Source organism: Allorhodopirellula solitaria (assembly GCF_007859855.1).
Lineage (GTDB): Bacteria > Planctomycetota > Planctomycetia > Pirellulales > Pirellulaceae > Rhodopirellula > Rhodopirellula solitaria.
Genome location: NZ_SJPK01000001.1, coordinates 691,364 through 749,034, shown reverse-complemented (window position 1 = coordinate 749,034; position 57,671 = coordinate 691,364). Strand labels below are relative to the sequence as shown.

At 56.7% G+C, this 57,671-nt stretch carries 45 protein-coding genes, 1 tRNA gene and 1 other RNA gene (2 of these 47 running past the window's edge); 20 read left to right on the top strand and 27 right to left on the bottom strand.

Features of this window, described 5'->3' with window-relative positions; genetic code table 11:
• Nucleotides 1–346, bottom strand: partial view of a DNA polymerase III subunit gamma/tau gene (dnaX, locus tag CA85_RS02875; RefSeq protein WP_146389752.1) — the start only. The gene continues 1,499 nt to the left of window position 1, outside the view; 346 of the gene's 1,845 nt are visible here — the first part of the coding sequence; it begins with the start codon at nt 344–346; its stop codon lies beyond the left edge, outside the window.
• Between the two features lie 71 nt (nt 347–417).
• Nucleotides 418–512, bottom strand: an RNA gene (ffs, locus tag CA85_RS02870) — signal recognition particle sRNA small type.
• A gap of 253 nt (nt 513–765) precedes the next feature.
• Here ffs and CA85_RS02865 point away from each other — a divergent pair.
• A complete protein-coding gene (locus CA85_RS02865) occupies nt 766–1,380 on the top strand; it encodes a DUF2141 domain-containing protein (protein WP_146389928.1) in 615 nt (204 codons plus the stop codon).
• Between the two features lie 61 nt (nt 1,381–1,441).
• Here CA85_RS02865 and CA85_RS02860 read toward each other — a convergent pair whose 3' ends face one another.
• The 10 genes from CA85_RS02860 to CA85_RS02815 all read right to left on the bottom strand — a co-directional run bounded on the left by CA85_RS02860 (nt 1,442) and on the right by CA85_RS02815 (nt 17,333).
• Entirely contained in the window at nt 1,442–2,641 is a 1,200-nt protein-coding gene (locus CA85_RS02860) for a hypothetical protein (RefSeq protein WP_246112435.1), read from the bottom strand.
• A 350-nt stretch (nt 2,642–2,991) separates the two neighbouring features.
• A complete protein-coding gene (locus CA85_RS02855; protein ID WP_246112434.1) occupies nt 2,992–6,336 on the bottom strand; it encodes an efflux RND transporter permease subunit in 3,345 nt (1,114 codons plus the stop codon).
• A gap of 98 nt (nt 6,337–6,434) precedes the next feature.
• Complete coding sequence (locus tag CA85_RS02850; RefSeq protein WP_186774703.1) at nt 6,435–7,616, bottom strand: efflux RND transporter periplasmic adaptor subunit; 1,182 nt, start codon at nt 7,614–7,616, stop codon at nt 6,435–6,437.
• A gap of 553 nt (nt 7,617–8,169) precedes the next feature.
• Nucleotides 8,170–8,436 (bottom strand): GxxExxY protein, encoded by a 267-nt coding sequence (locus tag CA85_RS02845; protein ID WP_261344700.1) that lies wholly within the window; start codon nt 8,434–8,436, stop codon nt 8,170–8,172.
• Nucleotides 8,437–8,661: 225 nt separating this feature from the next.
• Nucleotides 8,662–8,928, bottom strand: a complete 267-nt coding sequence (locus tag CA85_RS02840; protein ID WP_261344699.1) for a GxxExxY protein — start codon at nt 8,926–8,928, stop codon at nt 8,662–8,664.
• Nucleotides 8,929–9,487: 559 nt separating this feature from the next.
• Nucleotides 9,488–10,642 carry a Wadjet anti-phage system protein JetD domain-containing protein gene (locus CA85_RS02835; RefSeq protein ID WP_146389748.1) on the bottom strand — a complete coding sequence of 385 codons (1,155 nt, stop codon included), beginning with the start codon at nt 10,640–10,642 and terminating at the stop codon, nt 9,488–9,490.
• Nucleotides 10,639–14,034: an ATP-binding protein gene (locus CA85_RS02830; RefSeq protein ID WP_146389747.1), complete on the bottom strand. Its 3,396-nt coding sequence runs from the start codon at nt 14,032–14,034 to the stop codon at nt 10,639–10,641. The genes CA85_RS02835 and CA85_RS02830 overlap by 4 nt, the downstream gene beginning before the upstream one ends.
• Complete coding sequence (locus tag CA85_RS02825) at nt 14,031–14,690, bottom strand: DUF4194 domain-containing protein (protein ID WP_146389746.1); 660 nt, start codon at nt 14,688–14,690, stop codon at nt 14,031–14,033. The genes CA85_RS02830 and CA85_RS02825 overlap by 4 nt, the downstream gene beginning before the upstream one ends.
• Complete coding sequence (locus CA85_RS02820) at nt 14,687–16,216, bottom strand: DUF3375 family protein (RefSeq protein ID WP_146389745.1); 1,530 nt, start codon at nt 16,214–16,216, stop codon at nt 14,687–14,689. Before CA85_RS02820 ends, CA85_RS02825 begins: the two co-directional genes overlap by 4 nt.
• A gap of 736 nt (nt 16,217–16,952) precedes the next feature.
• Entirely contained in the window at nt 16,953–17,333 is a 381-nt protein-coding gene (locus CA85_RS02815) for a GxxExxY protein (RefSeq protein ID WP_146389744.1), read from the bottom strand.
• A gap of 462 nt (nt 17,334–17,795) precedes the next feature.
• Here CA85_RS02815 and CA85_RS02810 point away from each other — a divergent pair, with 462 nt between their 5' ends.
• Nucleotides 17,796–18,164: a hypothetical protein gene (locus tag CA85_RS02810; RefSeq protein WP_146389743.1), complete on the top strand. Its 369-nt coding sequence runs from the start codon at nt 17,796–17,798 to the stop codon at nt 18,162–18,164.
• Nucleotides 18,165–19,383: 1,219 nt separating this feature from the next.
• Here the strand turns inward: CA85_RS02810 and CA85_RS02805 are convergent.
• The 7 genes from CA85_RS02805 to CA85_RS02775 form a co-directional block, all read right to left on the bottom strand.
• A complete protein-coding gene (locus CA85_RS02805) occupies nt 19,384–21,579 on the bottom strand; it encodes a hypothetical protein (protein ID WP_146389742.1) in 2,196 nt (731 codons plus the stop codon).
• Nucleotides 21,580–21,602: 23 nt separating this feature from the next.
• The gene (locus tag CA85_RS02800; protein WP_246112433.1) at nt 21,603–22,910 is read right to left on the bottom strand and encodes a glycosyltransferase family 2 protein; all 1,308 of its coding nucleotides are present in this window, start codon (nt 22,908–22,910) and stop codon (nt 21,603–21,605) included.
• A 45-nt stretch (nt 22,911–22,955) separates the two neighbouring features.
• Nucleotides 22,956–23,669: an ABC transporter permease gene (locus CA85_RS02795; protein WP_186774702.1), complete on the bottom strand. Its 714-nt coding sequence runs from the start codon at nt 23,667–23,669 to the stop codon at nt 22,956–22,958.
• Nucleotides 23,670–23,724: 55 nt separating this feature from the next.
• On the bottom strand, nt 23,725–24,642 hold the full coding sequence (locus CA85_RS02790; protein WP_146389740.1) for an ABC transporter ATP-binding protein: 918 nt from the start codon (nt 24,640–24,642) through the stop codon (nt 23,725–23,727).
• A 55-nt stretch (nt 24,643–24,697) separates the two neighbouring features.
• Nucleotides 24,698–25,435, bottom strand: a complete 738-nt coding sequence (locus CA85_RS02785; RefSeq protein ID WP_146389739.1) for a hypothetical protein — start codon at nt 25,433–25,435, stop codon at nt 24,698–24,700.
• Nucleotides 25,436–26,307: 872 nt separating this feature from the next.
• Nucleotides 26,308–26,781 (bottom strand): hypothetical protein, encoded by a 474-nt coding sequence (locus CA85_RS02780; RefSeq protein WP_146389738.1) that lies wholly within the window; start codon nt 26,779–26,781, stop codon nt 26,308–26,310.
• Between the two features lie 253 nt (nt 26,782–27,034).
• The gene (locus CA85_RS02775) at nt 27,035–28,798 is read right to left on the bottom strand and encodes a hypothetical protein (RefSeq protein ID WP_186774701.1); all 1,764 of its coding nucleotides are present in this window, start codon (nt 28,796–28,798) and stop codon (nt 27,035–27,037) included.
• A gap of 429 nt (nt 28,799–29,227) precedes the next feature.
• On the opposite strand from CA85_RS02775, the gene CA85_RS02770 reads away from it, so the two are divergent.
• The 8 genes from CA85_RS02770 to CA85_RS02735 all read left to right on the top strand — a co-directional run bounded on the left by CA85_RS02770 (nt 29,228) and on the right by CA85_RS02735 (nt 37,458).
• Nucleotides 29,228–30,076 carry a hypothetical protein gene (locus CA85_RS02770; RefSeq protein ID WP_146389736.1) on the top strand — a complete coding sequence of 283 codons (849 nt, stop codon included), beginning with the start codon at nt 29,228–29,230 and terminating at the stop codon, nt 30,074–30,076.
• Nucleotides 30,073–31,239 (top strand): DoxX family protein, encoded by a 1,167-nt coding sequence (locus CA85_RS02765; protein WP_146389735.1) that lies wholly within the window; start codon nt 30,073–30,075, stop codon nt 31,237–31,239. Before CA85_RS02770 ends, CA85_RS02765 begins: the two co-directional genes overlap by 4 nt.
• A complete protein-coding gene (locus CA85_RS02760; protein ID WP_146389734.1) occupies nt 31,164–31,721 on the top strand; it encodes a hypothetical protein in 558 nt (185 codons plus the stop codon). Before CA85_RS02765 ends, CA85_RS02760 begins: the two co-directional genes overlap by 76 nt.
• 663 nt (nt 31,722–32,384) lie before the next feature.
• Entirely contained in the window at nt 32,385–33,452 is a 1,068-nt protein-coding gene (locus tag CA85_RS02755) for a hypothetical protein (protein ID WP_146389733.1), read from the top strand.
• 79 nt (nt 33,453–33,531) lie between these two features.
• Nucleotides 33,532–34,506, top strand: coding sequence for a DUF1559 domain-containing protein (locus CA85_RS02750; protein ID WP_186774700.1), 975 nt, complete (start codon nt 33,532–33,534; stop codon nt 34,504–34,506).
• Nucleotides 34,507–34,552: 46 nt separating this feature from the next.
• Nucleotides 34,553–35,557, top strand: coding sequence for a WD40 repeat domain-containing protein (locus tag CA85_RS02745; RefSeq protein WP_146389731.1), 1,005 nt, complete (start codon nt 34,553–34,555; stop codon nt 35,555–35,557).
• On the top strand, nt 35,554–36,504 hold the full coding sequence (locus tag CA85_RS02740) for a sulfotransferase domain-containing protein (protein ID WP_146389730.1): 951 nt from the start codon (nt 35,554–35,556) through the stop codon (nt 36,502–36,504). The genes CA85_RS02745 and CA85_RS02740 overlap by 4 nt, the downstream gene beginning before the upstream one ends.
• Before the next feature lie 6 nt (nt 36,505–36,510).
• Complete coding sequence (locus tag CA85_RS02735) at nt 36,511–37,458, top strand: lysylphosphatidylglycerol synthase domain-containing protein (RefSeq protein WP_146389729.1); 948 nt, start codon at nt 36,511–36,513, stop codon at nt 37,456–37,458.
• 149 nt (nt 37,459–37,607) lie between these two features.
• Here the strand turns inward: CA85_RS02735 and CA85_RS02730 are convergent, their stop codons facing one another.
• Both CA85_RS02730 and CA85_RS02725 read right to left on the bottom strand, forming a co-directional pair.
• Nucleotides 37,608–38,045: an ATP-binding protein gene (locus CA85_RS02730; RefSeq protein ID WP_246112432.1), complete on the bottom strand. Its 438-nt coding sequence runs from the start codon at nt 38,043–38,045 to the stop codon at nt 37,608–37,610.
• 641 nt (nt 38,046–38,686) lie between these two features.
• Nucleotides 38,687–38,935: a hypothetical protein gene (locus tag CA85_RS02725; RefSeq protein WP_146389728.1), complete on the bottom strand. Its 249-nt coding sequence runs from the start codon at nt 38,933–38,935 to the stop codon at nt 38,687–38,689.
• A 245-nt stretch (nt 38,936–39,180) separates the two neighbouring features.
• Between CA85_RS02725 and CA85_RS02720 the strand changes: the two genes are divergently transcribed.
• Nucleotides 39,181–39,825, top strand: a complete 645-nt coding sequence (locus tag CA85_RS02720) for a DUF3800 domain-containing protein (protein WP_146389727.1) — start codon at nt 39,181–39,183, stop codon at nt 39,823–39,825.
• A 281-nt stretch (nt 39,826–40,106) separates the two neighbouring features.
• Here CA85_RS02720 and CA85_RS26070 read toward each other — a convergent pair whose 3' ends face one another.
• The 3 genes from CA85_RS26070 to CA85_RS02705 form a co-directional block, all read right to left on the bottom strand.
• Nucleotides 40,107–40,382: a hypothetical protein gene (locus CA85_RS26070; RefSeq protein WP_146389726.1), complete on the bottom strand. Its 276-nt coding sequence runs from the start codon at nt 40,380–40,382 to the stop codon at nt 40,107–40,109.
• A complete protein-coding gene (locus CA85_RS02710; protein WP_186774698.1) occupies nt 40,307–40,816 on the bottom strand; it encodes a helix-turn-helix domain-containing protein in 510 nt (169 codons plus the stop codon). The genes CA85_RS26070 and CA85_RS02710 overlap by 76 nt, the downstream gene beginning before the upstream one ends.
• A gap of 353 nt (nt 40,817–41,169) precedes the next feature.
• Nucleotides 41,170–41,243, bottom strand: a tRNA-Arg gene (locus CA85_RS02705).
• A gap of 242 nt (nt 41,244–41,485) precedes the next feature.
• Between CA85_RS02705 and CA85_RS02700 the strand changes: the two genes are divergently transcribed.
• On the top strand, nt 41,486–43,981 hold the full coding sequence (locus CA85_RS02700; RefSeq protein WP_146389725.1) for a type IA DNA topoisomerase: 2,496 nt from the start codon (nt 41,486–41,488) through the stop codon (nt 43,979–43,981).
• Between the two features lie 80 nt (nt 43,982–44,061).
• On the opposite strand, the gene CA85_RS02695 is transcribed toward CA85_RS02700, so the two are convergent.
• The gene (locus CA85_RS02695; protein WP_146389724.1) at nt 44,062–46,458 is read right to left on the bottom strand and encodes an RNA polymerase sigma factor; all 2,397 of its coding nucleotides are present in this window, start codon (nt 46,456–46,458) and stop codon (nt 44,062–44,064) included.
• 256 nt (nt 46,459–46,714) lie between these two features.
• On the opposite strand from CA85_RS02695, the gene CA85_RS02690 reads away from it, so the two are divergent.
• The 3 genes from CA85_RS02690 to CA85_RS02680 all read left to right on the top strand — a co-directional run bounded on the left by CA85_RS02690 (nt 46,715) and on the right by CA85_RS02680 (nt 50,840).
• Nucleotides 46,715–48,895, top strand: a complete 2,181-nt coding sequence (locus CA85_RS02690) for an alpha-amylase/4-alpha-glucanotransferase domain-containing protein (protein ID WP_146389723.1) — start codon at nt 46,715–46,717, stop codon at nt 48,893–48,895.
• Between the two features lie 71 nt (nt 48,896–48,966).
• Nucleotides 48,967–49,818 (top strand): serine/threonine-protein kinase, encoded by an 852-nt coding sequence (locus CA85_RS02685; RefSeq protein ID WP_186774697.1) that lies wholly within the window; start codon nt 48,967–48,969, stop codon nt 49,816–49,818.
• A 350-nt stretch (nt 49,819–50,168) separates the two neighbouring features.
• The gene (locus tag CA85_RS02680) at nt 50,169–50,840 is read left to right on the top strand and encodes a hypothetical protein (protein WP_146389721.1); all 672 of its coding nucleotides are present in this window, start codon (nt 50,169–50,171) and stop codon (nt 50,838–50,840) included.
• Between the two features lie 24 nt (nt 50,841–50,864).
• Here CA85_RS02680 and CA85_RS02675 read toward each other — a convergent pair whose 3' ends face one another.
• Entirely contained in the window at nt 50,865–51,086 is a 222-nt protein-coding gene (locus tag CA85_RS02675; protein ID WP_146389720.1) for a hypothetical protein, read from the bottom strand.
• 145 nt (nt 51,087–51,231) lie between these two features.
• On the opposite strand from CA85_RS02675, the gene CA85_RS02670 reads away from it, so the two are divergent.
• From CA85_RS02670 to CA85_RS02655, 4 genes are all read left to right on the top strand, one after another.
• A complete protein-coding gene (locus CA85_RS02670) occupies nt 51,232–52,314 on the top strand; it encodes a DUF1559 family PulG-like putative transporter (RefSeq protein ID WP_146389719.1) in 1,083 nt (360 codons plus the stop codon).
• 2 nt (nt 52,315–52,316) lie between these two features.
• A complete protein-coding gene (locus CA85_RS02665; RefSeq protein WP_146389718.1) occupies nt 52,317–53,762 on the top strand; it encodes an outer membrane protein assembly factor BamB family protein in 1,446 nt (481 codons plus the stop codon).
• Nucleotides 53,759–54,988: a hypothetical protein gene (locus CA85_RS02660; RefSeq protein WP_146389717.1), complete on the top strand. Its 1,230-nt coding sequence runs from the start codon at nt 53,759–53,761 to the stop codon at nt 54,986–54,988. The genes CA85_RS02665 and CA85_RS02660 overlap by 4 nt, the downstream gene beginning before the upstream one ends.
• A gap of 140 nt (nt 54,989–55,128) precedes the next feature.
• Nucleotides 55,129–55,938, top strand: a complete 810-nt coding sequence (locus tag CA85_RS02655) for a DUF4198 domain-containing protein (RefSeq protein ID WP_186774696.1) — start codon at nt 55,129–55,131, stop codon at nt 55,936–55,938.
• Nucleotides 55,939–55,956: 18 nt separating this feature from the next.
• Here CA85_RS02655 and CA85_RS02650 read toward each other — a convergent pair whose 3' ends face one another.
• Nucleotides 55,957–57,207, bottom strand: coding sequence for a cell surface protein (locus tag CA85_RS02650; RefSeq protein ID WP_146389715.1), 1,251 nt, complete (start codon nt 57,205–57,207; stop codon nt 55,957–55,959).
• Between the two features lie 307 nt (nt 57,208–57,514).
• Here CA85_RS02650 and CA85_RS02645 point away from each other — a divergent pair, with 307 nt between their 5' ends.
• Nucleotides 57,515–57,671, top strand: the start of a protein-coding gene (locus CA85_RS02645) for a DUF6384 family protein (protein ID WP_146389714.1). It continues 275 nt past the right edge of the window; 157 of the gene's 432 nt are visible here — the first part of the coding sequence; its start codon is at nt 57,515–57,517; the stop codon falls past the right edge of the window.

The window sequence follows — 57,671 nt, the reverse complement described above, 5'->3', positions numbered from 1 at the left end:
TCTCATCAATCCCACGGTTGCTCGCCCCGTCAATCTCGATCACATCGACGTCCTCGCCCGAATCGATCGCCTGGGCAACGTCGCTCTCGCTATCGGGATGCGAGGTGGGGCCGCCGGGATGATTGAGCGCTTTGGCAAAAATCCGGGCGGTGCTGGTTTTGCCTACACCGCGAGCCCCAGTGAACAGATAGGCATGGCCGACCCGCGAGGTCTCGATCGCACCTTGGAGCGCCTTGGCTACGTGATCCTGGCCGACGAGCTGGTCGAAATCCCGCGGTCGGTAGCGACGGGCGACGACGACATAGGAGTCGTCCCCGGATTCCTGTTCGCTCGCAGAATTGCCCATGTTTTCGGTGTGTTCTTTGCCTGAGGATCTATCCGAAAAGGGGTCATGTCAGGACCAGAAGTCGATCGCGCGGTGGAGGCGACCCTCACACAAAGCGGCACTGCTTATGGCTGCTCCAGTTAAGGCCTGACCAGGTTCACAGCTTGCAGTCGCAAGGGTCGCCACCATCACGCGGAAGACTTCTTCCCAACGGCGGGTGCTCAGTTTAGAACACCGAGGCCATTCGCGAAAGATGCTTCTGGCAACTAACTTTCAATTCCCTTGCTGTGCCCCGATCGGGTACAAAACGGGAAAGACGTGATTCGATTCCTTCATTTGGTGATATTCCTGTGGACCCTCCAGCGCAACCGGTTCCTCCGTCAACCGATCCCGCGAAAAACCAGAAACCGCACAGTCAACGCGGTGATACGTCGTGGAAAATGTATACGGACCAGTGGAATGAGAATCACGGTACGCTGTTGATGGGATTCGCAGCCGGTATCGTGTTGATCGGCGCCGCCATCCTGGCGTTTCAACAGAGTCGGGTGCGGAAACCTGCGTTTCCGCCATCACGAATGATCGCCAATTCGCCCGACGCGTCGGGGACCGCTTACTTGAGCGATGATGCCACCGGCGAGCTCATCGAATGGTCGACCGAGACCGCCACCGAGGGGCCGACTTTCCAATTAAAAATCCTCAGGGTTTCCCAAGCGGAGGGGGCCGATGGTGGTGGGCTGATCCGAATCGCAATCTACAGCACAAGCGAGCACTTCAATCAGCCGGAATTTGCCCAATGGAAACACTCTCTCGCCATCGAACCCGACGGCGATGCGACGTGCGAGGTCCCGCTCGAGGGACTGCCGGAGTCTTTCTCGATCGCAGTGTTCCAAGATATCAATGAAAACCGGGGACTCGATCGCAACGTCTTGGGAATCCCCACCGAGCCCTACGGGTTCAGCAATGCCGCACGCAGCCCGCTCGGGCCGCCTGAATACAGCCAAACACTGGTAGACCGCCCCGAACCGGCCGGCGAGATCGAACTGAAAATTTGGTAGCTCATCGCAGCGGCGCGCAGGCCGCCATCGGTTCGCGGCGGGCACAGAGGTACCGTGGTAACTATTGCTTGCTAGGCTGGACGGTGTCGGCAGCCGGTTTAGGGACTGCAAAGAACGTGTTGGCGCGGCGAACGCTCGCCGGGTCCGCCTTCTCAAGCTCCTCAAGCGCCTCGGCTGCCTCCGGTTTCGGGCAGGCGCGGAGGTAATTGACCACGGGCACTCGTACCCAGTTGTTCTCGGGGTCTGCGTTGAGAAAGAGATCTTTCAGTTTCTCAACTTGACTCCAATCTTCCCAGCGTGCGAGGTCGGGAATGACAAGGTCCGCTAAGTCATCGCGGTCGAGAATGTGGTGCAAGGACTCAACGAGAGCACTGCGTGCGATGACACCACCCTCGGTTCCATGGAAACGAATCGCCATGATCGCCGCGTAGGTGTCTGCATAGGAAGCCTGTTTGTTCAAGAGAAATTGCTCGTTGATCAGTTCCAGTCCTGATTCACCAGCCAACGTGAGATAACAGGCGATGAGGGCATCCATACCCGTGCGGGCGGTCTTTTGAGTGCTCTTGAGCATCTCTTCGAGCATGGGCAGATCTTCGGTCGTCCCGCACACACCGAGCATCGTCAAATACAGACGCTTGCGGTCGGGCGAGAGACTTTCGTCTTGAATCCAGGTGATCAATTGGTCGTGGTCCATGTCCTCGCGGATGGCTTGAACATCCGCATACGGGGAGACGGCAAACTCATCATAAGCGTCGCGTGCGAGCATCGAATCGTCGTCCTGCAAATACAGCATGTAGAAACGCAGCCGTTCGGGACCCTCTTTTTTGGCCATATCTGGGATGCGAATGACGTACTGCTCCGCCCGGGGGGTGAGCGGCAGGCACGACCACTGCATGTCGTTGGGGTCGGCGCCGGATAGGAGAAAACGACGGCCTTTGGCCACGTCGCCAAAGTACACCGCGGTGACCGTTTGACCTGCTTCGACATGCGAGGAGCCCTTGAGCACCGTTTCAATCTTCATTTCGACTTCGCCTGTATCGGCATTTCGCGTCGCATCACTCTGCATCGCCGAGGCGATCACGACGGCGTCCATGATCTCCATCTCCTGCCTGAGGGTCTGGGAGATGGCACTGCAAAAAGGACAGGCCAACGCGATGCCAGACCCGGTCAGGCCGAGCAGTACCGCGACAACCGGCAGCGTGAGGAGGGAGAACAGCCAGGGATGGAAGGCACGCGTTGGCTTCGTTCGTTTCGATTGCATTTGAAATCGGTCGGTTGTCAGTGGATGTTTGGGGGAGGTGGGAGCCGTCAGGCTGCATCGACTCCTCCGAACATGGCTAGCTCGTCAGAGTGAGATGTCATCCCAGAGACACGATCTTATCAGGGGACAATGTTTCGCCTCCAGGGTACCTCATTTCAAGGGTACGTTGGAAATCGCGAGACGCAATGCACGCTGAGGATAGGTTTTGACGAATCTCGCCACCTCCAGTACGTCAGATTGGGAAATGTGTTCCCGTATCTTTGTCAGTACCAAAAGGGCCGCCCCCGTTGAGGCTACCGCGACCTTGGAAACATAAGTTGCGTAGTGGACGAGGCTGAACGACTTGGTATTCAGCTGTCCTCCGTCGCCGTCGGCGGCGCTAAAACGTAATAGAAGACTGGCGTCAGGAAGATGCCGAATAGGGTCACGCCGAGCATGCCTGCGAACACGGCCACACCCAACGTGGTGCGCATCTCGGCCCCCGCTCCTGTCGCCAACACCAACGGCACCACACCAAGAATGAAGGCGAGTGAGGTCATGATGATCGGTCTCAGCCTCAAGCGGCATGCCTGGATCGTAGCCTCCAGTTTGCTTTCTCCCCCAGCCTGCTGCTCTTTGGCAAACTCCACGATCAAGATCGCATTCTTGCTGGCCAAGCCCACCAGCACGACAAATCCGATTTGAACGAAAATATTGATGTCCATCCCGGCCATGGCGACACCGATGACCGCGCACAGCAAGCACATCGGCACGACAAGCACCACGGCCAGCGGCAGTCTCAAACTCTCGTACTGGGCCGCCAGAACCAGGTAGACAAGAACAACGGCGAGGGCAAACACGATCAACGCCGTATCGCCGGCGCGGATTTGCAGGAACGTCAACTCGGTCCACTGGGTATCGAAACCGAACGGCAGCGTCTCGTCGACGACTTTCTCTACAGTCTCGATCATGTCGCCAGAACTGACCCCTGGCATCGCCATCCCATTGATCGACGCAGCGGTGAACCCGTTGTAGCGGGTCACCATGGCAGGTCCCGTGATCTCGCGAACGCTCAGCAATGCGCCCAGCGGCACCATTTGTCCGAGATTGCCTCGTACATAGAATTGTGAGATCTGTTCGGGGGCCAAGCGAAACCTTGGATCGGCTTGCACTTTGACCTGCCACGTTCGGCCAAATGCGTTGAGATCGTTGACATAGTAACCGCCCAAGTAGGTTTGCAGGGCGGCAAAGACCTCGTTGAGCGGCACGTTCATTTGCTTGCACTTCTCGCGATCGACATCGAGATACATCTGCGGTGTGTTGGCACGGAATCCGGATTGCATTCCTAGAATGGCCGGTTGAGCGGATCCGGCCTGTGCCAGTTTCGTGGTGGTCTCTTCCAGCTGAGTCAGCCCCAATTGGTCGATATCGCGGACCATGATTTTGAACCCGCCACCACTGCCCAACCCGTCGACCGGCGGTGGGCCAAAGACCGACACGCGAGCATCGAGAACGCCGCTGGCGACGGCCTTGCGAAGTCGCATCGCGATATTCTCGGAGTATAGGGAAGCATCTTCTCGCTCATGAAAGGAATCGAGGATAACGAACAGAGACGCGAAATTCGATGCAACCGCATTCTGCACAAAGGACTGGCCGACTATCTCCAGCGTGTGATCGACGCCCGCAAGTCCACCTGCTTTCGAGTCGCCCGCAGCGCTGGCGTCGTTGTCGTGGGACGCCGAGTCCCCGCCACCTGATGATGGCGATGCGGCCGCGATCGATGCAGCCAATGCTCGACTGTCGCCACTGCGCTCGCCCAGCAAAATCTCACTCAATTGCTTGACAACTCGCTCGGTCCGCTCCAAGGATGCCGAATCGGGTAACTGCACATCGACGAGCAAGTACCCTTTGTCCTGCTCAGGCACGAATCCCGTCGGCACCGTTGTCATGCCGCGATAGGTCGCCCACAACAACCCCACGTAGACGACGAGAACGAGGAAAGAAAGTCGCATTAGCCAGCGAGCGGAATTGGCATAGAGGTTTGATGCGGATTGGAAGAAGGAGTTGAACAAGCGAAAGAACCAGCCAAAGAAAAATTGAATCAATCGGGACAACGGATCGCGTTGTTCGGACTTGGGACGCAACAACAACGCGCTCAGTGCGGGGCTGAGTGTCAGCGAATTGACGGCGCTGAAGAAGGTAGAAACCGCGATCGTCGCGGCAAACTGCTTGAAGAACTGGCCCGTGATCCCAGAGATAAACAGGCAGGGAATGAACACGCACATCAACACCAGCGAGATAGCGATGATTGGCGTGGTGACTTCTCGCATCGCTTGCCGCGACGCTTCGACCGGCGACATCCCATGTTCTAGTTTGTGCTCGATCGCTTCGACGACGACGATGGCGTCGTCGACGACAATCCCGATGGCCAAGACCAGCCCGAAGAGTGACAGATTGTTCAAACTGAACCCGATCGCCGCCATCACCGAAAAGGTGCCGATGATCGCCACGGGTACGGCGACCAGCGGAATGATGGCCGCCCGCCAGGATTGCAGGAAGACGAGCACGACGATGGCGACTAGAATGATCGCATCGCGTAGTGCCTTGAATACCTCGTGGATCGACTCACCGATAAACGGCGTCGTGTCATAGCTGATCGAGGACTCCACGCCGGGCGGGAATTTGGGGCGAAGCTCTTTCACCTTGGCTCGAATCGCATCCGCAGTGGCCAACGCATTGGACCCCGGCAGCTGATAGACCATCAGGCCTGCGGAGGCGACTCCGTCCAACCGGCACAGCGTGTCTTCGAATCCAGCGCCGAAAGCGATCCCGCCAAACTCGATTCCTTCGGGCGACATCCGCCGCTCGGTGACAATATCTCCAAGTTGCACGATTTGCCCGTCGGCACCCGTCTTGACCGTGACCTCGGCGAACTCTTGCGGAGTCGATAACCGTCCGAGCGTTTTAAGTGTGTACTGAAAATCCTCACCGCTCGGTACGGGCGGTTGCCCCAACGCACCCGCCGCCACTTGGATGTTCTGTTCCCGGAGCGCGTTGATCACGTCAGTCGCGGTCAACTGCAAAGACGCCATGCGATCGGGATCCAACCAAACACGCATCGCGTAATCACGCTGGCCAATAATGCGAATGTCACCGACACCGTTGATCTTGGCCAACTCATCCTTGACGCGAATCGTTGCGAAATTGCTGAGGTAGAGCTGGTCTCGCGATTGATCGGGTGAGAAAAAATTGACGGCCAACAATGCGCTCGGAGAACTCTTGACGACCGATACGCCCGTGTTCTTGACCTCGGCGGGCAAAATCGGCAACGCCAAGTTCACACGGTTTTGAACGAGCACCTGAGCCATGTCCAGATCCGTACCCACGTCGAACGTGACGGTGAGGGCATACGTCCCGTCGTTGGTCGACTGGCTGGACATGTAGAGCATGTTCTCCACACCCGTGATTTGCTGTTCGATCGGTGCCGCGACTGTTTCAGCTACCACCTCGCTGCTGGCACCTTGATACTTGGCCGATACCCGTACCGCCGGCGGCGTGATCTCGGGGTACTGCGCAATCGGCAGCGACCACACAAAGATACCGCCCGCCATCACGACCAAAACCGAAATGACGCACGCAAAGATCGGGCGGCTGATGAAGAACTGAGACATGAGCAAACAGCTTGATGGAATCTCGAATACGGGCAGACGAAGCATGAGCGGCTTCGGAGACTGCCAGTTCAGAAAGGGTCGAGGCGAACGAATTGCGGCCGACGCGGTGCCTCAATCACACGCGTCGCCCAATCACAACACGGTCAATCGGTTTTCAGTACCGGATCCACTTTCATCCCGGGCCGGACGAATTGCAGACCGCCGACGACGACCGACTCGTTGTCGCTGACACCTGATCGCACCACACGCTTTTCGCCCTGTCGTTTGCCCAGCGACACGGTGCGTTGCTCGATCTCGTCTTGGTCATTGATCACATAAACGAACTGAGTAGCTTGATCCGTTCCGATCGCAATATTGGGGACCACGACGGCGCGGTGCGGTTGAGCAATGGGGATTCGCAGCCGAACGAACATCCCAGGCGTCAGAAGGTAGTTATCGTTGTCGAAGCTCGCTCGGACCCGCGACGTCCCCGTGGCCTCGTCCACGACGATCTCGCCATATTCAAGAATCCCCTTGTGCGGGAACCCTGATTCGTCGGAGAGTTGCAGTTCGCATGGAATCTCCAATTCCGTCAACTTATCGGCGCGTTGAAAGGGCTGGCCAGATACCTCATGCAACTGTCGCATGAACCGGAGGCGAACGTTCTCATCGACATTGGCAACCGCCTTGATGGGCTGGTCATTGACCACGGTGGTCAACACCGTACCCCCGCTCGTCCCGCCGATGACGTAGTTGCCCTCATCCAAGAGGGCGCGGTCCACACGGCCGCTGATCGGTGAAGTGACCTCCGTGTACTTGACGTCCAATTCCACCCGTGCCGCGTTGGCCTTTTCCACGATCACCCGCGCTTGTGCCTCCTCTACTGCCGCTTGACTCTGATCAAAATCTTCACGGGAGATCGCGCTTTCCTGCATGAGCTTCTGCGAGCGAGCGAATGTTTTCTCGGCGACATTGAGTTTCGATTGTGCGACCTCGATCTGCGCCTCGCTCTGGAGCAGTACCGCGTCATATTCCTCGGGATCGATTGTGAACAATACGTCGCCTTCTTTGACGAGTTGCCCGTCGACGAAGTGGATCTTTTGCAGGAACCCTGACACGCGAGATTGAATTTCAACGCGTTCGTTTGCGGACGTGCGGCCTATGACTTCGATCCGGTCGACGATTTCCTCTTCTTTGGCGCGAACGAACAACACCTTCTGAGCAGGTCCTTGTTTTCCGCCGCTCGCAACCGACCCGCCAGGCGTCTCGGATTTGCATCCGGTTTCGAAAACCAGCAAGGGAATTGCAAACGCGAGCACCACCGAGGAAAGAGATTGGGCAGTCATGGCAGGATGGTTTGAATGGGTGGAATTGCGCGTTCGACTCGGCGCCATCCCCATGGAAGACAACGGTCCGAGCGGCGTCGGAGGACGGAGCTTCGAGCCGCTAGAATACACCACGACACCGCGATCGCCTACGACAGCCCGAGAAGGCTCAATCAACCGAGGTGGTCCTTCATGGAAGGTAGTGACACGCTGCCGATTGTCCTGCCCACGATCCAGTCGGTGCCGGTAAAAGCGACTGTGGTGCGTCGAGGGCAGGGAGTTCCGCAAGTCCTCGACACTGCTGTTCATGCTGATCGGAACAGACTGTTGCCCTACCAACCTGTCCCAGCTCCCTTGCGTCTCTGCGCCTCCCCGTCTCTGCGTCAACTTCCAGCTCACCCGCCTCGTCGTTTCAATTCGGCATCGTTCGAGACCAGTGAGGGCACTCTGCTGAACGGGTGAGAATTCGACGCAGAGTCGCGGGAGGCGGGGAGCCGCAGAGGAAGAACGCAGGGTTGGGACCTGGCACGTCACGATTGCGAGTCCTCCTGTCTCACTCGTTCTTGTCGAAGTGCTACAAATCATTCACGACACGATGAAAACCATCTTTCACCAGTCGTTCGCCAAAGTTGACGACAATCCCCAGTTTCAAATTCATCAGTCGTAGATAGGTCAGGCACTGAACAGCGAAGATGTCATTGTACCTCGACGTCGCTTTGCACTCCACGGCGACCAAATCGTTCACTACCAGATCAAGGCGGAGCGGAGTCGAAAGCACATTGCCTTTGTACCTGACCGGAACGGACTGTTGCCGCCTGACCAGGAAGCCAACTTGTCCCAGTTCCTCCGCGTCTCTGCGCCTCCCCGTCTTTGCATCAACTTCCAGCTCACCCGCCTCGTCGTTTCAATTCGGCATCGTTCGAGACCAGTGAGGGCACTCTGCTGAACGGGTGAGAATCTGACGCAGAGTCGCGAGAGGCGGGGAGCCGCAGAGGAAGAACGCAGGGTTGGAGCCTGGCACGTCACGATTGCGAGTCCTCCTGTCTCACTCGTTCTTGTCGAAGTGCTACAAATCATTCACGACACGATGAAAACCCTCCTTTACCAGTCGTTCGCCAAAGTTGACGACAATCCCCAGTTTCAAATTCATCAGTCGTAGATAGGTCAGGCACTGAACAGCGAAGATGTCATTGTACCTCGACGTCGCTTTGCACTCCACGGCGACCAAATCGTTCACTACCAGATCAAGGCGGAGCGGAGTCGAAAGCACATTGCCTTTGTACCTGACCGGAACGGACTGTTGCCGCCTGACCAGGAAGCCAACCTGTCCCAGTTCCTCTGCGTCTCTGCGCCTCCCCGTCTTTGCGTCAACTTCCAGCTCACCCGCCTCGTCGTTTCAATTCGGCGTCGTTCGATACCAGTGAGGGCACTCTGCTGAACGGGTGAGAATTTGACGCAGAGTCGCGAGAGGCGGGGAGTCGCAGAGGAAGAACGCAGGGTTGGTACCTGGCGCTTCACTATTGCGAGTCCTCCTGTCTAGCGACACGGTGTGTCGCGATCGTTTGACCCAACGGAGGAGCCATATGAGTCAAGGCTCACGTACGGATCTATGTGTGGGGTGGCTGGAAACAGCCGTCCCTACCGCGATCCTAGAAAACCTCCAGCGCACGCTTCCGTCGGATGAGCCGTTATTTTGGCGATTTGGGTGACCGGTTGCAAGGTTTTACTTGTGCATTGCTCGGGTTTTTGCCCCATGCTACTTGGTTTTTCTTGATCGGTAAGCGTCGAGCGTTCGATTCGAGCATGGTAGTTCGGCTGTTGATTGCAAGGATGGATGTCTGGGGGCGTCAGGAGCGGGTCGGCAGCGTGAACGAGTAGCCTAGAAAACCTCGTCAAGACAGAGCTATCTGGATCAACTCATTCGGCAAGTGCTCCTGCTCGATTCGTAGGTTTTGATGGCAGAGGAAGTGGTAGCATTCCAATTCGCTTTCAGAAAGATTTTCAGCATCGACCGGCTGACTACCGTTGCCCTCTGTCGCCAAATTGCGAAATTGATCGACAACGGCTTGCTCCATCAGACGACTTTCAACATGGGGAAGAACCCTGCGCAGCCGGTCAAGGATCCGAAAGCCATCGGCATCGAGGTCGCCCCAATAGATCACCTGGCATGTCATCAGCCATGAGATGCCAGAAAGTTGAGTCACTCCATTTCCAAGGCCGCCCAAGGCGAGTGTCCGCGGCATCGAGGGTAGCGAAAGTAGGCTGACCTTGTTCTCGACAATGATCACGCGTTGTTCTGTGGCCGGTAGTTTGTCGATCGATTCGGCAGGCAAGGAGAGTTCGTCAAACGGAAGTCCGAGTTCGAGTTGCAGATCGTGGTCGAGAACCCGCAATAGATAGTGAGGACGGGCGTAGCGAAGTCCGTAGCGTGGCTCAAACTGGTCATACCCGAAACGGAAATCAATCGCGTGCGGCGGCAGTAAAAGATCCAGCCAGTTCGCAAGTCGACGATGGTGCTGTTCAATGAGTTTCGTTGAAACGGCGACTGGAATTTCGCGAGCGAAACAGTCCGGTCGCGGATGTTCCACCAAGTAATCCAGGACGCTGAGCAGGTCGGGAAGCACATCGGATAACTCCAGCAGCGTTTTCCAGTTCGTTCCTTTGCCCAACCATTTGTCCAACGCTGGCTGGCGTGTTTGCAACAGCCGAACTCCTGATTGAAGCGTTTCCCAGTCACCGACGCGGCCACTCATCTGAGCCAGGTCATCCATGGTATCGACGAATATCGCTTGGGGGAAATCGTTCAACCCGTGTGTCCGACTGCGGCGGCTTTCCCACGCAAGGCGATATCCAACCCCCGTTGCTTGTTTGCTGTGATCACGGAGGGCTTCGACTTCCGCGATCGCTTTCGCCTGATCCTTCGACGGTGTCAGGTTCGCCGGAATTCGGTAGGGAAAAAACGAATCCATCTCGTTGTCCAACCAGGCTTTGATCGCCTTCGCAAACAAACGCTTGGCTTTCTCGCGAACCCCTTCTGGACTGATCATGCTTCTTCGTCCGCTGCGGCGAGGTATTGCTCCGTTGTCAGACTGATCAATTGGCTCTGGTGGGTGTCGGGGTCCTTGATGATATGCCCATAGGTCCCCACATAACTTTCGGTGATTCGAGCCTTCGCGTCCAGCGGCGCGACGATGGCCAGTTGTAACCCGAATCGTTCGAACAGATCGAGTGCGTATTTGGCCCGCGTGTCATCGCTCCGCGAAAACATTTCGTCAACCATGACGAACTGAAAACGCTCGCTTGCGGGATCGCCCGGTTGCAAATCGTATTGATAGGCGATCGCAGCCACCAAAACCAAGAACGCCAGTTTGCCTTTCTCGCCCCCGGATTGTCCCGTGCCTCCGTCGTAGTAGCTGCCCGGTTCGCCCGAAGCAGCGTCGTATTCACGCGCCGCGAATTTGAACCAACTGCGGACGTCGATCACTTTCTCTCGCCAACGCAGGTTCGCGTCGTCGCGAAGTCGATCGACGAGTTTTTCAATCTTTTTGAAGGTCGCTTCGTTGGCGTCGTCCGTGCCGCTGAGCGTGCCTTCCAGGCAACTGGCAAGCTCGCGGCGGAAATCACGGATCTCCGCGTCCGATGTGTCACTCGGTTCGCGTCGCATGAACGTGCCCGGATTCCAATCGAGTTGACGCAGAGCTTCATTGAGCGTCTCGACCTTGCTGCGGATTTCTTCACGTTCGTCTTCGAGCGAACCGTGGAGCAAGCCGATCTCTTGCAACACCTTTTCCTTGAGTCGCTGTTTGAACCGGCGTTCATGTCGAGGCAGGTCGTCCTTGTTGATTCGCTCGGCCAGCTTCTCGAAACTGGAGAGTGCCTGGGGCGTCGGATCGAGCTCCGATTCAAAGACAGGAAATCGATTCAACAACTTTCCCATCGCCTTGGTCAGATCGTCACGAATCGGGTCGAGCCGCTCTTCCAGTTCGGTCACTCTCGCCGTCAATTCATCGGAAACATCACGTGGCAAGATCCCGAGATTCTCCAACGTCAGTTTTCTCTCGCCAAGCTGATCGGCAATCCCGTCAAAGAACTTTTGAGCGGTCTCGAATCGATCGTCGGCACGAGCTTGCTCCACTTTCGCATTGACCCGTTTCAAAACCGCTTCGCTCTTTCCGACTTCGGTCTGCAAGTTAGAACGTTCCCCAACAAACCGATCCCGTTCCGCCTCCAGACCTTCGACCTCCGCGTTGAGCGAGGCCAGTTTTGTTTTGAGCTGTCGCACTTGATCGTTCGAGGCTTCGAGTTTCTGCTTCTCGAGCCTCAGCTGGGACGCCTCAAAGTCGTGCCGGCTATCGTCGATCGCGTCGAACTGAGTCACCGCTGATAGCTCGTCAAGGAGGCTCAGTAGACGTGTGGCCTGATCGATGCTGCGGCGCAGTGAGTCGGCCGATAATGCCTTTTTCTGGATTGTTGCCTTTTGATCACGAATCCATTCTTCGAGTGCCTCGCGTTTGGCTCGATTGTCCCACCCCAAAACGAAATGTCTTCGGTCGTCCCGTTCGAAGCGGTCGTCTTTGGCATGTTGCCGCTGGTTCTGCTTGACGTGTCGGTGAATCGTCATCGCACGTCGACCCGCCATCTGAAAGCTCTTGATGGACTCGCACGCCAAATGGTCGAACCGCGACAGAATCTCGCCGCGAACATACGGAACCAAGGGATGATCATCACGGTAGAGCAGCATGTCCGGCAGACTCAACTCGGTCCATTGTTGAGAAACCTCGGACGTACGCGATCGGACCCGGTCGTAGGTCAATCGAAAGCCACGACCGCGTGAATCCGTCAAACGCTGAGAATCGACATAGCCGGAAACTTTCGCGTACAGGTCGTCGGGAACCAACAGCGTGCGTGCGAACGAATGAAGCACCTGTTCGATCGATCCTTCCCAGCGTCGGTGGTCTGGATCGACAGCGATCAGTTCGGCGGCAAACGGCAGGTCGGTGGGCGACAGTTGAAATGCAGCACACAGGTCGCTGCGAATTTCGATGAACGCATCGGGCAGATTGCCTTTCCGCTGACGAAGCGACTCGAGTTCGCTTTCGTCCGCTGCGAGTTCTTGACGCAGGACACCGAGTTCGTAGTTGAGCGTCTCAAGCTGCTCGTTGCCGGTCTCCTTCTCCCCAGCGATGCGCTGCTGTTGTTGACTGATCTGCCTGTGAGCCTTTTCGAGCTGTTCGGGGCTGCTGATCGTTTGATCGATGCCAACCTGCTTAAGCTTCCCCTCGAACCCGAGACGTTTCTCTTTCTTGGACGCCGCATGCTGTTCCTGCTTTTCAATTAAGAACGGAAGCTGTTGCAGTCTTGTCCCGCCGCTGTGTTGAATCTCATGCTCGACCGAGGCGGCCTCGCCCCGTTTCGATTTCAATGACTGATCCAGCAGCGTGATTTGCTCATCCAGATGCTCGATCCGCAATCTCCATTGCTGGCACAGTGGTCGCAATAATTCGCCAGTCGCGATGTCAAAGTAGAGCCCTGCTGTGGCGAGCTCGTGGCGAACAGATTGCAGTTTGGCGTTGGTTTCACGGAATCGATCACCGGTCTTCAGGATCGGCACCAACAAACTGGATTGCTGACGCACCTGAACGAGCACTCGATGGGCTTCACTCAACTGGGCGAAATGCTCGAGCAGCTTGCTGACTTTATCATTCCAAGACTTCTTCTCCAGCATGTGATCGCGGATAAACTGGTCGAGTCGCTGCACATCCTTCACCGCGACGGTCTGGTTGAAGATATCCATCGCCTTGGACCGGAACTTGACCAATCGCTTGATCCAACCGTGATACGTTTTGAAGCTCTCGGTGACTTCAAAACCGCGATCGACCAGCCGGCTCTTGATATCACTGCCGGACGTCAAGTCGCCAAGGTCACCCGCGATACTGCGGGGCCTCTTGTCGAAGCCATAATAGATTTTCTTGTCGCCGCTCGAAGTCAAGTACATGACTTGGCAAACCGTGAACGTCTTGCCGGATCGAGCGCTGGCGAAGGTCGCCAACAAAGCGGTGTAATACCCGTTGCCCTCGCGGAGATACTGGATTCTCGGCTTCTCGTCGCTACCTGCGGTCCGGTCATAGGCACCGCGAATGTACGTTCGCTCGTCGCGTTCCTTCTTGCCCGCCCCCGCAGCGACGTTGTAGTTTCGCACGCCGGGGCGAACCAACAACGTCAACATCGCGTCGACGAGCGTTGACTTGCCCGCACCATTTTCACCGATCAACAAACACGACGTGCCCAGGGGCGAGATGGAATGGACTCGACCGTCGAAGGTTCCCCAATTGAAGACTTCGAACGTCGCCAGCCGGAATCCCAACCTCAAGTCTTTGGATGCATCATCGTCGTCCTCGAATAGTTCGAGCGGTCGATCTTGCTTGGAGGATTGTGTCATCGTGTTGCATCCATCCCATCGCCTCGTCGTTTCAATTCAGCGTCGAGTTCACCTCGCAATCGCTCCAGTTCCTGCAGCGGCAATCTCGCCTTCAAAATCCGGCGGACCTCCCAACTGGGTGGCTCTTTCTCGAACTGACGAACAAATTTGAGTTCTTCTAACTTGCGAAGTTGCCCGCCCAAGTTCCGATTCGCTCGCACGTCATCCTTCTCATCGGGAACGAGCGACTGCCAGACTTCCAAAAGTGCGGACTGTGTCACCACGCAGCGACTATCGCGATGAATTTCTTCTTCAAACCGACGCAACTCTTCGCGGAGCAAGACACAGAGCAACGACGCTTCCAAGGTCAACCGCATGCTGCGAAACAGTTTGGGGATGGGTGGATACTCCGGTGGCAACGATTCTGGATCGATCTGACGCAGATAGGCCATTCCGTCTTCCTCGTTGACGATCAATTGCAACCCGATTCGGGCGAAGTAGTCCGTCAGCGGCGTGACGCCCGATAGAATCCGCTCCCACGCATCGCCAGCGTCATCGTGATAAACGATTCCTTGTAGCAAACGAACCGCCGCAGGTGCCCAGGGAACTGGGGGCGGCATCGTATCGGACAAAGTATCTTGGGCCATTTCGATCGGCTCCGAAGAGGATTCGTTCATCGTGGTTTGCCTTTGCGGACTGTTTCGTTTTCAGGTTGATGCAGTTTAGAGAAAGTGACCAGCGGGATGCGAATGTGAACCGTGTTCGACGTGCCCGTCAACGGATCATCCGTCGTCACCGTCACTTGTTCGGTCGCCTCGGCGTCGATCTCGTGGCCATCCTCGTGAGCGATCTGCATCCATCCGACCAATTCAATCACGCCGACCTTGGGTGGGCGATGTTCCAAAAGCTCTGACAATTTGATGTTGGTTTGCAAATCAGTGACCTGATGAACCAATTCTCGCATCCGATCCCATTGCAAGCGTTTGAGACCCGACAACTTTCGAGCCTGCCGCTTGGCCGTTTCCCAATCGATTTCGTTGGTTTCCACGGACACGTCAAAGACCGCGGCAGGCGCCCAAAACGGTCGGGCAAATGGCGAACTGACGCCCAGTGACGTGTCGACTTGCAAGCCGATCTCGCTCGGCACGGGCGTTTCCGTTTGGCTCGTCGACTGCTTCAACCTCGCAGCCAACGTTCGGATGTCTTGCAATACATCTGCGGTGCGTTTGCGGTGGCTGGTCGATTGACTGTCGAGCAACCGACGCAGCGTTTGCGATAAACGTCCCGTCTGACGCAGCACGTTCTCCGCTTCGGCGAGCAAGGACGGTACCATCGCGCGGACATGGTCGATCGCACCACGTTGATCCGCGATCGCTTCCAACCGCGTCACTTCGTTAATCGTCTCACGAAGTCTTGCTTGCGCTTGTGGTGAGAACAAGAACGCGACGAAGGCATCGAAGCTGACCCCCTCGTCTTGCTGTTTGACCAAATCTTCGGCATCGAGTGCCCCGGACAAAATATCACCGCGACCGCGATCGACGTCCAACGCGCCACGAGTGACCTCGCGCGCGATCTCTTCGAAACGATCTTCGACGGCGCGAAAGTCTCCCTGCAGCGTCTTGAGTAGATCGACAGCGGTATGGAACCGCTCGCGAACTTGCGCGGGATGATAGGTCTCGATCTCAGCACCGCCACGGATCGCATCGATCTGGCGGTTCAGGTCATCTCGCTGATTTAGCAAGGTTTGCAATCGCAAATCACGATCCGAGGAGGACCCCCGAACCAGGTCGCTTAGCGTGTCGATGACCAACCGCAATCGGCTCTCGGTGCCGACCATTCTGCTTTCGCGTGAGATCGAATTCTCGAGAAATCCAATCGCGTCCTCAGCGTAACGCGTCAATTGGTAGTGCGGGCTGGACGCTTCGGCCGGCAAGAATCGCCGCAGCCATCCCGCATCCGACCATTCCCGAAGGTAGCGGTCCGGTGATCCCGAAAACACATCATAGCCGTCGTCTCGAAGTTCTTCTTGGAATACAGACAGCTGGTGCTGCAGTTCCTCATGCGACAATGAGATCGCTGAATCCTCGCTCGTCAGCTTCAGTGTTCTGCGAAGAAAACATACCACAAATGCGACCTGATCGGCGCGCAGCAAGCGAACCGTGGGGGACGACTCCAGAAAGGTTATCAGTCTCTCGATTTCCATGGTGGCATTCTAACTCCCCGGGTGACACGTTTGGTCCTCCGACGGTGTCGAGTTAAAAATCCCGTACGTCCTAACTGATGGACACCCGGTCTGGTTCCATGGATCGGAATCTCTCCGCGTGGGCGCAGAGTATCTACCTACCTGACTGCCAACCCTGTCTAGATATGCGACGTTCAGCTACTGGACGCTGGGGAGTAGGGCGAGGAAGTGGACGCAGGTAATTCCACCATCAACGGCCAAAGCTGCAATGCGCCGAGAAGGCGAAAGGGACGACCGCCAAACTGTGATCAGCATGATGGCAGGGAAAATGAACAAGCCAATTAGCCCCACAAATAGCGCCAATTCTAAAATGGGTTCCCACCGCGCAGACCAAATCACCGACCGCGAGTCGTGAGTGATCGCAAGCCCGGTGAGCCCTACGATCACTAGATGAGCGTACATCGTGATGCGGATGAAACGAGCCCCGCTAGGCGACGTCTGACGCGCTGTTGCTAGTTCGCCGCAGTTCCCTTGCGTCTCGGCGCCTCCCCGTCTCTGCGTCAACTTCCAGCTCATCACTGCACCCGCCCCGTCGTTCTAAGTTGGTGTCGTTACATGCCAGTGAAGGCAATCTTGTGTACGTGAGAATTCGACGCAGAGTCGCGAGAGGCGGGGAGTCGCAGAGGAAGAACGCAGGGTTGGGACCTGGCACGTTGCTATTGCGAGTCCTCCTGTCTCACTCGTTCCTGTCGAAGTGCTACAAATCATTCACGACTCGATGAAAACCATCTTTCACCAGTCGTTCGCCAAAGTTGACGACAATCCCCAGTTTCAAATTCATCAGTCGTAGATAGGTCAGGCACTGAACGGCGAAGATGTTATTGTACCTCGACGTCGCTTTGCACTCCACGACGACCAAATCATTCACTACCAGATCAAGTCGCAGCGGAGTCGAAAGCACATTGCCTTTGTACCTGATCGGAACGGACTGTTGCCGCCTGACTAGCAAGCCAACCTGTCCCAGTTCCCAGGCCAGTGCCTCTTCATAAACGCTTTCTAGCAACCCGGGCCCTCCGAGCGTTCGGTGTACTTCAATCGATGCATTCAAAATCGTTTTGCTAAGATCGTTTTCGTGCATGGCTTGCCCGGACAAATTCGTGGGAAGTAGAGACGAACTAAACAACCACTTAGTCTACATCTAATTCACCCGAGTCCCCCTGCGTCGCTGCGCCTCCCCGTCTCTGCGTCAACTTCCAACTCACCACTACACCGGCCTCGTCGTTTTGATTCGGCGTCATTATCTGCCAGTGGGGCAATCTTCTGTACGGACGCGAATTCGACGCAGAGTCGCGGGAGGCGGGGAGTCGCAGAGGAAGAGCGCAGGAAGTACAATTTTCATCCGCTTCTAGGATGGGAACGGGCGACCTTGTGGCAATCGTCCCGATAGTTAGTTTCCTGTTTTTCTAAAATCCTCGAAAAAAGAACAGGGGGTGCCAAGGTACCTCTGCAGCGCAGGTTTGCGGTTGCAACGCTCTCATGCACGAATTGCTCAAGTTTGTGGCGAGTCTACTATACGTAGGGCCGGTGTCACGAATTGCGAATGTCCCGACCATCTGCTTCCCCAAAAATTATCGTTGCCAAGTCCCTCAAGTACCAACTCATTCGCAGTCGTGCCGAAGATCGCCTGTCCGTGACGCTCGAGCGCATCGCGATCGTTTTGGATTCGGGACGGCGCGCTTTGCGGATGACCGGAGCGCCAGCCTTGTCGCGCCGCGGGTACCCGATGTTTTTTGTGGCACCGGTGTACGAGGAAGGCGTCAGTCGTTGCACTTTTGCGATCAAGTTCGGAGCGGGCGCGGTACTCCAGCACGAGTCGCGAGGCTGTTCTAAGCCCTATGGCATCGGACCATCGCTAAGGATCGAGGACGCGACAGCGTGGAATGTCGTCGTGGCTCTGCGGGATGGCTAGACGCAACGACTGAAGAACATGCTCTACGGACGCCAAGTTTAGCAAACATTTCAATGGCTCAGTTTGTTCAGCGACTCGTGGCACTGGAGGCTATGAAGGCATAGCTCAAGTGCTCAGGATAGTGCTGTGCACCGCTGGTTTCAGGCGACCGGTTGATAAAGCCTTGGGTAGCCAAGTGAAACGTTGTAGAGGTGCTGCCTTGACACGGCATACCTCATTCTTTTGCGATGTCCCGCACAAACTGGACGCCAATCGTCCTCGGCGAATCCTTCGATCGCCAAGAGCACGTTTTCAGAACGCCATTGGGGAATAAAGCAAGAACTCTCCAAACGCCCTGCGTTGCGTGCCAGCACACGCCTCGGAAGGATGAGCCAACTCCTCCCGCATGGGAGCGGCCCGTAGAAACTCCAAACCAAATTGCCCGAGACTGGAGTCAGGCTGGGGAGGCAAAGTCATTGGCAAGATCGGCAAAAAGGCCAACATTGTTGTTGCATCCGAGGACAAGAGGACGGGATTGCCCGCCAAATTCGCATCTGCTCACGATCTACGCCGCTCCTGCGGCCAGAGGCTGCGAAACGCTGGCGTGCCACCTTTCGTGATCTGTCGGACATGGGCACTCGTCCTGGGAAACGACTCGGAGACACTACGCACCGGGCGATATCCAGCGGGAAGCCGAAATTCTGAAGCGGACTTTAATGGGCGACGAAACGCCAAAACCTGATCCAACGGATCAAGAAATCGATTCGGGCAGCTAATGCGAGTCAGTAGTGGTTTGAAGCATGATTTTTGGCTCTTCCGCCGAAACGGTGGGGGGAAACGTCTTGAGACCTGGTTGAATCGGGGGCCGTTCGTCGAACTCGGCTCGGGCGCAGCAGTAATGGAACCGCCCCTCCCGCCTCGCCTTCGCATCGACCTGGGCCGGGCCAGTGTCAGGACGCTCCAACTGCACCCGGTGTCGGCCACCGGAGCGTCCACGCCTCCACGAAAGATTCCCCGTACAATTCCTTCGGCTTGCGTCGGTGTTTGCATAGAACGCCTCTTTCCATCGCGACGCCGTTCTCTTCGAGAAGAACCTTCTGAGATATCACGCGGGTCTTGAGAAAGTCTCCCAACCCTCATTACCAACGAAGCTCCCACATGCCACGGCAGCCTCACCGGGAACTGCTGGCATTGTTATGATTTGTGAGAGATCACCCCGAAGCGAAGACTGGCTAGCAATTCAATTGGCACGCTTTTGCTCCGACGAGATCGTTTGGCTGAATTCAGCCGATTTGGCGACGTTAAAATCGGCGTAGTACCGAAACAGTTTGAGTCGCTCGGAACCAGTCTCAATTTCGTCAAATCTTGGATCCGCCGCCAAATCGTCCCAGCTAGCACGATATCTCGCAAGGCTTTTGTGGTTGTCAACGCGGGTGACGACCAAATCGGCACCAAATGCTTCACACGATGCGGCGACGGCATCTTTTCCGTAATATAACATCGGCTGCAAGACGTGATTTTGCCTTTGCGAGCCAAAGAATGGATACACGCGGTTTGAAAGCACAATGATGCGGTGCGATTTATCATTCAGCTGCGAATGCGCGTTCGTGTTGTCATATCGATTAAAATGCTCGTCGAACCCTTCATGCCAATGCTGAGAGAATAGAAACACAGCACCTGGCACCAGAAAGAGGGCAAGAACATTCTTGGCGACCTCGAATCGCCGAAACCGTGAACTTACGACACGAATCATTAGCGATGCCAACCCAAAGTTTGCACCAATGAGCCCCGCAGCGATCAAGTCGAATCGAACCACACGCGTCGCCAGCATGCCGACTTGAAGAACGACGACTCCGCCAACGACCAACGCGATGATCGTGTTGGCTCGCACCGGAAGCTTCCGCACCAGACCTTGACCAACGACGAACATCGTGATCAGTGACATCGATAGGAACGTCAAACCGTACCGCACCGGTCCGTAGCCCCAACGCAAATGATTCAGCGTGCCCGGCTGGTCTTCGACCAGCATGGGAGTAATCACCCACACGCATCCGCACCCAATGACACCCACGATCAAGACGAACTGCGCGGAGCGACTTCGAAAATCGGTTGCTCGCTGTTCATCGATCTTGCGATGGCGGAAAGCGAATAACAGCATCAGACTGGCTGAAATCATCACCGCCGGGATCGCCGCCATCGCGGCAAGGTGCAGCGGTCCAGCCATCTTCCAAACGGCCTCAATCAAAAGATCGGGCACGGCGGGGTCTCCATTGCCAAGGATCGTGGTGTTGGATAGGTCCTCGTAGAGGATTCGCTCACTCATGTCCGGCGAACCCTTTGGGTAGAGCGGATAGCCGGTCATCCACCAATTGCGAAGGTACCAATAGCCTCCAAACAGGAGGGCTAAAGCCGCTGCCATCACTTGGGGAACCAAAGCTTCTCGCCATCGATCAGCAATTCGGTGCTCGCCACTCTCGGTCGAGCGTCTAAACCAGATCTGTGACAACCTGAACAGGCACAGCAAGCCCCACATACCGAGCAAGACCGCCGCATAGCCCAGCGCGAAATATTTGACTCCGCACAAAAGACCGAAGCAAATTCCAAACAGACACGCGTCCGCAACTCGACCGCTTTGGAGATACCGCAGCGTGAAAGCGAGCCCACCCAGAAAGAAAGCGGCGACTGCAACGTCGTTGGACACATCGACACTCTGGCGAAACGTCACGTGCGTCGCCAAACAAGCGATTGCCACCAGATGCGGCCATAATCCCGATAGCCCCAATCGACGCGTCAGTTCGACGACTCCACTTGCTAGAAGAATGAAGATGGGAACGTTCGTGAGCGGAGCTAGAAAATCACCGCTAAACGGCAACACGAACCAAGCACCGATCAATTCACCGGTCGCCGGGGTTGACCACCGAGCCGATTGCATCGTCGTTAGCGAACCCGATTGAATCCAAAAGTCGATGAACGGCAGATGATACATCAACGTATCCCAGTCCTCTGGAAACGCTAGCAGACCGTTGCCAATCACATGCCCTGCGTAAGCTGATGTCGCAATCCACCAAATCACCATCGTCCAAACGGCATACCCGTCGGGTTTTGCGATCTGGCCGGTAGTGGATGAGGCGACGAATCCCAGCTCATCGGACCTGTCGCATTGTCCCCGGCGGCGAGTGTCAGCCGGTCGCTCGCGAACTCTTCGAACAACAATCCTCGAGAGCCCCGCAAACAGAACTGCCACAGGCCAAACAGCCCAAGCGTTCAACAAACCCGCGGCCCCCATCAACACCAACGAGAGGTGGATAATCCCGACGGTCAGCACCGTCGTCACCAGAATATCCGCCGAGAGACTGTGGTCAGGAAAAGCTTGCTTGCACAACCTCAATGCGGACCACGCAACCAACCAAGTGACCATCAACCAAAGTCCGGCCATTGCTGCATCCTGCAAGGCCAACGTCATGCCTGAGAGGCCTCGCGAACACTCTCAAGCACGGAACCAGAATCGTCGATGCTTTCGGCATCGACCGAGCCCACTTTCAGTCCGACCAGTCCGAACAGGAAGCTGAGAAACGAGAGTCCTGTTCCGAGCACCATCAATGTCATGGCCGGCACAACGAATCGCATCGTTAACAGCGGATCCAGTTTCGCAAATCCCGTCTCTCTCCAACGAAGCGTCGCGTAAGCAAGCAGCGATAAACCAACAGAAACAGCCATTAAACCCGCCACGACACCCCATTCGAGCGAGCCCCGCGACGCCCATCCACCAAGAGAACGACTCGGCGGCAATGCACCCAATCGTGTCGCCAGTCTGCGGGCAAACAACCCGGTGAAAGCTAATTGCGATCCAAGTAGCGTCAGCAAACTCGCGGCGATCGACGTGTTCACACTCAATGAGACCCCGCCGATCCGAGCCGGGCTGCCGATGGCAACGATCGCCATGAGCAACAATCCAATCAACGCCAAGACACAGCCTGGCACGAAAAACAACCAACGTGGCGAAAAGAGCAGCATGAACCGCAAGTGACGCCAGCCATCGCGAAAACTCCGCAAATGTGGCGCGCGATCACGCCCATCGGGTCGCAGCACCGTCGGCACCTCGGCGATTTTGAAACCGCCTAGCTGGGCCTTGATCACCATCTCGCTGGCGAACTCCATCCCCGTCGTATTCAGCCCCAATTGGTCGTAAACGTCACGACGAAACCCACGCAGCCCGCAATGAAAATCACCCGCCGGGCACCGGAACAACAGTCGTCCAATGCCCGACAGCACCGGATTGCCGATGTAACGATGTTTCCAAGGCATCGCCCCCGGTTGAATACCGCCAAGAAACCGGTTCCCCATCACCAAGTCGTACCCTTCCTGCAACTTCTCGACGATGCGAGGTGCGTGGCCAAAGTCATAGCTCCCGTCACAATCGCCCATCACCACAAATTCACCGCGACTCGCGGCAATCCCACCCCGCAGCGCGCTGCCGTAACCTCGCTGGGCAACGTCCACCACCCGCGCGCCAAGCGAAGCGGCGAGTTCCTGCGACCCGTCGGCGCTGCCATTGTCGGCGATCACCACCTCACCATGGATGCCTGCATCCATCATCGCTTGCATCGCCTCCTTGATACACCCACCAAGTGTACGGATCTCATTCAGGCACGGCATGACGATGGATAGTTCGCCAGCACGCATGCCACGAACACCGGGCAGCGTCGAAAGCCCTTCCTTCAAACCCTCGCGATTCTGCGCTTCCGGCGACTTCAAAGGACGCTGCATGACTTCTTCATCTAAAATAAACCCAACAAGACAACCCGAGGCGACTCAAAGTATTTCGCGACTGCGGAAACACACCCAGCTCGACACGATCATGATCAGCCCCGTGGCGATCGAAACACCGGAATAGAGGTGAACCGAATCAATTTCGTACAGCGACGAAGATTTGCGCTGCGCAAAAGCGATCGCCACCTGCATCCCAACCGGGATGATGAACGCGGCCAGCGTGCACACGCCCGAACTGGTCGAAAAGAACGAAATCGAATAGCCGGTAGCGATCGTAAGGAATGCGGCGGCGGCGAACCACAGAAGTGAGGGGAATCGTTCGGCGACTTCAGAGGGCAACTGCGAGCCGCGTCCCATGAAGTGTCCCGCCGCAATGGTGGAGAGAACGATCCATCCCAAGACAAATGTTACGCCGATCATCACCACCAGTTTGCTCGCGAAGATCTGGGTACGGGTCGGCGGAAGGATCGACAGAAAACGAATTGATTCATCGGCTCGTTCACCGGCCATGATGGTCCCGGAAAGGACCGCCAACATGGGCAACGCCATGAACATGGAAAAATACCCGCCCGCAACCATCGCCACCGAAGCCCCTGAGGCTTCGGGTTGCGAGCCCCGCAGGTTCTCATCTGAGAACACAGCGAAAGCCAACGCATACGACGCGACGACCCCAACGACGAGCAAGGCGATGGGAAATGAACTGACACGGAAGTCCTTTTTGGTCAACGAAACCAGGGTGCGTACCGCAACCTTCATCCCCTTCGAACTTGAATGACCCCGTCCAACTCTATTTGATCGACTCATTTTCGACTCATTTCCCCGAACCCTCCGATGGACTGACCCCGCGAACGTAGTCCTTGAACAACTCGCTTAGCGACACCGTCGACACATCGCTCACCCGATGGCGGCCGTCTTCGGCCATGGAGGCAACGATGGCCGGATCGAAATCTGAAACCGTGATGATCCAATCCGATTGCACCTTGCGTCGACACACCACGTGGTCGGCCTGAATAGGGATAGACCCCAGGTTTTCTCCGATCACCCTGATGCGGCGTGTGGTATTGACTAGGTCCGCCACAGCCCGATGAACGAGAACTCTGCCCTCGTGGATGATAATAACCTCGTCTGCAAGTTCGCTCACCTCATCGAGTTGATGACTGGAAAAAAGTACGGTTTGTGAGTCTCGAAAAACCGATTCGGCGACGCACTCCGTGAAATCCTGCCGTGCGAGGGGATCCATTCCGGTCAACGGTTCATCCAGTATCAACAATTCGGGTTGATGACCCAACGCCACCAACAATGACAGTTTGGCGAGCATTCCGGATGACAAATGTGAGACCCTTCGTTTAAGGTCGAGGTTGAACCGATTCGAAAGCCGGCCAACGAACGGTTCATCCCACGCCGAATACATCGGCCTGACAAAATTCAGGATTTGGCCGACCGTCATCCACTTGTAAAACTGGGATGCCTCTGGGACGAACCCTACCCGAGCGCGTATCTCATGCGACATCGTTTGCGGATCGAGACCCAGGATTTTCAGCTCCCCGCCGGAGGGGCGGAGGTTACCGACCGCCAATTTCAACAGCGTGCTTTTTCCCGCCCCGTTGATTCCCAGCAGGCCAACTGTCTTACCTTGGTCAATCCGGATCGTCACCGAATCGAGTGCCAGATTCGACCGGAATCGTTTACTCAACTCGATGGATTGAAGGGCTGACACCGAACTTGCCATCGGTCATGCTCGTTTTGCGGAGGTGAATGAAATAAAACAGGGCACGAATTCGACTCTAGTTTGTAGAGTGCCCGCCTTTGCTCTTCGCGTAAAATCTGTGGTATAGCAACACCAACAAGCCGATAGCAAGGATTGCATTGGACAGGAGGATCAACTTCCAACCTGTAGACAGACGGACCGGCTCGACGGCCACCTCGGGAAGCCCATAGTGCGTCAACGTAAACTCCGAATCGTCGACGCCGTCAAACGCCACCTCGGCGATGTCGCACTTAACCTCCCGCGTCATACCATCGCTTGAAATGGTTTGTTCGACGCGTGAAGGGATCGTCGCAATATTTCGGCTACGGTAATCGATCGATGCCGAGATCCGCACCGGAGACGATTTTCCCCGGCCGATGACGTTGGGTCGCGCGGTGACGCTGTAATTTGCGAGCGCGTAATGCCAATTTGGAACCAGCGTCATCGTTCCGCTCATCGCCGGAGGAGTCGCTTGTCCGAATCCTTCGGCCGACCATTGTTTCAAGTCTTCAGCCGTAGGGGTGTAGTCAAATTCGACTAAAAGGGCTTCCGGTCGATTTGTCATTCCGTTTTTTTTGGTAGAACGGACTAGTGTCAGACCCTCGGAATTGATGAGCATGTCAAGCGGTAGCGTCGCGATTTTTCCTGGCACTGAGAACACCGAGTGCGTCATCTCATCGATGACCGCCGGTAAATTTGCGGAGATGCCGTAATTCGGGCCGGCATCGCGGATGACCCAACCACCGGCTGATGCTTGATTGGAAGCCGACGTCAACTGGAAGCCATATCGCGGATTGATGGCAAAGACACGATCCGAGTGGCCCCCGTTTTCAGTCAGGTTTCGAACTTCCAGCGATTGTTGGCTGCCCTTTCGCTTGTAGATCAGTCCATGAGTTAGAACGGTTTTCTTGCCCCCACTGTTGATGGTTTTGATCGAAGTTGCCTCGGCTCGCATCGTCTCCGTCCTGGCCGCGACCTGCGACCAGGCGGTGGCGGTTGCTTCGCGGAGTCGGGCGAGTGGGTCGTCGGCGAGACTCTCCTGAGCCGCAACCGCCAAAAAACAGGCGATCGCGATACCAAACCAACACGACAAATGTCTCGGATGGGTCGAACCGCCGGTGGGAGCCCGGTGGCTACGTAAACCACCTGGCAGACCGGTTCGATCCCAAGTCGCATCCCATGACGCTACGTTGCCTCGTCGGCTCTCGCGTTGACGTTGAATGATGAACGATCGTATGTTCAACGGCCACCGTGCGTTAAGTGATGGAAGCATATATTCAATCATATGTATGTGATAGAGCCTGGATTGGCTGAAAAGCATCGACACCGCAAGCTCAGGGCGAACTGCCCTGAGCTTGCGAAAATCTTGGCCTGAGGTCCGTCAGCACTGCACGGGAGCGGTCGGGAGATCAGGTGCATCCACAGGCAAAGACTCCCCAAGTACAAAAACAATCACCGCACGAGGTGCAGTCGAGGCACTGTCGATTCCAACAATCAAGCGGATTGTAGGCATAAGCTGGCTTAGACGTTACGACAAGCGATGCGCCGAGCAACAATAGCGTCATCGATAGGCCGAGTGAACATTTTGCACTGCGAATTAACAACTTTGACATGTGACAACCTTGCGACAAGGAGGCGAAATTGGAGTTACTGCCGCCAACGAACGTCGCCTCCGATGCGTTCGCTACCGACATGATTTGTAAACAACACGAATTCGTGCTCGTGGGACTGGCCTTCACCTGAGGGATAGGTGGTAACGAGCAGTTGGACCGCCGTTCGTTCGCCGGGGGGAACAGATACTGGCAGCTTTGGAAAAGACAGGCATTGGCAACTACCACGACCGCCAACCACTTGAATTTGCTCTGCTGTTGAGTTTGCAATTGTCACATTAGCCCTGTGTCTGCCGACTGTAAGACGACCGAGTTCAATCGATGAATCTGAAACCCGCACGGCTGGACCGCGGACGTTCTCAATGGCCTGCGAAATGGAGCCGTATCGAAATACTGCAACGGCGGTCACCGCCAATGCCGAAAACGCAAATGACAAGGCGGCAAGTGAAGAATGCTTCAGGACTGCTCTGAGCCCCTGAGATACCCGATCGATAACTCGTCTATTTAGCATTTTGAACTTCCATTTATCGGGCCTTCGGTATTGATCGATGTTTCGTCATCACAGCAAAGCTATCGTTCACCTTCCGCGACGTACGTAACGACCAAGATGTCGATGCGTGCCTGTACCACCGTTTATATTTATTCAATCGACTTTAATCAAACTCGCATCGTGCGAGTTTGATCTTGATGGTTGCCACACCGGGTCACCGGACTCCGTCCGCCTCAAGCCTGGAAAATGCGTTGTTGCGCGCGACGGTTGGGCTCTAGTCCTGCGAATGCGGCGTGTCCAGCGTCGACTCTACGCGATACAGCAGGGAGTCTGGATCGGGCTGCTGAGCCGGTGTCTTGTCCCAAAAGAAGCGATTGCTCTGCAGCGTCACCGGAAATCCAGAGATCAGGTACCAGCCGGGTTGCCGTGGCACCGGATTGCGGATTCCCGGCGGATAATGCCAACCCACCGACGTGAACACGTCGGGTTCGTCCTTTAGCAACGCTTCGGGGTTCCCCAGAGATGAACGGAACAGCACCGTCATCGGTCGCTGTTCAGGATGCTTCTTTACCCAGTCAACCATCCGGTAGGTGCTCTGCCCCCAGTCGACGTTGCTGTGACTAAGATGACGCCAGCCGTTGTCCGGGCCGCCAGCCAATGGATTGAAAAAGGTGTGAGCCAGTCCCAGGTGCGTCGCGTGGAACCAGAGCGTGCCGGATAGGCAAATCGCTGCCAATCCGATCGCGAATCGCCCCGGCAAAACTACCGCCACACGCGATGCGACGATGAACAGAAACCCGTACGCGGGAAGCACGTAGCGAACGTGGTGCGTGAAGCCTGTCTGGAAGCTGACCAAGGCGACGAAGACGATTGCGATCAAAAGCGGTAGCCATTCCAGCGAAAAACGTTTCCCGCGGCGGAGCCAATCGAGAGCCAGGCTGCCCAGTCCAGCCGTGATCAACAGCCAGTAACCAATCGGCATCTTCACCGCCATCGCGTACAGATGGAAATACCACCAACCACCGTGCTGCCACTTGCCTCGAAGGTAACAGGGCATGCCTTGCTCGAATTCCCATTTTAAATAGTCCAGCCCATAAACCATCTCCGCGGGCAAAGGAACCGGAACCCAAGCAAACCAGCCGCCTGCGAATCGATTGGCCGTTTGACCGGAAACGATATCCCTTCCGCTTAATGACTCGCTAATGAACTCAAAATGCCCCAGCCGCGTCCCAGAGCCGTCAAAGCCATAGCACCAATTGATCAACAGCACCGTCAGCGAAAACGAGAGCAGGAGCCGAAGCGAATCAAACGCTGCCACAGCAACCCGGCGCGCGATGGGAGCGCTGCCGAGCCATCGAAGCCGCTCACCGGCTGACTCACGTTTGAAGAAGGCGTCGTGGACCAAGGTGAGCAGCGGCAATCCCACTAACAGAAACAACCACGAAAACTTGCAAAGCACCGCAAAGGCGACCGCGGCGGCGACAGCCCATGGAAACGGTCGCTCTCGTTGGATCAGCCAACTCCAGAACACGTAGCCGGCGAGCAGTCCGCTGGCCGTCGCCGGCAGGTCCGGCGCAACGACGGCTGAGTTGGCAATGATGTCCGGATTGAAGGTCCACAGCATCGCGGCGACCCAGCCGGCACATCCGCCATAAAGCTGACTCGACCATTTCGAGACCACCCAGAGCCCCAGCAAAAAGAACCCCGCCATGGTGCCGCGTGTCCACAACAGATAGCGGCGGAGATGCTCGTGATTGTCGCGCACCCACTGGTGGGCGAACTGATACTCGTTTCGGACGTAGCGAGACTCCGAGTAATGCCAATCGATCTCGGGCCGGTCCAGCAGCAGCGGAATCGCCGCGATCATTCGCGGCAACGGCGGATTGACCCGGTAGGCATCCATCCGGCCCGTTTCGAGATGGTAAAGCCCGGCGGGAATGTGTGCGGCTTCGTCGTTGCACCATCCCGAGCGAACCACCTGGAGTCCCCAAAGGGTCAGTGCGGCTAACCCAAGAGCCACTAAGGCAAGTGGCCTCACCGCGCTGTATCCAAGAAAGTCGATCGTTCTTCGCATTGCCAAAGCTTAGCGTCACCGGATCAACCATGGTCGATCGCGACCGCCACGCCGGGTAGAGGCAGTTTCAAACTCGCACGCTGCGAGTTTGAAAATCGGCTCCGATCTCGGTCGCACCACTCGGTTTTGCCGGTCATGTCGTGCATTCTCTCAGCCCATCGACCGGTGGCTTGTCGCCATTGAATCCCACTCCCTGGATACAGACTGCCTTCATCCCATGATCATGCTCGCCGAAATTCTGCGTCGAGATCGGATGCGAGTGACGACACGACGCGCCGTCGCTAGGGCGATTCGCTTGTCAACCCCCCCCCCCGAAAATGCTTGCCTTTTTCTCACGAGACCGCTATAACAGGGCAATGTAAAAATCTTTCTCATTGGCCGCGGGGCGACTCCATGCACGACGCAGCAATTTTAGCAGACGATTCCGTGTCGGGAGGAAAACTGGCGATCATCAACCGGATGGCAGAGGAGCAGACGGTCGCGTCGGGAGGCTCAACCGACTGCACCATTGCGGTAGTCGAAGCGATGAGCGTGGCGATCGATCATTGCGACGATATCGATGAACTGCAGCGCGGGTTGCCCGCTGCCGCCTATTTGAAGGATTTGCTGCGGCAGTCCTCCGCCTCATTGACCAAGCTCAATGAGGCCGCCTCGCTGCGCCTTCGCATCATGCGGAAGATCGGTCTTCTGCTCAGGGAGTTGAACCTGCGGGGCGGCGACCGCAGATCAAACTCGCACGCTGCGAGTTTGAAATTAGAGGACCTCAATTTGAAGAAAGACTTCGCTTCCCGCTGCCGGAAAATTGCGTCCCTGGACGATCGAATTTTCAGTACGGCCATCGAAGCCGCCATCGAATCCGAGCATGAGTTGACCGCCGTGTTGTTCTACCGCTTGGCCGAAGCGCAAAAACGAAGGGAATCGGGTCCCGAGACTGACGATCCCGATCCCCCGGTCGACTCAGCAAACAGCCTGGTGTCTCTTACCGGCGTTATCGTTTCCCCAGTGGTCCATGCCGGTCCGACGCCCATCGGATATCGACTGATTCGCGAAGAGGACTTCGAGGAACTTCACGGGAGTGCCGAAATGCTGTCGCGTTTACTTGGTGACGCCATTATTGACGCCATGCTTAGGTACCTTGAGCGCGAGGCAGACGACCGCTGCACCGGCGTGAAGCAAATCCCACGATACCTGCGTCAATTGCAGGACGCCCTCGGCCATGTCTCCAAGGCGGAAGACGCATGAGCCACATCGCAGCGGCAAACGACCGAATCGCGCACCGGGATCGCTTTCATCAATCCGCCGTCGTGGATGAGGCAACGAATCCTACAACTGAAGGAGTCATTGCGTCGCCTACCACGGACAAGCTCGCCGACGATGGACCGTGCAAACGCATGATTGGTCTCTGGCAGGCGGTAAACGGAACGCTGCAGCCTTGGCCGGTCGTCCGCATGCTCCTTGCTGCATTGCTTCTAGTGACCGGAGTGCTGAAAGCGACGCATTCAGCGGAACTGCTCGCTTCCGGGGGTTTGTTGGGCTCGCCCGCCGCGATCGCATCGGCCGTCGGCCTTGAATGGTTTGCCGCCGCCTTCATCGCCATCGGCCCGGTTAGGCTCGCTCAGCGGTTTGCGTTCGTTTTGTTCTCCGTATTCACGCTTGTGGCCACATGGGCGTGGTGGACCGATCAAGATTGTGGCTGTTTCGGCCCGCAAACACCCAAGGGCGTCCCGCTGTTGATCGACACGGCGGCATTGCTGCTGGTGGCTTGGTCGGTGCGGAGCCAACGCAAGTCAGCGAGGGTCGCAGGGCCCGCCTTTCAGTCGTTGCGGGCATCACTCGTCGCCGGATCGATGCTGGCCGCACTAAGCGGTGGCTTCACGGCGTGGAATATCAATCATCAAGCCACCGCAAAAGCGATGCCCTCATGGTTCGGGGAAAACTTGATCGGAAAGGAGTTTCCGCTGCTTGCAGATCCGCGATTCGCTGCTCTCGTTCCCGAGCAGGGCGAGGTATTGATTGTCATGCTTCGTCCTGACTGCGAGCATTGCCGGGAACTGGTGGAGCAGTGGTCGACTACTCGGCAAGAATTACGGTCAACGACGAAGGTCATCGGAATCTCAGTTTCGCCCGGTCGCTGGACGGTGATGCCCGATTTGATAGCGGCGGTGCCAACGAATAAATCGGCTGACACCGTGATTACTTGGAAAGACACCGAACCGTTCGTCGCTTCGCCTCGTGTCGTTGCTCTAAAAAATCGAATAGTCACTGATGTTCAACCGACACTTAAGAATTTCGGCGTACAGGGAGTGTCAGATCATCACCAAGACTATCGATGGCAGGTATCGCCAGCAGTTCGCTCGCTGAAAAGAAATTTAATTCAAAAGTACATCAACAACTACGCTGCGTGATAGTATCGATCATGCGGGTGCCTCTCAAGACAGCAACAGTAAAAACTTCACACCCTACATACTGGCCAAAATTGAAAAAGCCTTGCAGATTGTCTACCGGGACCGTATTTGCTTTCGCGGCACTAGCGATTACCTGTGCTGTCGGAGGTGCTTTCATGTTTCTACAAAAGCCTGTTGTAGTAATCACGTCATCGAGCGATCTTACAGCCGCAACGAGTGGAGAACTGACCGACCTGTCTGTAACGTTGCGAAACACATCAAATCGGGACATCAATATCATCGGTTCCAGCCTTGAATGCAACTGCCATCTCGGCATCGCGTTGCCTGCAAAGCTTCCATCGGGGCAAGTGCTGTGCGTTCCGTTCAAATCAAAAATTGGTCGAGCGTTCGAGTCGACAACTAAACCAGTTTATTTTTACCTCGATCACCCTGAGCAAATATCGGTTAAGATTCAAGTCGTGGGAACGTTTCCCGCGCATTAGTTTTCGAGAATCTAATTGAGTTGGAGTGTTTGGTTGTGAAGTTGAAAGATGTCTTAATGGCGGGGTTGGTAACGGTAATGGTCGGTGGAACTCTTCCGCCCATCTGTCATGCATCGGACGAAGTCGAAAACAGGTGCGATCCGTCGGGTGATCCCGACGAAGATAGCTGTGCTTGCGGAGGCGATTGCAAGTCCGGTGGCCTCGTTTATGACGGGTGCTTCTCAAAAGAAGTGCGTATTACAAATCCTGATGGATTTAGTGAGTATGTCTGTGGTTGTGAGTGCGGAACGGTTGACGACTAACCCGGATCGAACCTCTTACGTTCGCTGCTTAGCATCGCGTGAACAACAAGTACGACAGGCTTTCAGTCTGTCGCGTCGGATTGACATGCTGAAAGCCTGTAATAGAAGAAGAATGCGTCAGTAGTTGTTCACATGATGCTTGGCGAAAACTCCTGCGTCACATGGTGCAACTCACTTGAGATCAACGCTGGTTCCGATGTGATGCTTTGGTTCCCGCTCGAAGCTTGGATCACCGATTTATTGAGTCATTGCGATACCGGTTGCTCAGTATACCATAGCTACGCAGCGGTTGAGATTTGCATTTTCGCCGCAGTTTTGGTTCGGATTTGTCCACGTTTCGTCTTGGCTTAATGGTGGTGTCATGCTAGTCCCTCAGGCACAGACTTGCCGTTCAATAGTTGTTGTCGTGTTTTTTGCCTGGCAATTGCACCCCCGATCGCTGGTTTTGGGGTCGGAGGATGACCGCCGTGTCCAAAGCCAGGCAGTTGCTTGCCTCAAAATCCAACAGCGGTTCCTGCAGTCAGATGCATTACGAAACGGCTATCCGGACGTGACGATCTCGACGGATGAGTCGCGATACTTCAATTCCAGCGCACCGTTTTCTCAAGTGATGGTTCGCGAGAAATTGGGATTTGAGCACGGAGGACACGTGATCGAAGTTTTGCCGCAGATTGGGTCGGCATCATCAGTCGAGCAAACTGTAAGCGTCGTAAACGACTCTTATGCGTTCATGCTGAAGGCAGCCACGAAAGCCCCCGAACGCTGGCTCATAAATAGACTGCAGCTCGACCTCGAAGACCCTGGCGACTTCGATTTAGCAGAGATCGGCTATCTGGGTTCTTTTAAACAGGCAACTCCAGATATTGATAGCCACGAGGTCGTACGCACCTACTATCTAAAGCTTAAGGTAAACCTTAGAGACATAGTTGACGGCGACCATTTGACAAAAGTGCGATATAAAGAAGATGAATCGTCTAAGCAGTTTGATTTTCAATTGCCGCTGAAGCCTTTTCGGCGGGGTGGTAACCAAATAACAGTTCCAGAGGACGTAGCAGCGGTCCTGCGACTTGACAGAGACACGTGTCTACCAACACAGCTTTTCGTTAGCTTTGCTCACGAATCGGGGCAGTATGAAGCAGTAACCGACATCGACTATCAAATTGCAGACAAGAGGATTATCGGAAAGAATGAGATCCACATGCTGACGATTCAGCGACCTGATTCGGCTGACAAGGTCTATAAAATGGAGCGGAGAATACGCTACGACTATGATGCAATACCTCGCCAAGAATTTACGCTATCGCATTATGGGCTGCCCGAGCCTGGTGGAAGGGCCTGGACCGCAAACTGGTTGTTCTGGGTGAGTGGTGTCCTCGCTGTAGCGTGTGCTGCTGTACTTATTCTTAAGAATTATAAAAACTTGCCTTGAACGCACAATCTTAAGCTAGGCAGGCTTGAAGATGGAATTACCTACAGTTTTAAAGCCCCATAGTACCGATGTGTTACCGATGCCCGACTCCTTCAAGAGATCATTTGACAAATATCCTTCCTCTTCTGTCGTTCAGCGTTTTGGTTTTACCCTGATCGAACTCCTGGTCGTGATCGGGATCATCGGCATCTTGCTGGCGATCAGTTTGCCTGCAGTGCAAGCGGTGCGGGAGGCGGCTCGCAAGACGCAGTGCCAGAATCACCTGAAACAAGTCGGGCTGGCGTTGGCGAACTATCACAGTGCGTTCGGACGGTTGCCCGCGGCGGCGATTCGGCCCCAGGGGTTTGTCGATAACGCGAGGGATCGGCCTCGGGCGACATGGGCGATCGCAATCCTGCCGATGATCGAACAGGGGCCGCTGTATGACTTGTACGACGCGAGATTCGACACCACAGCGGACGCTAATCGACAGTTTCGCGAAACCAGCGTGGCCTCGTACCGCTGCCCGAGTGATCCTAATGGCGACGTGTTGTTCGAGCCCCGCTCGGGTGCCCGGTTTTCACGCAGCAATTACGCTGCCAACTTCGGTAGTGCAAGTTGGGGACAGCGGTTTTGGGAAGACACTGCGTATCGCGGCGTGATGGGGCAAAACGTTGGCTTGCGACTCACCGACATCCGCGATGGAACGTCGCAGACGGTGGCGGTCGCGGAAATTCGCACGCAAGCCGACTATGGCGACAATCGCGGCGTCTGGGCACACCCGGCCGCTGGTGCGTCGAGCGTGGGGCTCGATTGCGACAAGCAGTGCCGAGGGATCAACGACGAATCTCATTCGGACTGGATTCCCTACTGCACGTCAATGATCGGAAATAACCTAGAATGTCATTCGCAGAACACCGAAGAGTCCAACGCGGGGCCGCGCAGCCTGCATCCCGGCGGTGCGTTTTTGCTATTCTGTGACGGGTCGGTTCGGTTTGCCAGTGAACAAATTAGTGTCGAAGTTTTGGCAGCAGAATTTACCAGCATGAACCAGGAAGTAATTGAGGCTCAGTGATGAATTCCATTTCCCGTTGTCTTCCCGTAGGGTGTGCAATCGCCCTATGAAGAATTGGAAGTTTCTAAAATATCTGCCGCCCTTGCCATCTCGACGGCAGGTGGTGGCCGTGACGATTGGAGCTGTCTTCCTTGGGCTGACCGGTTGGATGCTCAACCGCTGGTTCACGACGGAGTATGACCTGGCCGGCCATCGGGCTGCTCCACACGGTATCGTCTTCGTCGATCAACATGACCTGGTCGCCACCGCTTGCGCGGATCTGCATCTGTACCTATTCTCGGCGACCGATGGCTCGCCAATCCGTCGAATTGGAGGCCATACGAAACGATTGACATCGATTTCGACCTATCAAGACGCTGACGTTGTTGCCACCGGCTCGGCCGATGGCCAGGTCAAGATCTGGTCTTTGCCTCGCGGAATCGAAGAACGGTCGATCATGGCCCATCAAGGCGGTGTTCTGTCGGTTCGTTACAGTCACGACGGTTCGGTGCTGGCCAGTGTCGGCAAGGACAAGACAATCCGTGTATGGGACGCGGCTAACGGTGAAATGGTGACCGAAATCTCGACTGGCAAACCGAATGAGTGTTTAGCAATGAATATGAGCGGCAGTCTCGTCGCGGCAGGCGGCTTTGGCGAAGATCTAGTAATTTGGACGGTCAAGACGGGACGCGAGCTGAAGCGGCTCTCGGGTGACGCGGCGGCGACGTCGGCTTGCTTTTGTTCCGACGGAACGCTTCTGGCCGTTGGTCGCGATAGTGGTGTCGTGGAATTGTGGAACACTGGCACATGGCAACGCCAGCAGAAGTGGCAAGACCATGGTGCCGGCATCAACGATGTGACGTTCTCGGCGGACAGTCGAAAGATGTTCACTGCATCGGGCGACCGCAAGATTGGCGTTTATGACTTGGACAACCAGCTTTTCTTAGGTGTGATCAAAGGTCATCCAAAAAAGGTGCTCTCGGTCGCCACATCCCCGAGCGGCTCGATCGCATCGGCAGGCTACGGTCCGTGGGCGAGACTTTGGACCGACCCACTGGCCGAACTTCAGTGAATCAATTCTGCCCAACTTCGAGTCTTGAGAAGACTTCTTCGACGGACGTTGCCCACTGCGTCTACATTGCTGGAACGGGCCGCAATGGTTCGACCTTGTTAGGCATGCTGCTTTCGAGCGATCCGAGCGTTTTCTTCGCAGGCGAGTTGACGCATATTTGGAAGCGTGGATTTCAGCAAAACCAATTGTGTAGCTGCGGACAACCGTTCCTGTGCTGCGAGTTCTGGCGGGCGGTGGTGAAGGATTGTTTCGGTGACGATTGCGATGCAAAGGTTGCCGAGGCAGCCCGAATCGGCGAAGGAATTAGCTCCTTTCGCAACCTTCCCAGGCTAAAAGTTGGTGCAGCTTTTCGGGCTGATTCCGTTGATCGGTATTGTCGGACCTACAGCGAATTGCTCAAATCCATCGCCCGCGTGTCCGGTTGTCAAACCATCGTTGACAGTTCGAAGTATCCGACGGACATGGGGGCTCTGATACAGGGTGGCGTTCCTCTGCAAGTGATTCATCTGATCCGTGACTGCCGCGCTGTGGTCTATTCATGGAGAACGAGTAAACGACGCCCCGAGATTCACTGGAAGGATGAGGATATGCCGCGATACGGTCCCGTTCAAACCGCGATTGCGTGGCGAGCGTTCAACTCACTGATCGAAAACTTATGCTTGTCCAGCAGCGAAACTTATCGCGTCCTCCGCTATGAAGATTTGATCACGGACCCTACCAAGCACCATGAGCAATTGCTCCAGTGGATCGGCGTTGCCGATCCCGTCCGCAAACCTGAAATCGCTTCGAAAGATCACAGTGTCTCGGGGAACCCATGCCGCTTTAAAAGCGGTCCTCTAAAAGTCACCGGCGACGATCGATGGCGGAAGAATCTTTCACGCTGGGAGCGATCTATCATCAACGTTGTGTGCGGGGCCATGCAGCAGCGATACGGATACGGGGACTGAACCGCAGTGTGGCGATTCAAGCACCTTCGCACTGCGGTTCGAACAATACTAGGACCGGGCCGATACTTCGTCGCCTGTGCCTTGTTGGTATGGCTCGTCCGCAGCGTCACGCCCGAGCAGTGGATGCTCTTCCGCGATCGTTTCAGCATCGGCCTGTTCATTGCGCCGGCCCTTTTGATGGGTACGGCACTTACGATCAACATCGTTCGCTGGAAAGGGCTACTCAAGAATGCCGGCGTCTTGATCGGATTTAGATCGGCAATGCGATTTGGATGCCTCGGATATGCCAGTGCCTTCTTTTCAATTGGAACTCTCGGCGGGGACGTCTTGAAAGCCACCTTTTTGGCAAAGACGCTTCGTGGGCAAGCAAAGCCCATCTTTATTGCGACCGCGATGGACCGCCTCGTCGGCCTCTATTCGCTCTGCGTTTTGGTCGGAATTTGGTTCGCTAGCAAGGAAGTCTTCTTCAGCGGTAGGTTGCACTCCGAATTGCTCGTATTTGGATGGCTGGCAATCGTCGGGGTGGTGATCGGCAGCCCCATTATCTTCCTATGTCGCGTCCGTGCCTTGGCACTCAGCCTGCTTTCTCAGTCGCTGATTGTCGCAAGCGTCTACTGGATTGCAATTGGCGTTCACCGAACTGAAGCTCTGCCATCCATTCTTGATCATTTCATTCTGGTTCCAATCGCGTTGCTAGTCGCCGCGGTGCCCATTTCACCCGGAGGAATTGGAGTCTTCGAAGTCACTTTGGATTGGATGTACGCTCTAGTGGTCACGGCCACGACCACGCTGGCTCCGTCGGGGATTTTAGTCGGTCTTGCCTTCAGCTTTGTGAAGCTACTACTCGCTGCCATTGCAATCGCACTTTACTTTGTGCTGGATTCATCGTCTGCTTTCGATAGCGGCACCAGCCGCACGAATTCCGCCTGCGAAAACCAGTACTTTGAAACTTGAGAGCCAGGCTTGCGTGGGCGGTCCGCGAGACGAATTAAGTATTGCCCGTCTTCGCGTTCAACTGTCACGGGGCGCTTGAAAAGGGACCACCTGTGGGCGCCTGGTCCCTTTTGAAGTTGGTGGTTTGAAATCAGGCGGTTTCGCCTGATCTACGGTGTTTCTTCGGCATCGGTGCCGGGGGGCGTTTTGGCCCCTTTTGAATTATCATCGGCATTTTTCAGACGGTAGCTGCGACCGGCAATCTTCATGATCTCAGCCGACTGCAAGAATCGATCCAGGATCGCACTGGCGCTCGGCACGTCACCAATCAGCTTGCCCCAGTCCTCCAGCGGACGGTTCGTCGTCATCATCGTGCTGCGAACCTCGTGGCGACGCATGCTGATCTCGAACAAGTATTCTCCCGAACGCTTGGGAAGATGCTTCATGCGCATGTCGTCGATGATTAGCAGGTCCGGTTTGAGATAACGCGTCAGCACTTTCTCCTCGCCGCCCATCGCTTCGTCGTGCAAGAAGTCTCGCACTACGTCGAAGATACTGTGGTAGTAGACCACCGCGCCGCTGCGGATCACCGCGTAACCTATCCGCACTTCAAACTGTCGGCAAGCGAGACTCAGGCGTAAACCTTTGGGTCGGCTGGCGACTGACTCCAGACTGGCAACCAAGAGTCGCGAAACTGCTCAGGCAGAAAAGAAGTGTACCCAAAAATTCTGGGTACACCTCAAAAGAGGAATCGACGTAAGTCGAGTACACCCGGAGGGATTCGAACCCCCAACCCTCGGTTCCGAAGATAGGCCTTGGGCCACCCGCAAAACACACTTTTCCAATGGTTTCACGCACTATATCGGCAAAATTAGCTGGTTGCAATCGCTTGCGGTTTGGCGTGGTAGAATGCGATGCTTTCGGGATTTCGCAAACTGGAAGATTCCCGTTTGGGCGAGAGCTAAAATTCAACAGCCGTTGCACCGGGGGGTGACCGGTCCGCTATTCAGTCGGTCGAGTGATCGCCTCGCTGTGACCCGCCGTCAAACGCCCTCTGATCCCTGTTGCCTGATCTGGGATCTGATCACACTCGTGTTCCATCTGATTTTTCGTAAGTGCACCATTGAAAAAACACCATGTTGCTGGCGTCTTGCTGGTTATCGTGATTGCTGGTTGTGATGATTGGTTACAATCGCCCCAGCCACCGCTTCGGCTGCAACCGTCCGATCCAAATCGCGGCTACCCAACATTACGTGAGCCGCCGCCGCGTCCTGACCAAGACAACCGGTTCCTTAATGAGTTCAAAACCAGCCAACCGCGCTGTCAGTGATCGCCATTGGTGTTCATCCGGTCCGGCTTTCCGCCCCCGGAGCGGGCCATCTCGCAATTGACTGGGTTCGATGTCCAGCTTTCCTGCGATCGCCGCTCGCATCGCTTCCATGGAGGGATTGCGATCGCTTTTGGTGAGTTTCCTGCGCCTGCGTCTATGTCGGCTCATGCTCGCACGGTTGCTTGGGACGTGGGCACGTTTGATCACTCCTCGCTGTGTGCGGCGAGTCCCGCGACGGGAGAGTCTATACCGCTTTCAGCGTCTAAGCAAATTTTCAACAGAACGAGATGGGGAGCGCAGCGCCAACTTCCAGTCAAGAGTCGCGAGAAGAGCGAAATGGAGGGGGTGCATCGGGCAAGGGCTGTCAGTAGATTTAACCCATGTGATCCAACAACGCGGTTTAGGAATGCGGCTTGCTTTTGTTTTTTGATGAATCCGGCGACACCGGGATGAAGTTCGGTCAGGGATCGTCGGATCACTTCATTGTCGCCGCAGTATTCTTTCGAGACCGCAACGAAGCGAATCGCTGTGATGAAATCATCAGTGACCTACGCCGGGAACTGAATATCACCAGGAATCGCGGAGAGTTCCATTTCGCGAAAGTTGATGATGGGATTCGAGTAAGGTTTTTCGAGGCGATCGCCGGCGTGGAGTTTGTTTACTCCGCATTTGTTCTGAACAAGCGCAATGTCACTGGACCGGGTTTTCGCGACAAAGCTTCTTGCTACAAGTATCCGACTCGGCTACTTCTGGAGAACTTGGCCCCGCATCTGACAGACGCGACAATCGTGCTCGACAAATGCGGCAACCGAACGTTCTGCAACCAATTGAAGAAATATCTTCAGCAGCATGGAGTCACGGCAGGCGGGCCAAACGCCATCAAGAAAATCAAGCAAGAGAATTCCCACACCAACAATCTGATCCAGTTGGCAGACATGATCTGTGGTGCGGTTGCCCGGTGCTATGCTAGCAACCGCCGCGACAAACGGCGGTACCATGAACTGATCAGGCACAACGAAATGCAGATTCGGGTATGGCCAGACCCGCCGTCCCCCTGAGGCCAGGTTCGGCGCATAAAAAAACCCGACGCCTAGTCCTTTTCGGACACGCACACCTTAGGGTGACTGTTCGGCTGCCGAGTCAATTCCACTAACTAGTATCGTCACTTGCCCGTCAAAAATCAACTGGGTTTTGGAAATTTCTGTCACTTCTGTTCCCTGGTAAGGCTCAGAATGCCGGTTTTCCTAGGTTTTCGATCTTTGGGACGCCCGACTGACGCCAAGAAAATTCGCGGGACAGTTTAATCGCATCAACCGGCATTCCTCCTGCTAGTGGTCCGTCAGAGCCTAAGCTTAGGGTAGGCGGATTTCAGTTTGAAACGCGCGTCGTCAATTTTCATTTGCCAGTCGACACACCTTTGTTTGTTGTTGATGTCGGTCGACCAAGCTTTGATCTCCCTGGCCAACTTCTCGATCGATCCGATACGACGACCGGCAACGCACTGGCGGGTGATGCTGCTGAGCTCATTCTCGGCGATGTTCAGCCAACTGCCATGCTTGGGCGTGTAGCACCAGTTGATCTTAAGCAACGATCGAGCTCGCGGAGCCTCGAACACTTCGTAAAACGCGCCGCGTGTGTGCGTGTTGAGATTGTCGCAAAGATCCCCAGCGTGACGACCTTCTCGGCGAGCAACCGAAGCGACCAATTCGCACAACCCTCCGGCGGCTCACCGAGTCGTGTCGCAATGATCCTTGCTTCTTCCTCGCCGGTGAGGCATTTGGGAACCGCCGGTTCGGCACGCTTCTTCCCATCGAGAGTCTGATCGAACCCGAATTCGACAAACCGTTGTCGGATGTTTTCGACCGCCTTGGTGCGACTGCAAAATACATCGGCGATCGATGCATCGGTCCAAGCGGGTCCATCGGCATCCGCTTTAAGCAAGATGTGAGCCCGGCGCACCTTCTGGCTCGAACCGCTGAGCTTTTTAATGACCGCTTCAAGCTGGCGACGTTCATCTTCGTTCAACCGAACGATATACTTCTTGTGCACGGGGAAACCCTCCGTGCTGCCAAGAGCATCGCGGTTTTCTCAAGTCAGACCAACCCTAATTCTTGATCCTGGCACACCACGAGCTAGAACCTCGGCAATTATCCGATCGTATTCACCGATGGATGTCTTTGATCGCCAGGGGCCAAGCAAATAGTCGCGGCCATTGATGGTGACCCGCGCGGCTCCAGAAGAGTGCTTGCGATATTTCGGGATCGCGTTCGTGAGTTTCGGCATCTGAGCAACTTTCCAAATCGCCAAGCGGGAAAGTTCCCGTTTGGCTCGGCTTAAAAGTGTGCTCGGCAGACGCCTGCCGGTAGGGGTTTGAACCCGCAAATCACGATGTTTTTCTTCAATACACCCGGAGGGATTCGAACCCCCAACCCTCGGTTCCGAAGACCGATGCGCTATCCAGTTGCGCCACGGGTGCATGTGGAATTGGCGGGATGAACGATCTCGGTGACGTCATCGCTGCCAGACGGGTATCATGGCGATAATGACTGGGTTCGACAAGTCCACTGGGCTCAATTTCGCGGCTTCTTAGAGATTTCCTCCACTGCGATCTGGTACGCTCGGCGGTCTCGCCTGCGCTCGCTGGTCGCTGTGAACACCGTAGGCGGACCCTTTTTCGGATTGGGCGTTGGTGCGGGAAGTGAATGCAAAGGGATTGTTGTGAAGGTGATTCTTGCCGAAAAGCCGTCCGTGGCTCGGGATTTGGCGTCGTTCCTGAAGGCCTCGAGCCGGCGGGATGGGTATCTCGAGGGCGGCGGATACCAGGTCACGTGGGCGTTCGGGCACTTGGTCGAACTGGTCGAACCGGGTGACTACGACCCGGCTCTGAAACGCTGGACGCTCGATTCACTGCCCTTCATTCCTGACAACTTTGAGCTGCGCGTCCGCGGCGATGACGGGGCCAAAAAACAGTTTGCGATCATCAAGCGGCTCTTCCGAGCAGCCGACTCGATCATCTGCGCGACCGACGCCGGCCGCGAGGGTGAGCTGATTTTCCGCTACATCTTGACGCTCGCGCGCTGCGGCGACAAACCGGCGCAGCGATTGTGGTTATCGTCGCTCACGCCGAGTGCGATCGGCGCCGCATTCCGCTCCATCCGCCCGCTCGCCGATTACGACGATCTCTACGCGGCAGCGAAATGCCGTAGCCAAGCGGACTGGGTCGTCGGGCTCAACGCCACGCGAAACTACACCGTTCGCTATCGCTCAAAGGGCGGCAGCGACATCGCGTCCCCTTCGCGCAAAGGCAGCAAGCAGACCAAGCAGGGATTGCTGTGGAGTTTGGGGCGTGTGCAAACCCCGGTGCTGGCGATGATCGTCCGCCGCGATGATGAGATTCGGACCTTCCGCCCGGAACCCTTCTTCGAACTCTCAACCAAGTATCGCGAAACGATTTTCCGATTCACGGGAGACCGTTTTCAGCAGCAGAGCGAAGCGGACGCGTTGATGAAGCAGGCTGAAAAGAATCCGCTGCAGATCAAGAAAGTGAACCGGCGAGCGGAGAAATCGCTGCCGCCTCAGCTCTATGATCTCACCGAGCTGCAACGGGACATGAACCGTCGGTATGGAATCTCCGCTGCCGACACACTGGCAGCGGCCCAGTCACTCTACGAAGCCAAGTGCATCACTTATCCGCGGACGGACTCTCGGTATCTGACCCGCGACATGCGGAAGGACATCCCGGGTGTTTTTCAGAAACTCAGCCATTTCAAGCCGCAGGAGATTTCGCGACTCGATCTCAGCTCGCTGCGTTTCTCGAGCAGGATCATCAACGATGCCAAGGTGGCCGACCACCACGCCATCATTCCGACCGGAGCCTCACCGAGCAGCCTCCACGACCGCACCGGTAAGGTCTACGAGGCCATCGTGACGCGCTTCATCGCCGCCTTCTATCCCGATTGCGAGAAGGAGTTAACAGTCGTCGATGCGGCTGCAGGAAAGGTACCGTTTCGCGCGCGGGGAGTGCGTGTGGTGGTGGCTGGATGGACGGCGTTGTACCCGCGAAAACCGAAACGCGAAGAATCGGGCGAGCAACAAACACTGCCGGCATTCGAACTAGGCGAGCGCGGACCGCACGAGCCGTTTGTGAAAGCGGGCGAGACGTCGCCGCCGAAGCATTTCACTGAGAACACGCTGCTCGGTGCGATGGATACGGCGGGCAAACTCGTCGATGAAGAGGAACTGCGGGAGGCGCTCAAGGAGAAAGGGCTGGGGACACCGGCAACCCGGGCTGCGACGATTGAGACGCTACTGCGCCGAAACTACATCGAGCGTGCTAAGAAGAATCTTCTCGCCACCGATCTCGGTCGCTACCTCGTCGCCATCGTCCGGGATCGCAACCTGACGTCCCCCGAGCTGACTGGCGAGTGGGAAGCGAAGCTAAAACAGATTGAAGCAGGTCGATTGTCAGCGGATCTCTTCATGCAGGAGATTGCTGAGTACACCCGCGAGATCGTCCAATCGAGTGACGCAGACTCTCTCGACCATGAGGTCTACGGTCCCTGTCCACGCTGCGGCCAGCCGATCATTGCGGGCAAGCGGGCTTTTGGCTGTTCGGGATGGAAGGCGGGTTGCGATTTCGTGCTCGAGCCAAGCTATCGAGGACAAGATTTGTCGATGCGGCAGATTCGGGAACTGTTGCAGTTCGGGGTAACCAGGAATCCGCTCGAGGTTAACGTTCAACAGCCGTTTCTGTTGGGGCTGGCGACGTCGGGAACGCTGATGGAGATCCCGGTTCCGCAGGGCAACGAGCAGTCCCAGGGAGGTGCTCGAAAGAAAAAGCCTGCGAAGCGGAAAGCGAGTAGCAAGTCAGCTCCCGCCAATCGCGATCGGGCCCAACCATCCTCTGCCAAGGCATCAAACGCCGGGAAGGTCTCGGCCTCGGGTGCGAAGTCCTCCAGCGACCTCGGTGATTGCCCACTATGCGGCAGCCCGGTGACCGAGACGCCCAAAGCGTATAGCTGCAGCCGGTGGCGGGATGGATGTTCGCTGACGATTTGGAAAACGATCGCGGGAAAACGCATCACCGCGTCGATGGCCAGGAAACTCTTGCGCGATGGCGAGACCGCCAAGCTGAAAGGATTCCGATCCAAGGCAGGTAAACGGTTTGACGCGAAACTCAAACTCGCAGCGGGGAAGGTGGAGTTCGAGTTCTGAGCCAAACGCTGGGCAGCCTACGACGCGGGGGCTCGAGTCCAACGCGGCCGACATGGCTTTCGGGCCGACATGCGGTGCGATTAAAAGAATCCGCCGCCTCCACCGCCTCCCATGCCTCCCATGCCTCCTCCCATGCCTCCACCCATACCGCCTCCCATGCCTCCGCCCATGCCTCCGCCCATGCCTCCGCCCATGCCTCCCATGCCAGCAGGCTGTCCGAATGAGACGGGAGCGCGGCCGCTCCAAATTGGGTCTGGGCCGACGTGGGATTCTCGAAGCGACAGCATCAGGTCGGCAATTTGCTCGTGAACACTCCGCGAGGTGCTGACCAGCAGGGCGGGCCGGGCGTATTCGCCGTTGCCAACAGCGCCCATCGTCCCGACTCCACCGAGCGCCTCCCAGCTATCGGGTTCGATCGTCGATTGGATCATGGACATCGGTGAGCCCATGTCACCGCGGGGCAATCCGGTACCTTCGAGGAAGTACAGCCGGGTAAGCAAGCGGGTGTCCTCGTCGTCGCGGGTCGTTACGGCAATCACGCCATCGCGGTAGGTGTAGGTGAGTTCCAAGTTACGCAGTATGAGGTCGAGAGCTGCGCCGAGGGGCAATTCCTGCGTCACGGAAGGCCTGCCGTGTTTGGGCTTGGATCTCCCTACTTGCGAAACCGGATTGTCTTTGGGCGTCGCCTTTTGACTGGGGTCTCGCTCCGAGGCATCGGGCTGTTCAGCCTGCTGCGGTTGCTCAGAATCGACAACCGTTTGATCATCCGACATGGAGAAATCGGGTTGTCCGAAGCCTCGGACGGGTGTATCGGCAGTCAATCCAATCGCTTCGAGTGCTGTTCGCTCGATCACGATGGGGAAATTGACTGCTTGCGAAAACCGGGCAATGGTTTGATCGAGCGGCATCGAGGTCAACGGCAGTTCCACGTCCTGCTCGAGCACTTCGCCGACACGCTCAAGGAACTCCTCGGAAAGTCCCACCCATTTATCGGTTGAGATTCCTTGCCGAGTCAGTTCCGTGAAATCGGCTGTGATAACAAGCCCCTCGTCTTGCACTTCGGCCCGCAGGGCGAGCGGTTGCAGGGATTTACGTAGTGTGCTGCGGAGGGGTTGATGATCGCTGTGAAAGGCAACGTCGGTTTTCGCTGGATCGAGACCCGCTTGATCGATGGCTCGCGCATCGGCGAGCACCGGCACGCCGAGTTGTTGGGAGAGTAGATCGGCGAGCGAATGCAGTTTCGACTCGAGTTCGATGCTGACGTCGGTATCCATCATTGCGGCGACCCTGCGGGCGATTTCGGTGCGATGCTTGGTGGGCTCCTCCGCGGCTGGCTGAGCAGTTTGTTGTGGCGCGACAGGACGTGTCGGAGCAACCGGCTGTGGGGGCCTGGGTGTCTTTGTCGGTGCGGGGACATGCGCCGGTACGGGGGCAGTCACCGGTGCGGGTGCGGGTGTTCGTGCGGGTGCGGATCCAAACTGACCCATGATCATCGGGACGTCGCTGGTCGGCATGCCGCTGGCGGCGCCCGCGATTTCAACGCTCAGGGGGCGTTGGTCGGTGTCGCCCGAAGCGGGGACCTGAGACAGGCATAGACTCGCGACGGCTGCGGAGGTGAGGCAAGCACCGGCAACCCATGAGGAAACGCGTAACATGGAACTTCCTGACTTGGAAAGAGAAGAGAGGTTGACCGGCGGTCCGGTCGGTTCGGAGGAAGGGGCTGGCGGGGCGGTCGAGAGATCGAGGTCGCTCGGGAGCACGTCGTTGGAAACGTCGGCTGCCACGCTTTCGCTGACCTGCAAGACCTGCACTGCTGCGTAGGCGAGCACGGGCACGATGCCGCGGTGGCGAAGCCGGGCTGCCAGCGCTCGCTTGCCTCGCTGCACGTGGCCGCGGACGGCGCCGACCGAGGACTCGAGCCGTTCGGCGATGTTTTGATAGCTGTCGCCTTCGATCAAGTGCATGACGATGGCGGTGCGGTAGTGATCGGGCAGTTCGGACAATTCCTCATCGAGCACAATGGCTTCGTGGCGACGCGAGAGCGCCACAAAGGCATCCTCGTCGCCGCCAGGTAGTTCGTTCATTTCGATCCGGTCGTTGGCATGGTCGGCACTGGGTTGGGTGTCCAGTCGCCGTCGCTGTTTCAGGGTTACTTGCGCCGCCCGGGTGGCGACGCGGTGCAGCCAACCGGCGAGGCGTTCGGGGTGCCGGATCTGCGAGGCGGTTTGAGCCAAGCAGACCCAGGTCATCTGGAAGGCGTCGTCGGCGTCTTGGTCTTGGTTGCAATGCCGCCTGCAGACGCTTAGCACCATGACTCGATAGCGCCGGACGAGTTCATCGAAGGCGGCCCGACTTTGATCACGCCGCCATCCGTCGAGCAGATCGCGGTCACTCAGGCCAGCGACTTGGGCGGATGCGAGCGATCCCGTCGATGTCGACAGCGAGCTGCGCGGCGATTGGTGGGAAGTTTTATTCATGGCGTCTCATAGAGATAGGGAGCCGAGCTTGGCCGACGGCGCGCGAAAACTCCAAAAAAATGTCAAACGAGACGAATTCGAGCTCCCCGTCGCATTTTGCGCAATTGTTCAATATATCAGGCACGAACGTCGATAATCATGCTTAGGGCTAACGAGAATAGCGATTGTGCCGGTATTCGGAATCGTCGCGACGAGCCATACAATAGGGGCGTCTCGGACTCACTTCCCACACCTTCCCACCCATCGGCCCAACACCATGATGCCGCACGTTCACCTCTGCTTGGTACTGCACAACCACCAACCGATCGGCAATTTCGACGGTGTCTTCGAGCAAGCCTACCAGGACAGCTACCTACCGTTCTTGGAAGTGTTCGAACCCTACGAAGATCTGCAGATCTCGCTGCACACGTCGGGGCCCCTGATGATGTGGCTGGCCGAGCGGCATCCGGAATACCTCGACCGTTTGCGATTGCTCGTCGACGCCGGACGCGTTGAGATTGTCGGTGGACCACAGTACGAGCCCATTCTGACGATGCTGCCGAGCCGTGATCGGATCGGGCAGATTCAATCCTACAGCCGCTGGCTCAAACGCAATCTGGGGGTCACCCCAGGCGGGATGTGGACGCCCGAGCGGGTTTGGGAGTCGAGTCTGACGACTGATGTTGTCGACGCGGGCATGCACTACACTGTGCTCGACGACTATCACTTCAAGGCCGCAGGACTGACCGACGAAGACCTGACGAGTTACTACCTCGTCGAAGACCAGGGTCGCTTGCTGCGTGTTTTTCCCGGCAGCGAGCATCTGCGCTACACGATTCCCTTCCGCCCGGCGGGCGAGACGGTTTCCTACCTGCGTCAGATTGCCGAGCGGCACCCGGGAGCGGTGATGACCTTCGGCGATGATGGTGAAAAGTTCGGGACCTGGCCCGATACGAAGGTACACGTCTACGACGAGGGCTGGCTGCGGTCGTTCTTTGAGGCTCTCTCAGAGAACCGGGAATGGCTGCACACGATCACGATGGCCGAGGCGGTCCGCCGCGCCCCGGCAGCGGGCAAAACCTACCTGCCCGACGGCAGTTACCGGGAGATGACCGAATGGTCGCTGCCCATCGAGGCGCAAGAGACGCTCGAAGACGTCAGCCATGCGTTGCAAAAGAGCACGGAGTGGCCTCGTCTGCAAAATTTCCTCCGCGGTGGTTTTTGGCGTAACTTCAAAACGAAGTACGAGGAAACCAACGAGATGTACGCGCGGATGATGGACATCAGCAAACGGCTGGCGGGCGCCGAAGCGGGCGGCCGAGATGCCGGTGTGCTCGCCGAAGTCCGCGATCACTTGTATCGAGGCCAGTGCAATTGCCCGTATTGGCACGGTGCCTTCGGCGGTATCTATCTGCCGCATTTGCGAAACGCGATTTACCAACACCTGATCGCCGCCGATACGCTGCTCAGCCAACTCGACGGCACGCTGTCGAGCGCCCAAGCCTCGGCTGCGGATTACGACTTCGACGGCCAACAGGAACTGCGTCTATCCAACGAGCACATGGTGCTCTGGATTGATCCAGCCCACGGCGGTCGCATGTACGAATGGGACATTCGTGGAATCGAACACAACCTATTAGCGACCTTGCAGCGACGTCCGGAAGCCTACCACCGCAAGGTTTTAGCGGGCCCCGGAGCGGGCGACGGGGATGTTGCTAGCATCCATGACCGGATTGTCTTCAAGCAAGAAGGGCTCGATGAATGCGTGCAGTACGACCCGTTCGCTCGCAAGAGCATGATGGATCATTTCTTCGATAACGAAGCGACGCTCGAGTCTGTGATGGCGGGAGAATCACTCGAGCGCGGCGACTTTGTCGATCTACCCTTTGAAGCGAAACTGCGCCGTGGCGGCGATCGGGTTCAAGCCCAGATGCGTCGCGACGGGAACGCATGGGGGATCCCGATCACGTTGACCAAAGCGGTCACGATTGACCAGGGCAGTGACACGATGTCGGTCGTCTATCTACTCGAGAATTTACCGCCGGGCCGGCCATTGCATTTCGCCGTTGAGTGGAACTTCGCAGGCCTGCCTGCTGGCGCCGATGACCGCTACTTCAGCGACGCCGAAGGCAACCGACTCGGGCAACTCGGCGAGACAGTGAATCTCGATGAAGCTGATTATCTTTCGCTTTCGGATCGCTGGCTCGACGTCGATGTGGAACTGAAGTGTGATCGTCCCAGCGGTATCTGGGCGTTTCCCGTGGCAACGGTGAGTCAGAGCGAAGCCGGGTTTGAACTGGTTCATCAAAGCGTCTGTGTGATGCCTCACTGGATCGTCCAAGCCGATGCTGACGGTCGGTGGTCGGTCCGCCTTGACGTCCGCACGCGGTGTGGCGCGAACGCTGTCGCCGCTGAGAATCGAATGTTATCTGATGCGTTGAGCCCCAGCCCGAGCTAGGCAACCGGATCGATGCCTCGTCCTTTGTAGAAAATGAGAAACAGCGAGTGACCGCAAAGCTAAGATTGGTGATGGCCGAATCCGAGCCGACCCGGCGTCTGCGCGTTGGCGCGAGACTGGACAAGTATCGTCTGGTCCGTCGCTTGGGCGAAGGCGGTTTCGCGGTCGTGTTTCAGGCCCACGATACGATCGAGGATCGATCGGTAGCGCTCAAGCTTCCGGATTTGGCAACCGAAACGCTGTACCAGTCCTATGAAGACGTGCAGCGTGAAGTTCGCATCATGGCAGGGTTGACCCACCCGAACATTTTGCCGCTGAAGGACGCCCGCTATATCGACGAACAATTCGTCATGGTGTTCCCACTTGGCGAGGAGAGCCTGAACGATCGCCTGAGTCGGCGGTTGGCGCGGAGCACCGCAGTGGCCTACGTCCGCCAGATGACAGCGGCGGTTGCCCATGCTCACGCCAGTCGGGTGCTGCACCGGGACATCAAACCCGAGAATTTTATTCTGTTTCCCGACAACCAAATCTGTTTGACCGATTTCGGGTTGGCGCGAAATCAGACTCGGCGGCATCAGATCTCTGCCTCCGGCACGCTCGGCTACATCGCTCCGGAGCAGGCGATGGGTAAGCCTACCTATCGCAGTGACGTGTTTTCATTGGGGCTGATTGTCTACCGGATGCTCTCGGGCTGTTTGCCGGAGTATCCCTTTGAACCGCCACTGCCGTCGTATTCACGATTCCGCAAGGGGCTGCACCAAGACTTTGTCGATTGGACTCGTAAAGCGCTCGACCCCACCCCGTCGAAGCGATTTCGCGACGGCGTTGCCATGCACAATGCTCTCGAGCGTATCCGTCAAGTCATCACCGACAAACCCGCCGCCAGCAAATCCAAGCGGCAGTCGGTGCGGCGAGCCGCGTAAGAACGCGGGAGTGATAAGTGTCGCATTGGACGAAGCAACGAGCTGCTGGATACCCAGAAGTAGCCCGTCAGGGATTTGAGAGAATAGCCGGCTATTTTCTAGAACGCATCCGGCGTAGGAAAACGTGCGGGGCTCAACAGCTAGTGGCCTCGTCCACGATAGAATAGCTTTCGATAGATTCGCCACTTGTTGATCACCCGCTGCCGAGCTGGCCATGGTTTGCATGCGACGCAAGACCACAGCGATTTTCGGCGAGCGTGAATTTACAAATCCTCCACAGTCGACTAGAGTTTTCTACTGTGAGGAGCGAGCCTTTTTTGGGCCCGTATTGAGGCTTTGTCCCCAATTTGTTGTCTGTTCTATCGTTTCACCGATTGCGGTCTGGACCGCTACGCCAACCCATCAGCATTTTGCTGCTGGCGGTGGTTGCGTGTAGCATCGTCGGCTTGCCGCTGACGGCGCCAACCGCGGCGAAACACGGACGTTTTCCCTGCGAGGATTGCCCCTGTGGTTGTTCCACAGCTGCTTTCTGTTGGGACAAATGCTGCTGCCACTCGGATGCTGAAAAGCTGGAGTGGGCGGCTGAGAACGATGTCACGCCTCCCGCTTTCCTCGTCGCCCGCGCTTCTGCTGCGGAGAAACGCACGGTCGCGTCCGGACGAGAGTCTTCGCAGCCAACGATGACTGCCTGCGGATGTTGCAGCGGCCCCAAAGCGGCCGCCGATCAGGCTCCAGAAGCTGCATCCTGCGAGCTGCCCGCAGAGTGCGAGCTGCCCGCGACATGCGGATTGCCTGCTGAACCGGCATCCGCCTCCTCCGCCACCGGCATCCGCATCGTGAGACTTGAAGATGCTGCGAAATGCCGTGGCATCACATGGTTGTGGTCCTTATTTGCAGAGGTGGTTGTGGCGCGATCGGACGTGCTGATCACCGCCCCGCAGCCCCGGCTGCTCTTCTGTCTCGCGATCGAGAATGATCGTGCTCTTGGTAGGGCGTCTTGCCCCGACCCGCCTGTTCCCTAGCGGCCTGGTATCGCGAACTCGCTCTCACTCCGCTGAATCCTGTGATGCCGTATCACCTCGTGTGGTTACCGGTCGTGGGTGTTGGTGTGGCCTGATGAGCTGTTCGCCCAAGTTGATGCTGATCGCAATCGCACAGAACTGCTGCATGGTTTCATGCAGCTGGATCGCCGCTGCCGCGTGGGTGTTCGAGGTCTCGCTCCTCACACCAGCGTGGTCTTCGCCGCCGGCGCGGTAGCGTCCTTTCATTGTGCATGCGAGCTAAACACCCAGGAAGCTGCGCACGAAAACAGAACGCGCGTTTCGCGGAATCGCTGCGCGCCCACAGAAAGTTCGCCGCCCACCGCCAAATCGAACTCAGGCCCTCACCTTTCAAAATCAACAAGACATCAAGATGAAAACTCTCAATCCTCCCTCTCTCCGGCGACGGGCGTTTACGCTTGTCGAGCTCCTGGTCGTCATCGCGATCATCGGCGTGCTCGTCGGTCTGTTGCTGCCAGCAGTGCAGTCCGCTCGCGAGGCCGCTCGTCGGATGCAGTGCAGCAACAATCTGAAGCAGATCACGCTGGCGATGCACAACTATGAAAGCACTCACCGCAAAATGCCAGCCAACTTCACCACCGGGGCCGGCACGTCAGGAAACTTTTCCGTGTTCGCACAAATGGCTCCGTTCTACGAGCAGGGCAATGTGCTGGACCTGATCCATTTCGATCGACCGCTCAACATCGGGTGCTGCCCCGGTGAATTGGTTGCGCCACATGACGCGGCAGCGGCCACGCCCATACCGACACTGGGGTGCCCCAGCGAAGACTACTCTCGCACGTTTTACGTGACCGCCCTGGCTGGGGCGGGACCGACGCAGGCCTATTCCGCCACGAACTATGCGATGAACAATGGGACCGGCGTCGGCACGTTCTACGACACACGGGCGGCAACCGATGGAATCAATTGGATCAACGCCCACGTTGGGTTCGAAGCGGTCATCGATGGATTGAGCAACACAGCGGCGTTCTCGGAGCACCTGCTCGGCGTGGCTGAGCAGTCACCGAGTGAGCCGCTCAATGATGCCCTGCGTCGACGCACGATGTTCAATCTCACCTGTGCATTCACCAGTCGCACGATGCCGCCAACCACCCCCGGGTTCACGGGTTACGTGCTGCCAGAGGATCCGAACCAGATGGAAGCCTACACGCGAGCGAGTAGCCTGCACCGCGGGTGGTCCGGGCAACGTGGAGCGGGGTGGATTAGCGGCCGGGAATACTGGACCGGGTACAACCATTATCACGAACCGCAGAGTGGGACCCCGGACATGACGAGTTGTGGATGGGGCGTCTTCGGTGCCCGCAGCAATCACCCCGGCGGCGTGCATGTCGCCCGCTGCGATGGCAGCGTTGGGTTTGTTAGTGAGAGCATTGACCTGAATGTCTGGCGAGCTCTGTCGACCCGCAACGGCCACGAAGTCATGGAGGGACTCTAGAGATGAAGAAGCTCGAATTCACATTTTTGCTGACGATCGCCGTGACCGCTTCGGTCATCGGCCATCGGGTCGAAGCGCAGGCCGTCTGGCCATCCTTTTTAGGGCAAGGTCGGACTGAGGCACTCGATGTTTCCTCACTCCCATTGACGTGGGGCCCGGATGATGGGAGGCGATGGAAGGCCAAGATTACTGGGAAAGGACAGTCCAGTCCGATCGTATGGGGTGACACCATTTACGTCACGAGCATTGATGGTGACATGAAGGAAACATGCATCGTCACGGCCCTGGATCTAAAAACCGGAGACGAGAAATGGCGGAAAACCTTTGATTCCGCCATGCCGCTGCGGGCCAACTATTTCCAGAGTCGGTCCGCGCCGACACCGCTAGCTGATGGCCAGCATCTCGTGGCTTTCTTTGAAACTGGAACCCTGGTCGGGCTGGACTCAACAACCGGCGAAGTTCAATGGCAACGGTCTCTGGTGAAGGATTATGGTCCGTTTGAATCGACTATCGGTTTGGCTACCTCGCCGGTCGGATTGGGCGAGCATGCATTCCTGATGATTGATCATGAAGGCGAATCGTATTTGTTGGCCATCGATAAAGCGTCTGGCGAAACCGTGTGGAGAACCCCACGTTTTAGTCGCAGAAGCTATGCGTCTCCTGCGATCATCCGGATTGGTGATTGCGATCAGATTGTTTGCAGTAGCGACGGTTCGGTTGACGGCTACGATCCCGAGACTGGAGAACAGCTCTGGACGTTTGAAGATATCGGGGCCAACTCGTCCAACACGCCGCTCCAGGCCGGCGAGAACACTGTTCTGATTGGAGCGTCGGCGGGCATGCAGGGCGCGAATCTGCGCGATGCTGTGGAATCCAACCTGTGCCTGCGGATCGATCCGGCAGGAGATGGGTTTGAACCGCACGTTTGCTGGAAGACTCAGAAGGCGACCACAACCTTCGCCTCGCCGATGGCTCACGAAGGATACGCCTACTGGCTCACCAATGTCGGTGTGCTCTATTGCTATGAATTGGAAACGGGCACGAGGGTGTATCGCAAGCGAGCAGGCGAGCAGTGTTGGGTCACGCCCGTTGCGGTTGACGATCGTGTGTACCTATTTGGCAAAGGCGGCACCACGACCGTCATTGCCTCGGGCCCCGAGTTCAAAGTGCTTGCGGAAAACGAACTGTGGGACCTCGATTCGATCCCGAGTACGGATCCGGGGGCGTTCTCCAGTCAAGCTCAATCGCGAGGCCGACCGGGCGGCAGCGACATAGTCTCCGGTGGCGGGCGTCCACCCATGAGTGCAGAGGACCTGGAGTCCGCACGAGCCGGCGGTGAAAACCAATTCGCCGATCCAGTTCAGTACGGTGTTGCCTTCACCAAGGATGCGATCTTGGTTCGTACCGGAAGCGAAATTCACTGTCTTGCGAGTGGGGAGTCGCCATGACCCGCATTCTTATCTTAGCAACGGTCCTGGTCTCGTTGGAGATTTGGTGCGAGAATCGGAGCCAGGCCCAGGTTGTCAATTGGGAGGCGGAGCCGATTTGCTACAGCGAGACGCCGGCGACGCGAAACCCAGTTGCGCGGCTTCAGCACGCGATAGAATCCGATGACGTCCATGTCGAAGGAGACGATCCGCTTGCTAGGCTGCGGTGGTTGCTCGAGCAATTGCAGGTGCCATCGTCTTCACAGGTTATGGTGTTTTCGAAAACGAGTCTTCAGAAGCCAGAGGTCTCGCCCGACACGCCTCGCGCGATCTATTTCAATGACGACGTGTTCGTTGGTTATGTGCAGAACGGTTTGATCGAGATCGCTACTGCCGATCCTGATTTGGGGACTGTGTTTTATACGCTCGACCCTCACGATGAGGAGCCACCGCAGTTACTGCGACAGGCAAACCGTTGTCTGGGCTGTCACGGCGGAGCGCGGACCGCAGGTATACCGGGATTCCAGGTTCGTTCGGTGTTTCCTGATACCGAGGGGAAGCCAGTCCTGCGGGCTGGCAGTTCGCTGTCGAATCATCGCAGCCCGATCGCTGAACGCTGGGGCGGGTGGTATGTGACTGGAACCCACGGGTCGCAACACCATCGCGGCGGCTATCTTCTCGATGGCAACCGCCGCCCAGCAAAGTTGATCAATGACGAGGGAGAAAACCAATTGGCGCTCCCTTCCAGCGTCGATGTGACCGCGTACTTGGAAGTCACCAGCGACATCACAGCGTTGATGGTCATGGAGCATCAGGTCGAAGCTTATAACTTGCTCACGCAGGCAAACTTCGTCACTCAACATGCCCTCTGGCAGGCTGATGGCGAAGCGTTGGATCCAGCTCAGCGGCAGAGAATTTCGAAGGCGATCGAACCGTTAGCGGAGTACTTGTGCTTCCGCGATGAAGTGCCGTTGATCGCTCCGATCGGTGGCGTAGGAAACTACACCAGCGATTTCAGTCGCGTCGGTCACGCGAACTCTCCTCGCATCTTACGCCAATTTGAACTGCGAACACGATTGTTTCAGTATCCACTGAGCTACTTGGTGGCCTCGGAAACATTCACGAACTTGAATCCTGTTTTGCAGTCCGCGATCGCGACGGCAATCTGGGATCGTATCGATGAGACGAGCGGGCTGGCGGACCTGATCTCGCAGTCCGGCCCGCGTTGGCTCACCGAAAACCGATAGGACAATCTTCTGGGTTGTGGTGGTCGCACAGCACAGCGCGAAAAACGATGTCACGAATCTACGGCAGGCCGGATGCCTGTCGACTATTGAATGTCAGAGCAGGAAGCTGTTTCACCATTTTTTTACCAAAGAGAGAGACGATGTTACGTCATACACTCCTGATCGCTCTCGCGATCACCCTCCAGGCTTGCCAGTCCGCCGCAGCGCATGATGTCTGGTTGCAAACGAACTCACCGCTCATCCGCACCGGCGAAGTTGCGCATGTGGATCTGCGGTTGGGCAATCACGGCAACCATCACCGCGATTTCAAGCTTGCCGGCCGGATCAATCTGGATTGGGTCACGGTTGATCACATCACTCCCGATGGCGCTCGCGCGGACATCAAGGACGCGATGTTCACAACGGCCTCCGCTGAGAAAGAAGGGTACTGGACGACACCGCTGAGCGTTTCCCAGCCGGGGGTGCACTGCGTGGTCGAGCAACTCGATCGCGTCATGCAGCACGGAGCGTCCGTGCGAGGGATTCGCACCGCCAAGACCTATTTCTTGGTTGCCGATTCACTCGACAACCCGGCGCTTCGAAGCCACAGCCATGAGGAGCCATTGGACCTGCCCTTCGAGTTGGTACTGCAGACCTGCCCGATGAGCGAGGTGAAGGTGGGGGCGCCCATCACCGTTCAGGTATTGCATCAGGGGAAGCCGATTTCCGATGTCGTCGTCAGCTTCATCCCCGAGGGTGCGGAGCTCGATGGCGAGTTTGATCCCGAGTATGAATTCCGCACTGATGCAGAGGGCATGGCGACATTCACCGCCCAGGATGCCAATCGTCACTTGATCGTGGCTCACTACACGGCTGAGGATGAGAGCAGTGACGAATACGCCTTCACGAGCTACGGGTCAACGATCACCCTGCACGTTCCCAAGCAGCGGACTTTGGTCATCGGTGACTGATCGCCGGTGGTTGATCGGTTAACGCAGGTTTTCGCCCCGGGCGTACTTGCCCAGGGTTTCCTGGTATTTGCGTTTGCCTTCTTCAACGCTCTTCCGGATCGCCTTGGTACTCTCTTCGCTTTCCTTGCGGAGTTCGGCAACCATTTCGAGCGATTCAATCTGGAATCCGCTGATGGAGTCTACCAGCTTCTGAACGGATTCCGGATTGATGGTGCTGCCGTAGCCTGCTTTCAAAGCGGCGCGTTCGAGATTCCGTCCCAGGCTTGCGACATCTTCGAGACCTTTGTTGACACCATCCTTCATTGCCTCGGTGGCTTGGGTGACCTCGTGGAGGCCATGTTGGCTGGTGTAGACGGTGCCGAGAATCGTGAAGACATGTTCATTGGTGGTGAAGAACGTCACGGCTCGTCGGAACACGCGTTCTTTGACATCGTGGGTTTGCTTCAGCTTGGTGATCAACGTTTCGCCGACATCGTAGCCAATCTGCAGATTCTCCGCGATGTCTTTGAGCAGTTGATAAGTTTTGTCTTCTTCCTCGAAGCGTTGTCTGGCTTCGTCGCGGCGAAGTTGCAGTTTGCTTTTGCCGCCCTCGTCGGTCCCGGTGTATTCATCGAGAGCTTTCTGGGCAGCGCCGAGTTCGTCTTTGGCGGCTTCGAGATGGGGCAAATCTTGGTCGAGTAGTTCTCGCGAGAGCACTTCGGCTTCCTTGAGAGCGAAGCGGAAGTCGATGTAGGCGTCCATGATTTCTTCTTCGGACTTCAACGCCACCTTGGTATCTTTGGCGACGTCCGCGTAGACCTGCACGATCTCTTCGAAGCGGTCACTTGGTGTCCCACGCCGCATCTTCATCCACCAGTTCGAGACCTTTTCGGTACCGGAGATTTTGCCGTCATCGAGCTGAGCGATCAGTCGCTTGCTGTCCTCCCGCACCGAATCGAACATCTGCGCGATACCCAGATAGCGGTCGCCGACCTGGACGCTCTCGACGTTTTCGCGAACGAGTGCGTTGAAGGACCCCATGTGCTTAATCACCTCTGCAATCGCGAGCACCTTGGATTCATCGAGGTGCTTGACTTCTTCGAGCAGGGTGAGCAATTCCTGCGGAGCCTCGTTCTCGGTCGTGCCATACTTTTTGAGAGTTTTCATGGCTCGGTCGAGATAGTCCCGCATGGACGTCGAGCGAGTATCAAGGTGCTGGTCCGAACTCGCCGTTGACTGCGATTCGTTCTTCGATGCGGCAGGCGCTTGGGCTCGTGCTTGTTGACTCATGACCTGGAAACTCGTGAAAAGCGGGAGTGAACAGAAGACTGCCCATTAGGCTATACTTCCCGCAACCGAGCGGCAATCAGTCTGCGAGATTTCGGGAAAAGGTTGGCGGTGAAACGCGTCAATCATTCTCGGGTTTGTTTCATTGATGCTTCCACTGAGCGATTTTCCCTGTACTCCCAGAGAGCCTGGGTGTCTGCGTAGAATGAGAGGCTGGACCCGCGTGTCGTTGTGCCGGTCGCTGACAATCCATGCCGATTTCTCCCTGAGATTCTTCTCCGCAGGGACTCCACGTTGTTGGAACTGATCGATGAACTCGAATGCCAACGCTCAGGCGCAGGCTCCCGCCCCTCCCGCCGCCGCATCCCCAGCGGAACTGAGCCGCCGCCGCGCCGAAACGAAGATGCCTGGCGAAGATATGACGATTGCCGAAACACTGCGTGTGATGGATGTCGCCCGCGAGATGC

What these genes read in the sequence shown, in the direction of transcription:
- CA85_RS02690 (WP_146389723.1), top strand. Translation starts at nt 46,715, where the DNA reads ATGATGCCGCACGTTCACCTCTGCTTGGTACTGCACAACCACCAACCG.
- CA85_RS02820 (WP_146389745.1), bottom strand. Translation starts at nt 16,216, where the DNA reads ATGGAAATCGAGAGACTGATAACCTTTCTGGAGTCGTCCCCCACGGTT.
- CA85_RS02815 (WP_146389744.1), bottom strand. Translation starts at nt 17,333, where the DNA reads ATGCACGAAAACGATCTTAGCAAAACGATTTTGAATGCATCGATTGAA.
- CA85_RS02825 (WP_146389746.1), bottom strand. Translation starts at nt 14,690, where the DNA reads ATGAACGAATCCTCTTCGGAGCCGATCGAAATGGCCCAAGATACTTTG.
- CA85_RS02675 (WP_146389720.1), bottom strand. Translation starts at nt 51,086, where the DNA reads ATGAAAGGACGCTACCGCGCCGGCGGCGAAGACCACGCTGGTGTGAGG.
- CA85_RS02770 (WP_146389736.1), top strand. Translation starts at nt 29,228, where the DNA reads ATGCACGACGCAGCAATTTTAGCAGACGATTCCGTGTCGGGAGGAAAA.
- CA85_RS02650 (WP_146389715.1), bottom strand. Translation starts at nt 57,207, where the DNA reads ATGAGTCAACAAGCACGAGCCCAAGCGCCTGCCGCATCGAAGAACGAA.
- CA85_RS02685 (WP_186774697.1), top strand. Translation starts at nt 48,967, where the DNA reads ATGGCCGAATCCGAGCCGACCCGGCGTCTGCGCGTTGGCGCGAGACTG.
- CA85_RS02805 (WP_146389742.1), bottom strand. Translation starts at nt 21,579, where the DNA reads ATGGCCGGACTTTGGTTGATGGTCACTTGGTTGGTTGCGTGGTCCGCA.
- CA85_RS02800 (WP_246112433.1), bottom strand. Translation starts at nt 22,910, where the DNA reads ATGCAGCGTCCTTTGAAGTCGCCGGAAGCGCAGAATCGCGAGGGTTTG.
- CA85_RS02755 (WP_146389733.1), top strand. Translation starts at nt 32,385, where the DNA reads ATGCTAGTCCCTCAGGCACAGACTTGCCGTTCAATAGTTGTTGTCGTG.
- CA85_RS02670 (WP_146389719.1), top strand. Translation starts at nt 51,232, where the DNA reads ATGAAAACTCTCAATCCTCCCTCTCTCCGGCGACGGGCGTTTACGCTT.
- CA85_RS02745 (WP_146389731.1), top strand. Translation starts at nt 34,553, where the DNA reads ATGAAGAATTGGAAGTTTCTAAAATATCTGCCGCCCTTGCCATCTCGA.
- CA85_RS02695 (WP_146389724.1), bottom strand. Translation starts at nt 46,458, where the DNA reads ATGAATAAAACTTCCCACCAATCGCCGCGCAGCTCGCTGTCGACATCG.
- CA85_RS02810 (WP_146389743.1), top strand. Translation starts at nt 17,796, where the DNA reads ATGTCCCGACCATCTGCTTCCCCAAAAATTATCGTTGCCAAGTCCCTC.
- CA85_RS02760 (WP_146389734.1), top strand. Translation starts at nt 31,164, where the DNA reads ATGGCAGGTATCGCCAGCAGTTCGCTCGCTGAAAAGAAATTTAATTCA.
- CA85_RS02660 (WP_146389717.1), top strand. Translation starts at nt 53,759, where the DNA reads ATGACCCGCATTCTTATCTTAGCAACGGTCCTGGTCTCGTTGGAGATT.
- CA85_RS02865 (WP_146389928.1), top strand. Translation starts at nt 766, where the DNA reads ATGTATACGGACCAGTGGAATGAGAATCACGGTACGCTGTTGATGGGA.
- CA85_RS02765 (WP_146389735.1), top strand. Translation starts at nt 30,073, where the DNA reads ATGAGCCACATCGCAGCGGCAAACGACCGAATCGCGCACCGGGATCGC.
- CA85_RS02855 (WP_246112434.1), bottom strand. Translation starts at nt 6,336, where the DNA reads ATGCTTCGTCTGCCCGTATTCGAGATTCCATCAAGCTGTTTGCTCATG.
- CA85_RS02750 (WP_186774700.1), top strand. Translation starts at nt 33,532, where the DNA reads ATGCCCGACTCCTTCAAGAGATCATTTGACAAATATCCTTCCTCTTCT.
- CA85_RS02790 (WP_146389740.1), bottom strand. Translation starts at nt 24,642, where the DNA reads ATGGCAAGTTCGGTGTCAGCCCTTCAATCCATCGAGTTGAGTAAACGA.
- CA85_RS02655 (WP_186774696.1), top strand. Translation starts at nt 55,129, where the DNA reads ATGTTACGTCATACACTCCTGATCGCTCTCGCGATCACCCTCCAGGCT.
- CA85_RS02860 (WP_246112435.1), bottom strand. Translation starts at nt 2,641, where the DNA reads ATGCAATCGAAACGAACGAAGCCAACGCGTGCCTTCCATCCCTGGCTG.
- CA85_RS02835 (WP_146389748.1), bottom strand. Translation starts at nt 10,642, where the DNA reads ATGATCAGTCCAGAAGGGGTTCGCGAGAAAGCCAAGCGTTTGTTTGCG.
- CA85_RS02795 (WP_186774702.1), bottom strand. Translation starts at nt 23,669, where the DNA reads ATGAAGGTTGCGGTACGCACCCTGGTTTCGTTGACCAAAAAGGACTTC.
- CA85_RS02780 (WP_146389738.1), bottom strand. Translation starts at nt 26,781, where the DNA reads ATGCTAAATAGACGAGTTATCGATCGGGTATCTCAGGGGCTCAGAGCA.
- CA85_RS02850 (WP_186774703.1), bottom strand. Translation starts at nt 7,616, where the DNA reads ATGACTGCCCAATCTCTTTCCTCGGTGGTGCTCGCGTTTGCAATTCCC.
- CA85_RS02665 (WP_146389718.1), top strand. Translation starts at nt 52,317, where the DNA reads ATGAAGAAGCTCGAATTCACATTTTTGCTGACGATCGCCGTGACCGCT.
- CA85_RS02830 (WP_146389747.1), bottom strand. Translation starts at nt 14,034, where the DNA reads ATGACACAATCCTCCAAGCAAGATCGACCGCTCGAACTATTCGAGGAC.
- CA85_RS02725 (WP_146389728.1), bottom strand. Translation starts at nt 38,935, where the DNA reads ATGAGCCGACATAGACGCAGGCGCAGGAAACTCACCAAAAGCGATCGC.